The sequence below is a fragment of the Curtobacterium sp. MCPF17_047 genome, from assembly GCF_003234045.1.
Lineage (GTDB): Bacteria > Actinomycetota > Actinomycetes > Actinomycetales > Microbacteriaceae > Curtobacterium.
Genome location: NZ_QKSF01000008.1, coordinates 110447 through 165432, shown reverse-complemented (window position 1 = coordinate 165432; position 54986 = coordinate 110447). Strand labels below are relative to the sequence as shown.

The following is a 54986-nucleotide window of genomic DNA, read 5'->3' as shown; positions in this document are numbered from 1 at the left end:
ACGACCCGATCCAGCCCGTCGCCGTGGCCCAGCTGCCGATCGGCACCCCGGGGCACCTGTTCGGCACCGACTCGATCGGGCGGGACGTGCTCTCCCGCACGCTCTTCGGCCTGCAGACGTCGTGGCTGTCGGCGCTCGCCGTGGTGGCCGTCGGACTCGTCGTCGGCGGGGTCGTCGGCGCCACCGCGGGCGTGGCCGGCGGCTGGGTGGACAGCGTGCTCATGCGGGTCACCGACCTGTTCCTCGCTCTGCCCTCGACCCTCGTGGCGATCGCGATCGTCGCAGCCCTCGGACCGGGCCTGACGAACACCCTCGTCGGCATCTCGGTCGTCTGGTGGCCGTACTACGCCCGGATCATCCGGTCCGAGGTCCGCGCCACCGTCACCCGTCCGCACGTCGAGGCAGCCCGGCTCGCCGGTGTCGGTCGTGCCCGGCTCGTCCTCCGGCACGTGCTGCCCGGCGCGGTCCCGACCGCGATCGTGACGGCGAGCCTCGACATCGGCAACGTCGTGCTGCTGCTCGCCGGGCTGTCCTTCCTGGGCCTCGGGCAGCCCGCACCGGCCGCGGAGCTCGGTGCGGACACGGCCGCCAACACGCAGCTGCTGCTCAGCGCCTGGTGGGTCCCGGTCGTGCCGGGCGCCGCCGTGCTCCTCCTGAGCCTCGTGTCCAACCTCGCCGGCGACGGCGTCCGCACCCTGATCGCCCGGAGGTAGCGCCGTGGTCTCCTCCGTCCTCCGCCGCATCGGCTCGCTCGTCGTCGTGCTGCTCGTCCTCAGCGTCGTGGTGTTCCTGCTCCAGCAGGTCTCACCCGGTGACCCGGCCCGGGCCGCGCTCGGCGCCAACGCGTCCCGGTCCGCCGTCGAGGCCGAACGCCAGCGGCTCGGGCTCGACGACCCGCTGCCCGTGCAGTTCCTGCGCTTCGTCGGGGGCGCCCTGCACGGGGACTTCGGGACCTCGTTCCGGACGCACCGCCCGGTCGCCACCGACCTGGCGTCCGCCGTGCCCGCCACCGTGCAGCTCGTGCTCGCGGCGTTCGCGATCGCCCTCGTCCTCGCCGGGCTGTTCGCCGCGTCCGGTGCCCTGCGTTGGCCGTTCTCCGGCGTCTACCGCGGCGTGCTGCTCGTCGGGGCGACGGCGCCGCCGTTCCTGCTCGCGCTGGGCGGGATCATCCTGTTCTACGCACAGCTCGGGTGGCTGCCGGCCTCCGGGCAGGGTGACGGCGGAGTCGGATCCGAGCTGTCCCACCTCGTCCTGCCGGCCACCGTGCTCGCGATCGCCCCGGCGCTGGCCATCGGCCGGATCCTGCGCTCCGGGCTCGAGACCACGCTCGTGGCCGACCACGTCCGGACCGCCCGGTCGAAGGGCCTCGGCGAGGAGACGATCCTGGCGCGGCACGTCGTCCGGAACGCCGTCGGCCCGGCCCTGGCGATGTCCGGCCTGCAGCTCGGGTTCATGTTCGCCGGCGACGTCGTCGTCGAGCAGGTCTTCAGCTGGCCCGGCATGGGCAGCTACCTGGCGAACAGCATCCCGACGTCGGACTACCCGGCGATCGCCGCGGTGACGCTCGTGCTCGGAGCCGTCTACGTCGTGGTGAACACCGTCGCGGACCTCCTGCAGACCGCCGCTGACCCCCGTCTCACCTGACCCTCCACCACCCCGCACCCCTCATCCGCTCCACCTGTGCTCCACCGCCCTGAAGGAGATCCCCCGTGCAGCTCACCACCCTCCGGCGACGCACCCGCGCCGCCCTGGTCGCCGCGGCCGCCGTGCCGTTGCTCGTCCTCACCGCCTGCTCCGGAGCCGGTGCCGCGGCGCCGCACGCCGCCCCGACCGACGGCACCCTGACGGTCGGCCTGCTCGGCGACATCGGTCAGCCGCCGGACCCCGACATCTACTACGCGAACAACGGCCTGGCCATCGTGCTCAACGCGTACGAGGGGCTCGTGCAGTACGCGAACGACACGGACGAGGTGCAGATCGCGCCGCGGCTCGCGACCTCGTGGCAGGTCAGCGACGACAACACCGAGTACACGTTCCACCTGCGGAAGGGCGTCACGTTCCACGACGGCACCCCGTTCACCTCGGCGGCGGTGCAGACGGCGTTCGACCGCCGGATCGCCGTCAAGGGCGGCGCGGCCTACATGGTCGAGGGGGTCGAGAGCGTCGCGACCCCGGACGCGCAGACCGCGGTCGTCACCCTGAAGAGCCCGAACTCCGCCTTCCTGGACTACCTGGCGTCACCGTTCGGACCGAAGATGGAGTCGCCGACCGCGCTCCGTGAACACGCCGGCTCCGACGACGCGCAGACCTACCTGCAGACCCACGACGTCGGCACCGGCCCCTACGAGATCAGCGCCGCCGACCCGGGCAGCTCGTGGACCATGAAGCGCTACGCCGGCTACTGGGGCACCAAGTCGCCGTTCACCACGGTGAAGCTGCCGATCTACTCGGACGTGTCCGCGCTGCAGCTCGCGTTCGACCGCGGTGACGTGTCGACCATCGTCGCGGCGCTGCCGTCGTCGAGCCTGTCGAAGTACGAGGACAGCAAGCAGTTCTCGAGCGCGATGCTGCCGACGCTCCAGTCCGCGCTCGTCACGGTGAACCCGACGAAGTCGTTCTTTGCCACGAAGGAGGCCCGGATCGCCTTCCTGCAGAGCATCGACCAGGAGAAGATGGTCGATCAGGTCCTCGGCAGTCGCTCCGAGCCGGCGACCACCCTGTACGCCAAGGGCATGCTCTCCGACGGCTCGGACAAGCAGGAGACCACGTACGAGCCCGAGGCGATGAAGACCTACGCCAAGGGGCTGCCCGCCGGCACCACGATGACGATCGGCTACGCCAGCGGGAACACCAACGCGCAGCAGATGGCGAACATCCAGGCGGCGGCACTGCAGGGTCTCGGGATCAAGGCCACCGCGAAGTCGTACCCGACCTCGCAGGTCTTCGGGTGGATCAACGACCCGACCAGCGGACCGGACGCCTTCTTCGACGGCAACAACGGCCCGGACGGCGGCTCCCCGTACATGTGGGGCCACGTGTTCTGGGACAAGTCCGGCGGCATCAACTACTTCGGATGCGACGTCCCCGCGGTCGACAAGACGCTGGACAAGGCGCTGCAGACCGGTGACGAGGCGCTCTACGGCCAGGCCGCGCAGCAGTACGCCGAGACAGGGTGCTACTACAACCTGTCGTACAACAAGGACTGGGTCGTCTCGCAGAAGTGGCTGACGGGTGTGGCCGCGGCGCACAACATCGGTGCCAACGAGCTCGACTTCAGCAAGCTCGGACTGAAGAAGTGACGAGCGGGGCACCGGGGACGACCCCGGTGCCCCGTCCGGTCCCCGGAAAGCCCGGTGGACCGCCGCCCGAGTCTGCGAAGGTTGACCCGATGACCACCACCGAGCCCGCACTGTCGCTCCCGCGGCAGATCCACGCGCGCCTCCGCGAAGCGATCATCCGCGGCGAGTACCCCCAGGGGCACAAGCTCGCGGAGACCCGGATCGCCGAGGAGCTCGCGGTCTCCCGCGTCCCCCTGCGGGAAGCCGTCCCGATGCTCGAGGTCGAGGGCTTCGTGACGAGCACACCACGACGCGGAGCCGTGGTGTCGACCTGGACCTCCCGGCTCATCCACGAGCTCTTCGACCTGCGCGAGGTGCTCGAGGTCGGCGCCGCCGGGCACGCCGCCCGGGCGGTCGTCCGTGGTGTCGCGACGGACGAGCTGGAGGCGGCACTCGCCTGGTCGCAGCGCGTCGTCGAGGACGGCGACCCGTACCGCATCGCCGAGGCGAGTACCCGGTTCCACGAGGCGATCGTCGCGATGACCGGCAACAGCCTGCTGCAGGCCTCGATGCGCTCCGTCTCCGGCCGGGTGCAGTGGCTGTTCTACCTGACCAGCGCGCTCGATGTCCACGACGCCTTCCACGACCACGTCGAGCTCGCCGCCGCGATCGCCCGAGGTGACGAGCGGATGGCCGAGGCGCTGGCCTACTCGCACATCGAGCGTGACCGCACTCCGTCGTTCGCGGTGCTGCACCCGCCGGCCTGAGGCCCCGTCGCCGCCCTGCCGACGCCGAGCCGACAGCCCGCGTTCACCCCGCCGACGTCTAGCGGTGCGAGCATCGTCGGCATGTCCATCCTGCATCCCACCGCGTCCCGCAGTCTTGTCGGTGACATCGAGAGCGAGTACGACGAGTTCGACCGCGACCCGGACCTCGAGGTCTCGAAGAACCGCGACGGGTGGCTCGAACCCTCCTGGTGACACCGGGCCCGTCATCGTTCGCGGGCATTCCTTCGGGGTACGTCAGCTGGATCTCCGGATCCGGCGCGACGTACCCCTTTTTCGCTGTCCGGAAGGCGTTGCACCCCGGGGTACACGTGTCCCCCTCGGTCCTGCGCCGGAGTCACACCGTTGTCATTCCGCCCCGATCGGCAGCACAGCGCGGATCGGCCGCGACGGGAGTCCGAGTGAGGTGTACCCCGCCCCGGTGTCCCCCGATGACGAAGCACGGAGAAGCCTGAGAATCGATCGGCATGGTTTGTGGGGTACACCTCCGGCCCGCCAAACTCGGTCTCAACCCGCAAGGGACCAACACCGCAAGAGGCAGGGAGAGTCACCATGGCGATCGCAACGGCCGCACCCAGCACCACCTCGCGCCGCACCAAGAAGGCAGCGACCAAGACCACCTCCGCCGAGGCCACCACGCTCGACGCCGTTGCCGATGTCGAAGCCGACGAGCAGCTGGCCGGCGTCCGCGGTGCCTCCGTCGACCAGGTCGGCGACTACCTCCGTCACATCGGCCGACTCGCCCTCCTCACCGCCGAGGAAGAGGCGGACATCGCCCGCCGCATCGAGGTCGGCCTGTTCGCCGAGGAGAAGCTCCACACCGAGTCCGGCCTCGAGAAGTCGCTCGAGCGCGAACTCCGCTGGCTCGTCCGCGACGGTGAGCGCGCCAAGGAGCGCATGATCACCTCGAACCTCCGCCTGGTCGTCAGCATCGCCAAGCGCTACTCGCAGCGCGGCCTGCCGTTCATGGACGTCATCCAGGAGGGCAACCTCGGCCTGGTCCGTGCGGTCGAGAAGTTCGACTTCACGCAGGGCTACAAGTTCTCGACCTACGCCACCTGGTGGATCCGCCAGGCGATCTCGCGTGGTCTCGCCGACAAGGCGCGCACCATCCGCATCCCGGTGCACACCGTCGAACTGATCAACAAGATCTCGCGCACCGAGCGTGACCTGACCGTCGACCTCGGCCGCGCGCCGATGCCGGAGGAAGTGGCCGCCGAGCTGAGCATGAGCGTCGAGGAACTCGTCGACCTCAAGGGCCGCTCGCACGAGCCGGTCTCGATCCACACGGTCGTCGGTGACTCGGACGACAGCGAACTCGGTGACTTCATCGAGGACGAGGACGCCGCGAGCCCGAACGAGCTCACCGAGACGACGCTGCTGCACCGCGACATCCGCTCCATCGTCGCCGAGCTGCCGAGCGACGAAGCCAACGTGATCCGCATGCGCTACGGCCTGGACGACGACAAGCCGATGACGCTCGACGAGATCTCGAAGATCGTGCACACCACCCGACAGGCGGTCAGCCGTGTCGAGTCGCGTGCGAAGCTGCGCCTGTTCGCGAAGGCCGTCTCGCAGGACATGCAGCTGTACCTGACCGAGTAGGTCAGCAGACTTCGGCTGGACCCGTCAGGGTCCGGTGCGGGGATCCGGGCCGTCCGTGGGACGACGGCCTGTGGGGTGATGGGAGCGAAGGCCCGTCCGGTGCGAACCGGGCGGGCCTTCCGTCGTCCCCGCGGGCCTGCCCTGTGGTCGTCGGTCGGGAGGCGCGGATCGCGTCAGTCCTCGGTCTCCCGGTGCAGCTTCTGCCGCAGGTCGTGCGGGATCAGCTCGATGAGCTGGTCCGGTCGGAGCGGCAGGTCCAGCAGGCCGAGCTTGAGGCGCCCGGTCCGACCGTGCCGCTCGGCGTCCAGCCGGACCACGCTGCCGGCGTCCTTGCGGAGCCGGACCTCCAGCTGTGCGCCGGTGGCGACCTCGCCGACGACGAGCCCGTCGACCTCGAGGGCCGCGCTGCGGGTGCCATCGGCGATGTCGAAGCGGTAGCGCTCCCGGGCGGCGAGCACCACGGAGCGGTCGATCCCCGCCATCGGTGCCACCGGGGTCACCACGGAGCCGGAGAGTGCCGGGGAGAGCACCGGGCCACCGGCGGCGTAGTTGTAGGCGGTCGATCCGGCCGGCGTCGACGCGACGATGGCGTCCGCGCGGTAGTAGCCGTAGCCGAGTCCGCCGACGCTGAGGTCGGCGGAGACCTGCCCGGCGCCGGGGCGTCGGACGATGGTGATGTCGTTGAACGCGAGGTAGTCGGTGCGGGAACCGCCCCACGACAGTCGCGCTTCGAGGGCGTGGTGGGGTTCGAGCTGGTAGTCGCCGGCGGAGAGCCGTTCCAGCGCGGACTCGAGCTCGGGTGGTTCGATCTCGACCAGGAACCCGACGTTGCCGTAGTTCACCCCGAGCACCGGGACCGGGCGCCGTGCGACGAGGCGCATCGCACCGAGCATCGTGCCGTCACCGCCGAGTGCCACGACCAGGTCGACCGTGTCCGTGAACTCGTCGTCGTCCACCGCGTCGATCGCGCTGCCCAGGCGAGCGGCGTCGATCCGCCGGGCGACCAGACGCCCGGCTCCGGACGCGTTCCAGCGGTCCAGGACGTCGACGGACTCCTGCACGTTCTTCGAGGGGTGGACGACGAGGCCGACGACGGGCTGCTCCATGTCCCGGATCGTACCGGCGAGCCCTCGGAGCCGGGCGCGAGTGCCGCCGGACGGGAGGCGTCCCGGGGACCCGGGACGGGCCTCCAGGCCGCTGCGCGCAGCACACGCACGGGGTTCACGCCCACGGCGAACAGGGGCAGCCCTGACGGGGAGCGCTGGTTAGTCTCGATGTACGTGACCGGACTCACACGAGTCCGGCTGTCGGCCCCGGTTCGTTCGGGGCCAAGGGAGAGCACATGTTCGAGAGATTCACCGACCGGGCCCGTCGTGTTGTCGTCCTCGCTCAAGAAGAAGCGAAGATGCTCAACCACAACTACATCGGTACGGAGCACATCCTCCTCGGCCTCATCCACGAGGGCGAGGGCGTCGCCGCCAAGGCGCTGGAGTCGCTCGGTATCTCCCTCGATGCCGTCCGCGAGCAGGTGCAGGACATCATCGGGCAGGGCCAGCAGCAGCCGACCGGGCACATCCCGTTCACGCCGCGTGCCAAGAAGGTCCTCGAGCTGTCACTGCGCGAAGCGCTGCAGCTCGGCCACAACTACATCGGGACCGAGCACATCCTGCTCGGTCTGATCCGCGAGGGCGAGGGTGTCGCAGCCCAGGTCCTGGTGAAGCTCGGCGCCGACCTCAACCGGGTCCGCCAGCAGGTCATCCAGCTCCTGTCCGGCTACCAGGGCAAGGAAGCGGTCGCCGTCGGCGGCGAGCAGCAGCAGAACGGCCAGCAGCAGGGTTCGCAGGTCCTCGACCAGTTCGGTCGGAACCTCACCCAGGCCGCGCGCGACGGCAAGCTCGACCCCGTCATCGGGCGCGAGAAGGAGATGGAGCGGGTCATGCAGATCCTCTCCCGCCGCTCCAAGAACAACCCCGTCCTGATCGGCGAGCCCGGCGTCGGCAAGACCGCCGTCGTCGAGGGCCTCGCCCAGGCGATCGTCAAGGGCGACGTGCCCGAGACGCTGAAGGACAAGCAGCTCTACTCGCTCGACCTCGGGTCGCTCATCGCCGGGTCCCGCTACCGCGGTGACTTCGAGGAGCGCCTGAAGAAGGTCACGAAGGAGATCCGCACCCGCGGCGACATCATCGTCTTCATCGACGAGATCCACACGCTCGTCGGTGCCGGTGCTGCCGAGGGTGCGATCGACGCGGCCTCGATCCTCAAGCCGCTCCTGGCCCGCGGTGAGCTCCAGACCATCGGCGCCACCACGCTCGACGAGTACCGCAAGCACTTCGAGAAGGACGCCGCTCTCGAGCGCCGCTTCCAGTCGGTGCAGGTCAACGAGCCGTCGCTGCCGCACACCATCAACATCCTCAAGGGTCTCCGCGACAAGTACGAGGCGTTCCACAAGGTGTCCATCACCGACGGGGCGATCGTCTCCGCGGCGAACCTGGCGGACCGCTACGTGCAGGACCGCTTCCTGCCGGACAAGGCCATCGACCTGATCGACGAGGCCGGCGCTCGCCTGCGTCTGTCGATCCTGTCGGCGCCGCCGGAGCTCCGCGAGTTCGACGAGAAGATCTCGACGGTCCGCGGGCAGAAGGAAGCCGCCATCGAGGAGCAGGACTTCGAGAAGGCCGCGAGCCTGCGCGACGAGGAGAAGAAGCTCCTCGGCGAGCGTCTCCGCCTCGAGAAGCAGTGGCGCGCGGGTGACGTCGCCGCATCCGGCACCGTCGACGAGGGCATCATCGCCGAGGTCCTGGCGCAGGCCACGGGCATCCCGGTGTTCAAGCTCACCGAAGAGGAGACCTCGCGTCTCGTCTTCATGGAGAAGGCACTGCACCAGCGCGTCATCGGTCAGGAGGAGGCCATCTCGGCACTCTCCAAGACCATCCGTCGCACCCGTGCCGGTCTCAAGGACCCGAACCGCCCCTCGGGCTCGTTCATCTTCGCTGGGCCGACGGGCGTCGGCAAGACCGAGCTCGCCAAGGCGCTCGCGGAGTTCCTGTTCGACGACGAGGGCGCACTGATCTCCCTCGACATGTCGGAGTTCGGCGAGAAGCACACCGTCTCGCGCCTGTTCGGTGCCCCTCCCGGGTTCGTCGGGTTCGAGGAGGGCGGCCAGCTCACCGAGAAGGTGCGCCGCAAGCCGTTCTCCGTGGTGCTGTTCGACGAGATCGAGAAGGCCCACCCGGACATCTTCAACTCGCTGCTGCAGGTCCTCGAAGAGGGTCGTCTGACCGATGGTCAGGGCCGCGTGGTCGACTTCAAGAACACCGTCATCATCATGACCACGAACCTCGGTTCGCAGGGCATCGCTGGTGGCCCGGTGGGCTTCCAGGTCGAGGGCAACTCGGCCGTCGGCTACGACCGGATGCGCGGCAAGGTGAACGAGGAGCTGAAGAAGCACTTCAAGCCCGAGTTCCTGAACCGTGTCGACGACACGATCGTGTTCCCGCAGCTGTCGCAGCCGGAGCTGCTGCAGATCGTGGACCTGTTCGTGAAGCGCCTGTCCGACCGTCTGCTCGACCGCGACATGACCGTCGAGTTGTCGCTGCCGGCCAAGGAGCAGCTCATCAAGGTCGGGTTCGACCCGTCCCTCGGTGCCCGACCGCTGCGCCGCGCGATGCAGCACGAGGTCGAGGACCAGCTCTCCGAGCACATCCTGCAGGGTGAGTTGACCCCTGGCGACCACGTGAAGGTCGACTTCGTGGACGGCGCGTTCACCTTCGAGACCGGGCGTCAGCCGGGCCGCGAAGAGGTCCTCGCCGGCGCTCCCTCGCTCGAGAAGGCGCCCGAGGCGCCCACGCCGGAGATCGAGGGCTAGTCAGCCCAGCGACACGACAGACGGGAGGCCCGGTACCAGCTGGTACCGGGCCTCCCGTCTGTCTGCGGTCAGGCGATCAGGCCTGGACGTCGCCGCGCCAGCCGTCGCTGGTCGGGGCGGCCTCGACGCGCTCCTTGTAGTTCTGCAGGTCCTTCTTCACGGCATGGCCGCCGACGCCGACCGCGGAGCCGAGCTTCTCGAGGATGCCGGACGGCTCCCAGTCGATCTGCACGGTAACGCGGGTCTCAGCGTCCGCCAGCTTGTGGAACGTGACCACACCGGCGTGCTCGGTCTCGCCGTCCTTGACGGTCCAGGCGACACGCTCGTCCGGGTGCTGCTCGGTGATGAGGGCGCGGAACGAACGCTCCTGGCCGGCGACCTTGACGGTCCAGTCGGTCGTGGTGTCGTCGACCTGGACGATCTTCTCGACCTCGTCGAGGAACGTGGGGAACTCCTCGAAGCGGGTCCACTGGTCGTAGGCGGCACGGACGGGGACGTTGACGTCGACGGTCTCGATGATCTGGGGCATGTGGTGCTCCTCCTGCTCGTCGTACTGGTGTGTCTCGGACGGTAGGCCGGTGCGCCTGTGCAGGGCCCTGACGCATGTCCCCCGATGACGGCGTGTGACGTGGTGGGTCGGACGGGGCCGCCCGGGCCGGGATGCGGTGCGGCGCGGCGCGGGACGGGGTGCTGCGCGGCCGGGGCCGGCGGCGGAGACGTAGGCTGGGCCGGATGACTGAGCACGGACGGCATGCGTTCTCCGAACGGGACGACCACGGGATCCTGGTGCGCCCGGCGCTCGCGTCCGACGTCCCGCACATCCAGCGGCTCATCGCGCCGTACGTCGACCGGCGGATCCTGCTCGGCAAGGAGAACGTCGTTCTCTACGGCTCGATCCAGCAGTTCCGGATCGCCGAAGGGCCCGACGGTGTGCCGATCGGCTGCGGTGCCCTGGCCGTGTTCTGGGACGACATCGCCGAGGTGCGCACCCTGGCGCTGGACCAGGACTGGTTCCACAAGCGCGTCGGCCACCGCATGCTCGAGGCGCTCGAACACGACGCCCGCGAGCTCGGTGTCGCCCGGATCTTCTGCCTGACGTTCGAGGTCGAGTTCTTCGCGAAGCACGGCTACCTCGAGATCGGCGAGACCGTCGTCCCACCCGAGGTGTACGCCGAACTCGTCCGGTCGTCCGACGAAGGCGTCGCAGAGTTCCTGGACCTCGCCCGAGTGAAGCCGAACACGCTCGGCAACACCCGCATGCTGAAGATCCTCTGACGGGTTGACCGGCCGCCCGGCGAGGGACCTCCTCCGGGCTCGCACGGGTGTCTACCCTGTGCGCATGTCGTCGTTCCGCCATCCCGTCGGCCCCGAGCGTCCCAGCACCTACTGGCGCCGCCGAGCCCTGGTGCTCGGGGTGGTCCTGCTCGTCGTGGTCGTCGTCGTGCTCATCGTCGTCGGTCGTGGCAACGGAGCCCCCGCGGCCGGTCCGACGCCGGGTGCCGGGGCCTCCTCGGCAGCAGCCGGGTCTTCCACCGGCTCGGGCGGTTCTCGCGGTTCGGGCGCGTCGGATGCCGCCTCGGGTGCGCCGAAGCCCTCACCGACCCCGTCAGCAGCCGCCCTGAAGGACGGCGCGGCCTGTGACACCGACCAGATCGAACTCACCCCGGTGCTCGACAAGCGTGTCTACGCGGCCGGCGAGGACCCCCAGGTCGCGATGTCGATCAAGAACACCGGGACGAACTCGTGCCACATGGACCTCGGGTCCGCACAGCAGGTGCTCACCATCACCTCGGGGACGGAGCAGTACTGGTCGTCGAAGGACTGCCAGACCGGAGGCACGGACCAGGACGTCACCCTGAAGGCCGGCCAAGAGCTCACCACGCCCGCCATCGCCTGGGACCGCACCCGGTCCTCGGCGACCACCTGCGACGCCGCACGTGCCTCGGTGACGGGTGGGGGAGCGAGCTACCACCTGCAGGTCGCGGTGGGGGAGATCACGTCAGCCGAGTCGGTGCAGTTCGTCCTGAACTGAGGACATCGCCGTGGGAACGACGAAGCGCCGGGCCGGAGGATCACTCCTCAGGCCCGGCGCTCACGAAGACCGGTACTAGCCGATGACGGTGATGTTCTCCGCCTGCGGGCCCTTGCGGCCCTCGGTGATCTCGAATTCGACCTTCTGGTTCTCCTCGAGCGACTTGTAGCCGTTGCCACCGATCGCAGAGAAGTGGGCGAAGACGTCAGCGCTGCCGTCGTCCGGCGCAATGAAGCCGAAGCCCTTTTCGTTGTTGAACCACTTGACAGTTCCAGTTGCCATTTCGGCGTTCCTTACTTTCTTACGTGCGCGGCGAGAGAATTCCACCACCGCGGGTTTCGACGACGTTGCCATCGAGTTGTGTGCGGCACCCGGCATCGTGCGGGGTGACGGAGATCAGAGGTTCAGTGCAATCTGTAGGCACTGACCATCGGGCAGGTGAACGGGTCGCGCGCTGCGAGACCGACCCGGTTGAGGTACCGGACGACGATCCCGTAGGAGCGGAAGAGTGAAGTCTCCGTGTACGGGACCTCGTGCTGTTCGCAGTGCTCACGCACGAGGGCCTTCGCACGACGCAGGTTGGGCCGCGCCATGCTCGGGAACAGGTGGTGTTCTGCCTGGTGGTTGAGGCCACCCAGCAGGTGGTCCACCCACACGCCACCAGTGATGTTACGGGAAGTTCGGACCTGACGCGAGAAGAAATCTATCTTCGCCCCCTCGGCGATGACCGGCATGCCCTTGTGGTTGGGCGCGAACGACCCACCCATCATGACACCGAAGACCGCCATCTGGACCGCGAGGAACGCGAAACCGATGCCCAGCGGCATCACCGCGAAGACGAACCAGGCGAGCAGACCGAAGCGTGCGACGAGGAGCACGGCCTCCAGGCGGCGCTCCTGCGCCGTGCCCTTCGCGGCCTTGCCGGTGATGACGGCACGGACCGACAGCCAGTGCAGGTTGGCGCCCTCGAGCGTCAGGAGCGGGAAGAACGCCCACCCCTGGACCATCGCGAGCTTCCGGAGGAACCCGCGCCGCTGCTGGGCATCCTCCTCGATGAAGACCACGCCGTCCGGGGCGATGTCGGGGTCCTTGCCGATCGTGTTCGGGTTGCCGTGGTGGCGGTTGTGCTTGTTCATCCACCACGAGTACGACAGGCCGACGACGAAGACGCCGATCCAGCGACCGGCGTGGTCGTTCCACTTGCGCGAGGCGAAGATCTGGCGGTGTGCCGCCTCGTGCGAGAGGAACGCGAACTGCGTGAAGAGGACACCCAGGACCCCGGCGGGGATCAACTGGAACCATGACGCGCCGAGCAGGGCGGACACGCCGAGGGTCGCGGCGGTGGCGACGACGAGGGACGCGAAGACCGCCCAGTAGAAGCCGGTCCGGCGTTCGAGGAGACCTTCGGTCCGGACCCGCTCGAGCAGGTCCTTGTACGTCGAGGTCGGTGTCGGCGCTCCGGGGGTCCGGGGAGCGGTCGAGCGGTAGAGGGTGGGCGATGGTGCCGGCATGAGAGCTGCTTCCCCATCAGGAACAGCCCTTCGGCCGTGCAACGAGAGTTCCCGCGACTGCGATTGAGGCGAAAGTAGTGACGTTGTCTGAGTTATCACCGCGAAGCGCGCCTGCTGAGTGCGTCTACAGGACGACGGGCGACTTCGTCACGGCGGCCGCGGCGTAGCGTCACGGACATCGACGGAAGGCTGGGCAATGAAGTACCTCATCTACGGGGTCGCCTCGGTCATGACGAGCGACGAGGCGGCCTACGCCGTGCTCGACTACGCCACAGCCCTGGCCCAGTCCGGACTCGCCGATCGTGTCGATGTCCCGTCGGTGGACGACTATGGCATGGCGGCCACGTCGAGCTTCATCCTCGCCCCGGCGATCGGCGTCCTGGTGCAGTCCGCGCCCGACGACGAACTCGGGCCGGAGACCGCCCAGTTCGCCGCCGACCTGCGCATCCGGACGCACGCGGTGCAGGCCGGTCGGGTGCACTGAAACGGTCCCGTCCTCCGCTGTCTGACGGTCTGACCGGACCCGTGCGCAATCGCATGCTGCTTGACTAGGGGCGATGGCAGAGAAGGAACAGCGCTTCCGGAGTGAACAGCTCGAGGAAGCCCTCGCGAAGCAGGACGTCGCTGCGGTGGCGTACGCGCTGCGCAACGACATCGTGATCGTCCCGCGGCTCGTCACCGGGAAGAAGGACATGCAGGTCCGGGTGTTCGGTCGTGAGGACTCGGACAAGCGCATCCTGCTGCTGTTCTCGTCGGCGGACGCGTACACGGCGATGGTGCCGGGCGAGAAGCTCCGGCAGGTGATGGTCTACGACGCCGCTCGGCTCGAGGAGTTCCTGGCGGCACACCTCGACTCGCTCGAGGGTGTGTTCTTCGACATCGCCGGGCCGCACACCATGCAGTCGGAACCGGCGGACCTGTTGGCCGCGCTGCGCGCCTGACCGGTCTGGAGGCTGTGTCTGGAAATCCAGACGGGCTGCCGATCTCAGAACGCGGCGTCGAGCTCGCGCTCTCGCGGAGACCGCGTCATCGAGAACGCGACCCGCAGGGCTTCGCGCAGGTGCTCGGCGTCAGCCCCGAGGACGGTCGTGAAGCCCAGACGTCCGGCCTCGTTCGCCCGCTGCTTCGCGCCGGTCGCCGCGCGGATCTCGCCGGCCAGGCTGATCTCGCCGATCGCGGCGAGGGTGTGCGGGTACGGGCGGTCCCGAGCAGCACTCGCCAGGGCGAGCACGATCGCCAGGTCGGCGCCCGGCTCGGTGAGCTTCATGCCACCGACCGTCGACACGTAGACGTCGGCGTCCGACAGCTTGATGCCGGCGCGGCGCTCCAACACCGCGAGGAGCATCGCCACCCGGGACGCGTCGACACCGTTCACGACCCGACGTGGCTGCGGCGCGGAACTCGGGACGACGAGCGCCTGGATCTCGACCGGGAGGGCACGTCGGCCTTCCATCGCCACGGTGATGCACGTGCCGGACACCGGGGCGCCGTTGCGGGACATGAACAGGCCGCTGGGGTCGGGGACCTCGTGGATGCCGTCGCCGGCCATGTCGAAGCACCCCACTTCGTCGGTGGGACCGAACCGGTTCTTCAGCGCTCGGACGAAGCGCAGCGCGGTCTGTCGATCGCCCTCGAAGTGGCAGACCACGTCGACCAGGTGTTCGAGCAGTCGGGGGCCGGCGATCGTGCCGTCCTTCGTGACGTGTCCGACGATGAGGACCGGGAGGGCTGCCTGCTTCGCGACCCGGATGAGCGTCGATGCGACCTCGCGCACCTGGGACGTGCCGCCCGCGATGCCGTCGACCGAGGCGGACGAGATGGTCTGCACGGAGTCGGCGATGAGGAGGTCCGGTTGCACCTGCTCGATCTGCCCGAGGATGACGCCGAGGTCGACCTCGCTCGCCAGGAACAGGTCGTCGTGCATGGCACCGGTGCGCTCGGCGCGGAGCCGGACCTGGTCGACCGACTCTTCAGCGCTGACGTAGAGGACGCGCTTGCCCATCGCGGCCGCGCGTGAGGCGACCTCGAGCAAGAGGGTGGACTTGCCGACGCCGGGCTCACCGCTCAGCAGGACGGCCGCGCCCGGCACGATGCCGCCGCCGAGGACCCGGTCGAACTCACCGATGCCGGTCTGCCAGCGTTGGAAGGAGCCGCTGCGGGCTTCGGTGATCGGTCGGGCGATGCGGTTGCCGGTGACGGCGATCGACGCGGTGCCGCGGGTGCTCGCCGTCGCGGCGGAGGCGTCCTCCACCGTTCCCCACGACTGGCACTCGCCGCAGCGGCCGACCCACTTGATGCTGGTCCAGCCGCACTCGGTGCAGCGGTAGGACGACTGGGGGCGGGCCATGGGACGAGGTTAGGCCGCTCCGCCGACATCGGTCGGCTCGTCGTCATCGGTCCGGCCGGGCAGCGGGAGCGACCCGGTGACGCGCTGTCGCAGGCGGTCGAGTGAGCTCGGACGGTTCGCCGTGTCGAGTGCTTCCGCGCCGTCGGTGTCCTGCTCGGCGCGGGCGTGGGCGACCTCACCGGCCTGGCGACCGAGGTCCTCGGCTTCCCGCGCGGACAGGTACCGCCGGATGGCCGCGACGGTGTCGACCCGGGCGTCGACGGCGGGCTCGAACGCGCTCGCCCAGATCTCGTACCCACGGTCGTTCGGGTGGAAGAGATCGCCGTAGGAGTTGAAGAACGTCCGACGGATCCCGACCCGCTTGGTGATCGCGTGCAGCGGCGCCACGGTCAGACCGAGTTCGTCGGCCACCCGGTGCACGATCTCGTTCGCGACGGCCACCTTGCGCTCGCGGTCGGGCACGAACATGCACGGCAGCTCGGCGACGACGGCGTGCGACGGGACCGCGCCGTAGATCTCGCGGATGTTCCGCTCGAACTTGTCCGGGTGGAAGTCGGCGATGTCGTTCGCGCCGATCGAGACCGTGCAGACGTCGGGGGTGAACTGCCGGAGCTTCGGGAGCTGGTCCTTCTTCGCACCCCACGTCGTGGCTCCCGACACACTGAGGTTCACGACGCGCACGGTCATCCGTGACCGATGCCGGATCCGACGGCTGAGGAGCCCCACGTACCCACGGCCGGGAGTCGTCGCACCGACGCCCTGTGCCGCCGAGTCCCCGATCGCCAGGTACGTCAACTGGCCCTCGTGGTGGAGCCGTTCGCGCCACCAGTCGGCGTGCACCGGGAGCATGTCGACCACACGCTGCGACGCAGCCCGCTGTCCCCGGATCCCCGCTCGTGCGCCGAAGCCAGCTGCTCCGCTGACGACTGCGGCGCCGGCGAGGGAGGACAGCAGGGCGACGAGGGTGCGCGTTCTCATGCCGGAGACGGTACGCGCGGACCCTCGGGTCGAGGTCACCGTCGTGACGGTCTGGGGACGAGGCGCCGGAGGTGCGCGCCTGTGGAGGGGAGGCGTGCTGGGGTGTCGCCGGGGGCCTCCCGGATCGTGTAAACTCTTTCCCGGTACCGTGTCCGAGCGGCCGAAGGATCATGTCTCGAAAACATGTGTGGGGGCAACTCCACCGTGGGTTCAAATCCCACCGGTACCGCCATAGAAAACCCCCGTTCACGCGGGGGTTTTCTTCTTTCCGAGAGCGGCTCTGGTGCACGTTTGGTGCACATCTCGAGCGCATGACTCGTTGCCGTCGTCGCCTCCTCCTCCTCGGCAGCGTGGTCAGCCCTAGTTCGTCCGACCCGGTGCCCTAGGCACCCTCGCCTGTCCCTCGAGTGCGGCAGCGAAGCAGAAATCGCGTGTCGGCATGTCCAAGCGGGCGCTTCGCGGAGGTGGAGCAGCCACGTGGTTCCACAGCGGCGAGCTGGACAGGCATCCTCGAGGGATGTCGATAGACGACCCCCGCCTTCGGTTCCCGCTGTGCGGCTACCAGGTTGCGACTGCGCCACCGGGTGTCGATCCGCCGGGGAGCGGTCGAATGCGGCGACGTCCGAAAGCCCGAGCCCTCAGCTCGCTCTTCCGAGGATCCCCAGTCAGAAGCCGGGGACCACGCGGACTCCATCACTGCGGCGCGGGGCAGCGCGGGCACCGCCCATGCTCCCTCCGACTTCCGCGCACACACGCTCTCCGAACGAATTGGGCGGTTCTATGACGCCGCCGGTCTGCGCGACTGGTTTCAGATCAGCAGCGAAGCAGTCGGCGCGCAGGTTCGAAGCGGAGAGCTGCTCGCCGTTGTGACTGCGGACGGCTTCCGCCTCCTTCCCGCGTTCCAGATCGACGAGGGCGGCCAGCTCCTGCCTCGACTGCGCGAGGTACTCTCGGAACTCGATCCGGCACGGGTTGACCCGTGGGGCAATGCCGTTTGCCTGAACGCGCCAAGCGATGACCTCGACGGCCTCACCCCCGCAGCGGCGCTCCGAACTGAGCGAGTTGATGACATGATTCGTCTCGCTCGTCAATCGGGAGCGTTCCGACTTGGATGAGGCACGCTGGCCTCCGGTGCACTGTTGCAGTCCGCTTAGACCGTTGAGATACAGCTGCGGCGCGATGCGCTCCTCGTCGACGACGACCACTTGGACGGGGCGTGCGCCTGGCTTCGGGATCAAAACGCAGGCCGGTGAGAATCCCGGGGTCATTCGGTGGCGCTCGTGCCGTATCGAGGCAGCAACTCGGGGTAGTCCTGCGGGTCGATCCGCCATGCAGTGTCGGCCTGGGGCCAATTGGTGGCGCGCGGTTGAGACGGAGCCCCGAACCGTGGGGTCAATTGGTAGCGCGCGGTTGAGACGGAGCCCCGAACCGTGGGGTCATTTGGTGGCGCGCGGTCGAGATTGACCCCCGAACCGTGGGGTCATTTGGTGGCGGTCACGTTCCGGGGTCATCCTCAACCGGCGTGCTCGAGCGGTTGCCAGTGGCTGCGCGTGTGCGCGTTTCAGGCTTCGCCGTCGCGGAGCCGCTGTTCGACGCGGCTATGGACCACGTCCGAGTAGCCACTCCGCTCGATTTCACGGCGGATGAGGACCCGTATCGACATACCCGCGTCGTGCTGACGCTCCCACCAATCGAGAGTACGGACGTGTCGACCTTCGGGATCGAGATTCGCTTGCGTTCGGACGTGCCGACCGTGCTCTCCGTGCTGGCCATCGTGTCCTCTTCTGATCAGGGGCCTCACCACAGTGTCCCGTCCGCGTCGGGTGCCGTTATAACGACAAGCCGAGCCACCCGCGTTCGCGCCCCGAGATGGGGGTTCGTGCAGGGGTATCGACTCTGACTGGATGGACACATGGATACGCACGAGGGGAGCTCGGCCGGAGCATCAGCACAGCGTGGCTGTCGTTCGTCGCGGCGCCGACGTCGCCTATCAGGCCCGCGTCCATGGGACGATCCAGGCGCTGCCGGGCGGAGCCGACCGGAGCAACACGATCATGGCCCGCGCGGGGCTCACCCACGAGCGGTTCCTCGAGCTGCTCCGGTCGACGCGGCGCGTCACCCGCGATGAGTTCCAGAGCTTCGCCAAGGCGCTGCGTGTCTCACCTCGATGGCTGGCCATCGGAGCTGGCGAGCCCGCCGACGGCGTGGCGGGTTGGGTCGCACCCCCTGAGGGCTGGCACACCTTCGGCTCCCCCGTCGATCAGCCCGACGTCGAGCTCGAGTTCTCCGAGGCCCTCGACCCGGACGACCTGATGCCGCGATGGAAACGCCCCCGCACGACGGTGGCCGCATGACGGCGCGGATCCTGATGACCGGGAGCCGCGAGTGGACCAACGTCCAGTTCGCCGGTGAGGGTGCAGCATGCCCCTTGTTCTCATTCACCACCCCAACGGGCGCTTTCATATCCTGAAAGAGTCCAGGCCCTCCAAGGCTACGTCGGAAGCAAGTTCGATTGTCCCGAGGTCCTGTCCTGCAAACGGCAGTTTGATGGTCGCCACTTCTTCTTCATGAGTCGAGAAAACATCAGTCGCGGCTAGCCGCATTGCCCTCCCCTCCAGCTTGTAACACAAGACTTCCGAATTTCCTGCCCAGCCGAGTGGCACCCAATCAAGGTCGGCCGGATACTTGAGGGAAGCAACGATTTTATTTTTTTCAACGTCAAGGACGGTGACGGTGAAGTCAACCACTTGCCCGACATTGACATGCACGCCGAGCAGATGACTCCCCGACGCGTTCCATGACGCTGAACTGGTAATCTCAAAGCCGTATCGGCGTCGACCCCACGACCCATCGAAGTTGATTATATCGACTGCTGGGACTGGATTTCCCCACCATTGAAAGTTGATGGCCAACTGTGTACCTGATGGGGAGAACTGTACTGGCCTACCACTCCAGTTGGATCCCCGAAGAAACGTAGTGGGCAGACGATAGAGTCCATCCTCGGGCACTATCGGTACAGGATCCGGCGCGATCGATTCCTCGGGATTCGGGAGTGATATTCGATAGGTGCTTCTCGTGAACTGCGTTGCTACCACATCGGTCATCTCAACGAAACATGCACGATCGCCCGGGCCCAAAAACACCTCCTCGTGCAACGGAAGCGGCGTTTCCTCTGTTTCCTCGCCTGTCATCAAATTCAAGACCCAGCGCTGTGACAGCGTGCCGGGAAGGCCATTCGAGCGGTACCGCAGAGCCCGGCCGTCCCGCTGGAGCTCAAAGTGGAGCCCGTCGAGGAGGGCCGCGAAAGGACGGACAACTTTCACGAAGCCATGGCCCGTTTCCCACACCCAGGCGCCGGCAGGGCCAGTGACAAGGAAGGCTGCGGGACGCGCGAGCACGGTTGGTCGTTGCGCTTTGGGGGGAGTCACGGTTCCTCTTCTGTCATTGAACGTCTCGCAGATACTCGCACGTGCATGCTCTCGCCGTGGGTGACCCCTGTTTGGGGAGTACTGCCCGAACCTGAGTATCCGCTAAAAATTAGCCCAAGCGGTGCCAGGGGCGTCACCCGTAGTGCGTCGTCGACCGCCTACACGAACTCGTCGCTCGGCCTCATGACCGAGAACACCTCTGCAGGAGTCACTGCTTACACTCGAAGCAACAGCGGTGAGATTGTCGGCAGCCGAGCTCCGAATGCAGCAAATGTCTACTTCATTCTCGATTCCCTCGGATCCGTCGTTGGTTTGTTCGACAAGGCCGGATCGTTCTCTGGCGGGTATTCCTACGCACCGTACGGCGAAACCCGCTCTTCCTCAAATAGCTCGGTTACGAACAGCAATTTCTTGCGCTATATCGCGAGTTACTTCGATTCTTCCGTCAATCTGTATCGACTTGGCGCAAGGTACTACGACACAGCACAAGCGCGATTCACACAGTTCGACCCCTCGGGGCAGGAACGCAACCCGTACGCATACGCGAGCGGAGATCCCATCGGAGCGAGCGACGCATCAGGTCTCATCACAGATGCGCAAGCCGATCTGGTGGCCACAGGAAACCCCCGCTTCGGCGGGGGTTTTCTTCTTCCGCCCGTTCGCTGCGGCGCGTTCTTGGTGCTCCTTGTAGCGGTCCGTGCGCGCTCCAGTCTTGGTTCCGACCACCTGGACGCAGGCCCGCCCATCCGTCGGCCGCGCGGACGAGGTGCACACGGCCGTGTTCCCGGAACGACGGTGGAGGACAACGTCGGTGCATCCGGACGGCATCTCGTCCCGCCCATCGGGCTGACGAGGGGTGCTCTGGTGGAGCATCTCTCCGCGCACCGCCGCGGCCTACCGTCGGACACGGCCGCGCAGGTGGCGGCCGGCGAGGAAGGGAACGGCACCATGCCCATCAGTGACGCAGCACGGCAGGAGGTGGCGGCGCTCCTCCCCGGCAGCCCGTCCGACCTCGCCACGACGGACCCGGAGTTCATCGAGCTCCACCAGGACTTCGCCTTCGACGAGGTACTCCGCCACACCTCGCTGTCCCGCGTGGACCGGTTGACGATGCAGCTCGGCGCGATCATCGCCGTCGGCGGCCAGACCGAGTACCGCACGATGCTCGGCGCGGCGCTGAACGGCGGCGTGACCCCCGTCGTCGCGAAGGAGGTCGTCTACCAGACGACCGCGTACGTCGGCGCGGCGCGGTCCATCGACTTCCTCCGCATCACGAACGAGGTCCTCGCGGAGCGCGGCGTCCAGCTCCCGCTGGAGGGCCAGTCGACCACCACCCCCGCCGACCGCCTCGCCGTCGGACGGGCGACGCAGAGCGAGATCGTCGGAGCGGGCGTCGTCGACGGCATGTACGAGACCGCTCCTGCCGACGCTGTCCACGTCCAGGAGTTCCTGTCCGGCAACTGCTTCGGTGACTACTACACCCGCACAGGGTTGGACGTGCAGCGCCGCGAGCTCCTGACGTTCGCGATCCTCGTCGGCCTCGGCGGAGCCGATGCCCAGGTCGCCGGACACGTCGCGATGAACCGCAACGTCGGCAACACCCGGCAGGACCTGCTCGACGTGCTCACCGTCCTGGTGCCGTACGTCGGCTACCCCCGCACCCTCAACGGCCTCGCAGCCATCAACGACGGCGCTCCCGCCGGCAACGGAAAGGAACAGGCATGAACATCGAACCCCGCACCCCGACCCGGAAGAACCCGCCGGAGCAGTTCGCGGGTGACGTTTGGGTGGACATGATCGTCACGCCGCGCGAGGCGGGCCAGCACGCCACCGCGGCGCTCGTCCGGTTCGCGCCCGGCGCCCGCACCGCGTGGCACTCCCACGAGAAGGGCCAGTACCTGCACGTCACCGCCGGCATCGCTCGGTTCGGGACGCGCGACGGCGAGATCATCGAGGTCCACGCCGGGCAGACCCTGTACACGGCCCCGGGCGAGGAGCACTTCCACTCGGCCCCCGAGGACGGCTTCATGGAGCACATCGCGTTCCTGGAACTCGGAGAGGACCCGAGCGTCGCGACGACCTGGAAGGAACACGTCACCGACGACGAGCTCGCCGGTCGCTGATCGCGACGCGGGAGGGTCGCCGGACGGACGGACGGACGGACCGACGGACCGACGGGCGGGAGGCGCGGTGCCAGGTGGCACCGCGCCTCCCGTCCGTTCACGGGGAACGCGTCGTCGTCGCCGTGACGCCGTCGTCGGTCAGGACCAGTCGCCGTCGGCCGTGCCGAGGTGCTCGCGTCCCAGGTCGGTGATCGGGACCGCGGCGAGGCTGGTCAGCCCGATGTCGAGCAGCGTCGCGCGGGAGACGCCGGATCCGCCGAGGGTGGACATCCCCTCGATGACCGCGCAGAAGTACGCTCCCAACGAGCCGGAGTTGGCTGTGCCTTCGATCTCCCCGGCGTCCTGCGCCTCGGCGATGCAGGCGCCGTAGTGGTCCCGCATGGCGTCGAACGAGGCAGCGACGGTGGCGGCGACCTCGGCGTCCTGCGTCGCCAGCTCGACGGCGGCCTTCGTGAAGAGGGACGGGGGAGCCTGCGATGCCCCGTGTTCGACGGCGACCTTCACGAGCTGCGCCCGGATCCGCCCGATCGGGCTGTCCGAGCCGTGGCGGATCGACTCGACGGCGTCGACCGCCTCGGCGGCGTCGCTGAGGAACGCCCGCATGAACAGTTCCTTCTTGCCGCCGAAGGCGTTGTAGAGGCTCTGTCGGGCGAGACCGGTGGCCTCGAGGAGGGTGTCGAGGGACGTGCCGGCATAGCCCGTCTCGGCGAACGCCTTCCGGGCGCGGGCGACGACGTCGGCTTCGTCGAACGTCCGAGGTCTCGGCACGGTCGTCCTCCTGGTCTGCTGCGGGGCTGTCGTGACCATCATGACGCAGCGGGCACGGCCTCGGCTCGGGTGGTGCACCACCCGAGCCCGGTCCGGCGCCGGCCTCGCCGTCAGACGATCGAGGCTCCGCCGTCGACCAGGACCTCGCTGCCGGTCATGCCCGAGCTCTGGTCCGAGACCAGGAACAGGACGGTGGCGGCGATCTCCTCGGGCCGGAGCAGTCGACCGAGCGCGACCCCGGAGGCGATCTGCGCCAGGAGGGCGTCCGGGTCGCTCGGCGCGAGGCCCTTGAGGCCGGGCGTCTCGGTGGGGCCGGGGACGATGGTGTTGATGCGGATCCCACGAGGAGCCAGGTCTGCCGCCCACGTGCGGGTCATCGCCGCGACTGCCGCCTTGGAACCGCCGTAGAGCCCGAAGTGGCGCTCCGTGCCGGACGCCGCGGTCGAGCCGGTCACGACGATCGCGGCACCCTCGTTCAGCAGGGGCAGGGCGCCCTGGATCGTCAGCGTGGTGCCGCGCACGTTCGTTGCGAAGGCGTTGTCGATGTCCTCGGCCGTCACCTCGGCGAGCGGCTTGAACTCGCCCAGTCCGGCATTGGCGTGCACCGCGTCGAGTCCGGTGCCGCGCGCTGCGATCACCTCGAAGAGCGTGCGCACGTCGGCCGGGTCGGAGGCGTCCGCCCGGACGGCGGTGACGGCGTCACCGAACTCGGCCTGGACGGCGTCGAGCTGCGCCTGCCGACGGCCGGTGACGAAGACGTGGGCGCCCTCGTCGACGAAGCGGCGGACGACCGCCTCGCCGATCCCCGAGGTGCCGCCGGTCACCAGTGCGGTCTTGCCGGTGAGTGCTGCGTTCATGTTGAAGCTCCGTTCGTGTAGTGGACTGATCGGTCTCGAACGTACGCTTGCTGGACCGATCAGTCAAGAACTCGAACAGGATGACGCGCGCGGTGTGGAGCCGCTCACGCTGACGGCGGCCGGGCGACACACCGCTCACGCAGCAGGCAGCGGACCCGTCCCCGACGCCAACCCGACGACGAGCCCGTGCACGATCCGGGCAGCCCGGGCGGCTGCATCGTCGAGGTGCTGCCGGAACTCGTCACCGTCCGGCGCGCACAGGTCGCTGATGCCGCGGACCGACACGAACGGCATCGCGTGCACGTGGGCGAACTGGGCGATCGCCGCCGACTCCATGTCGACCGCGGCGACCGTCGGGAAGGCCTGGCGGAGGTCGCGGGCGCGCCCCTCGGTCACGAAGACCTCGCTCGACCCGATCGGTGCCAGACGGACGACGTCGGAGGTCTGGACGTCCTGCGCACGGCGGACGAGGTCGGGGTCCCCGGTGAACCCGGCGGGCATGCCCGGCACCTGGCCGAGCGCGTACCCGAAGGCCGTGGCGTCGGCGTTGAGGTTCACGTACCAGTCGCCGATGACGACGTCGCCGAGCTGGACGTCCCGCGCGAGACCGCCCGCTGTCCCGACGCTGATGACCGGGATGCCCGAGCCGAAGTCGTGGAAGGCGTGGGCGACGGCCGCGGTGGCGTTCGTGAAGCCGATCCCACTCCGGCGGACGGCGACCGCGGAACCGTCGACGTCGAGCAGGTGGTGCTCGTCGTGGCCGCCGGTCGGCCCGTGCAGGACCGGCTCGCCGCCGATCAGGTCCGTGAAGGCCGAGACCTCTTCGCTCATGGCGGCGATCACCACGGCCACGGGTCGTCGAGGGGCATCCACCGGACGATCCTCCCACAGGGGCGTGCGCGATCCGGCGCTGCGGGCCAGCGTCACGAACCGCAGCATTCCGTAAGCGGCGGTCATCTTCCCCCGCTCGTGCACACCGCGTGGCACCTTCTCGGCATGGCCTCCATCTGCTTGATCCTGTCCGCGGCCGCGCTGCTCCTCAACGGCCTCACCCTGCTCGGACGCGTCCCCGGACGCGACAGCGGGGTCTCCAACGTCCTCATCGGCGGGCTGCAGCTGCTGCTCTGCACCGCCGTCGCTGTCACGGCCGACGGGTCGCTCCCGGCCCTGCTCGCGATCACCGGGACGTTCCTGTTCGGCCTGACGTACCTGTACGTCGGGGTGGACGCGCTCGCGGGCCTCGGATCGGCGGGGCTCGGTTGGTTCTGCGGCCTGGTCGCCGTGGCCGCGGTGGTGTTCGCCGGGGTCCACGTCGTCGACGACCCGGTGCTCGCGGTGCTGTGGGCCGGGTGGGCGCTGCTCTGGTCGCTGTTCTTCGTGCTCCTGGCGCTCGGCCGGGCGTCGATCACGGCGTACACCGGCTGGGCGCTGGTGCTGGCCAGCCCACTGACCGCACTCGTGCCGGCGCTGCTCGCCCTCACCGACCGCTGGCCGACGGGATCGGCCGCCGCCGGCGTCGCGGTGCTCGGCGAGCTGGTCGTGTTCGGCGGGGCAGCCGCCCTGGCCCGCCGCAGCGCACGGAGCACGACCGTCCCGGCCACCCGGACCGCCGCGACCGACCCGGCCACCCGGACCACCGCGACCGACCCGGCCACCACGCCGGCCGGTGCGTCCCTGCCCAGTGCGACCGCAGCCTCCTGACCGCCCGCCACACGAGATCGGACGAACCATGACCACGACGACCATCACCCCGCGCACCGTGCCCGACACCGTTCCCGACTACGAGACCCTCGCCGCGCGCTTCCGACCGCTCTTCGACCGGATCGCCGCCGGGGCCTCCGAGCGCGAGCGCACGCACACCCTCCCGACCGCCGAGATCCGCGAACTCGCCGCCGCCGGCTTCGGTGCCCTGCGGGTCCCCGTCGAACACGGCGGCGCCGGTGCCACGCTGCCGCAGCTGTTCCGGCTGCTGACCGAGCTCGCCGCCGCCGACAGCAACATCCCGCAGGCCCTCCGCGGCCACTTCGCCCTGGTCGAGGACCGTCTGGTCGGCCGTTCGGGGGAGAGGGTCGGCTGGCTCGACCGCTTCGGCCGCGGCGAGATCGCCGGCAACTCGTGGACCGAGGTCGGCGCCGTGCAGATCGGCGACGTCATCACGAAGGTCACCCCGCAGCCCGGCGGCACGTTCCGGATCAGCGGGCAGAAGTACTACTCCACGGGCAGCGTCTTCGCGGACTGGATCGACACCTACGCCGAGCGCACCGACACGGGCGAGCGGGTGATCGCGATCGTCGACGCCCACCAGGACGGCGTCACCCACGGCGACGACTGGGACGGCTTCGGCCAGCAGACGACCGGCTCCGGCACGAGCACCTTCGTCGACGCGCGCGTCGAGCCGGACGCGGTCACCCTGTTCGACGACCGGTTCAAGTACCAGACCGCCTTCTACCAGGGGGTGCTGCTGGCGGTCCTTGCCGGGTCGGTCCTGGCCGCCGAACGGGAGGTCGCCCTCGCCGTCCGCACCCGCAACCGCGTCTTCTCACACGGCAACGCCGACACCTTCGCCGCCGACCCGCAGATCCTGCAGGTCGTCGGCGAGGTCTCGTCCGCCGGCTTCGCCGCCGCCGCGATCGTCGACCGGGCAGCGGAGGCGCTGCAGGCCGCGTACGAGGGAGCAGCCCTGGACGAGGCCGAGGACGAGCGCCGGAACGACCGTGCCGAACTCGCGACCGCGCAGGCGCAGGTCGCACTCACGTCGCTCGCGACGCAGGCGACCTCGCACCTGTTCGACGCGCTCGCCGCGTCCGGCGTCAGCACGACGAAGAACCTGGACCGGCACTGGCGGAACGCCCGGACCGCGGGCAGCCACAACCCGTGGGTGTTCAAGGCGCGGATCGTCGGGGACCACGCCGTGAACGGCGCGGAGCCGCCGCGGGTTTGGGCGATCGGCGCGACGCGCGCGCGGTAGCCGCGACCGACGGACGGGAGGCCCGGTACCAGCTGGTACCGGGCCTCCCGTCCGTCGCATACGCGAGCTCTTTGTCCGGAGAACGGGTGCGCAGCGTTGCGGGAGCACGCAATGTTCCCCCAGAACAGGTGCCCGCCCCGTTGAGAGGGACCGAGCAGGAGCTACCGTGAGCGAGCCCGAAGCATTGACACAGTCTCAATAAAGGATCGTCATCGTCATGTTCAGCAAGAAGGTGCTCGTCTCGATCTCGTTGGGGTGGGCCGTGGTCCTGGTCGTAAGCGGCTGCAGTACCGCTGCATCCAACGTCCCGGCGGGTTCCGTCGCCGACCAGTCGGCGTCGTCGGGCTCATCCAGCGGCCAGTCGTCGAGTGTGCCAGTGCCGACGAAGTCGGCTGTGAGCACGGTCGCTGCGCTCCCCTTCAACGCCAGCGGGTACCTCGCGGGGAACGTCACGCCGACGTTGGACGCTGGTGAGGCTGGTGCCGTCTCGGTTGTGTCCACTGCGGCACTGAAGCGCGACGACGCGGTGCTCGGCGGAGGCACGTTGCCCTTCGCGTTCCGCAACAACACTGGTGCGACGATCTCGCACATCGACTTCACCGGGACCGCCACCGTGGACGGCAAGGTGGTCGCGACCGGAGCCAGCCAAGGCACGGTGCCCGCGCACGTCAAGCCCGGGGAAATGGGGTTCAGCTACCTTTACTTGGAGGACGTCAAGTCGCTCCCGGACTCCGGTGCGCAGTACGACTTCCGGGCCTCGACGATGCCTGCCGACAACTCGTCGTTCAACACTGCGCCCCTCAAGGTCACCCAGGCTGACAACAACGGCTCCGCCATAATCGGTTCAGCGGTGAATTCCACAGGCAAGCCGCTGTCCGGGCCGTACGCGGTGGACGTCTACTGCTTCACCGACGGCGCACTCTCGTCCGCTGGCACGATGGACTTCGCAACAGAAACCGGTGATGTTGCACCCGACGGGACGGTCTCGTTCAGCCACGATCTCTACGACTCGCCCTGCGACAGCTTCGTCGTGGGCGTCTCCGGGTACTTCGCATGAAGCGCATGATCGGACCGGTCATGATCGCTGCAGTTCTCGTCCTGAGCGGGTGCAGCGCCGCTGGTTCAACGAATTCCGGTGCCGAGTCGAAGCAGTCCTCGACCGCGGCGGCGGACACTTCGACGACGACTCCCACTCCCACTCCCACCGCGCCTGATCTCGTCGGTACCTGGAAGCAGAACAACTCAGCGAGTGCGGACGGGTACACCAGCGCAACCATCACGGCAGACACCATCACGGTGGAGTTCGTGACGGACAACGGTGACACCAGGTCCCTCTTCTGGGTCGGGACGTATACGCCGCCGACCGACGGATCCGAAAAGTACACGTGGACGTCGAAGCGCGATGAGGCGGCGACGGCTTCGGCCCTCCTGGCCTCCACTGATCCCACGAAGGACTTCGTCTACGACGACGAGGAGATCAGCTTCCCCGTGACGATCGCGGGTACCACAGCCACCGTGCGGATGTCGAAGGACTGAGTCGCTTCAGGTCCTCGGCTGCGGGGAGGCACGATGTCAGACCGGACGACGTGAGCGGCACCGCGGCGGTGACCGAAGGCTCTTCTTGTAGGCGGATCTCGCCGTGCGACGGACGGGAGGCCCGGTACCAGCTGGTACCGGGCCTCCCGTTCCGTTTCTGCTCGCGCTGGGCGTCAGGCCGTGGCAGCCGTCTCGCTGCGCTTCGGGAGCACCCAGTTCGGGCGCACGAAGTGGCACGTGTACCCGTAGGGGTCCTTCTCGAGGTAGTCCTGGTGCTCCTCCTCGGCCTCCCAGAACGGGCCGACCGGAGCGACCTCGGTGACGACCTTGCCCGGCCAGATGCCCGACGCGTCGACGTCCGCGATGGTGTCGAGCGCGACGTCACGCTGCTCGTCCGAGGCGAAGAAGATCGCCGAACGGTAGCTGACACCCACGTCGTTGCCCTGCCGGTCCTTGGTGGACGGGTCGTGGATCTGGAAGAAGAACTCGAGGAGCTCGCGGTACGAGATCACCGAGGAGTCGAAGACGATCTCGACGGCCTCGGCGTGCGTGCCGTGGTTGCGGTAGGTGGCGTTGGGGACGTCGCCGCCGGAGTAGCCGACGCGTGTGCTGATGACGCCCGGGCGTCGGCGGAGCAGCTGCTGTGCTCCCCAGAAACATCCGCCGGCGAGGATCGCGGTCTCGGTGGTGGGCATCGGTACCTCCGTGGTTCGTGACGCTGGCTGCGACAGTACCGGGTGCAACACCGAGGGGCCCCTGCGTGTTCCACGACCGGTCGCCCGAGCCTGGGACCGGGTGCATCCGGGCTGCGTTCACTGGGACGGTGAAGGACATCCACTACGCCGGCCGGGCGATCCGGACCACGAACGGTGCTGCCGACGCCGTCATCAGGTACGCCGCCGTCCTCGGGGCGAACCGGAAGACCGACACCGTCGACGTCCCGACGGTCGACGAGCGCGGACGACCCAGCATCGAGACGCTGCTGCTCGGTCCCGCCAGCCAGATCACCGTGGGGCCCGCAGCGGACGACGCACGGGAGGGTTCCGTCGACGACGCGGGGGTCGACGACGCGGGTGTCGACGACGCGGACTTCATCGAGCAGGTGCGTCGGCTGGCGGTGCTGGCCGGGCCGGTCCGGCCGGTGCACGAGGACCCGGACCTGCGCGCTGAGGGGTTCGACGGCTTCGACTGAGACGCGGAGCACGCGGGCGCGCGGCGCACACTGTGGTGCGCTGCTGCGCGGCCCGCCGCCCCGTCAGCGCCGCAGGGTGTTCCGCGGGTACTCGCCGTAGGCGTTCCGGTACGCGGCGGAGAACCGGCCGAGGTGCGCGAACCCCCACGCTCGGGCGATCGCCTGCACCGACCCCGTCGTCGCGTCCGTCTCCAGCAGCTCCCGTCGCACCCGTTCGAGTCGCACGTGCTGCAGGTAGCGGAGCGGGGTCATCCCGACGTGGCGCTGGAAGGCCTCCTGGGTGGCGCGGACGCTGAGCCCCGCGGCCCGGGCGACGTCCGAGACGTTGAGGGGCTCGGCGACGTGCTCGTGCACGAACTCGACCGCGGCACGCAGGCGTGCGCGACGGGGCAGGAACACGGCGGGCGGCAGCGCGGTGACCGTCGGCGGGTACATCCGGAGGAACGCGGCGGCCGTCCCGCGGGTCAGCGTGTGCCACAGGAGGCTGTCCACACCGCCGACACGGAGTTCGCGGGACAGCAGGGCCAGGCTGTTCCGCCACTGGGTCACGGCGGCGGGGTCGAGGGTGCGCAGGTGGTCGATGCCGAGGTCGGGGACCTGTCCGGTGTGGAACAGCTCGTCGGCGACCTCGTGCACCAGTCGGCGGGACATGTGGACCACACGCTGGTCGTAGTCCTCGTACTCGAACACGAACTCGCGAGCGGTCGGGAAGAGCATCGGGACGTCGCCGGCCATCGGGACGCGGTCGTGGACGACGTCGGGGATCCCGTTGCCGGCGGTGAGCCACTGCACGATGTAGTCGTCGGACGCGCCGATCAGGCCGCGGATCGATCCGGAGATCTGGGAGCGACGGAGCGTGACGTCGGCATCGCCCACCGCCGTGTAGCGGTACGAGAAGGGTCGGTCCGTGGTCCGCGCCGACCAGTGCCGTCCCGCGTAGAAGCCGCTGAGGTCCACGACGGCGGTGTCGGGCGACCCGCCGATCGCCTCGATGCGGACGGTGCTGCGGTCGCCGGCTGTCGAGCGGTCGGGCGCGGTGTCGTCGATCGTGGTCATCCGCGTCCTTCCCGTCCGGGCGCGCAGACAGAGCGCACCATCGAAGACCGTACGGACGGCAGCGTCCTGTCCGCGAGGGGTTGACTCGCCATGTCCGGATGCGCTAACGACTGTGTCCTGCTGGGCATCCCGAGCGGGATGGGGCAAGGTCAGAGGATGCGCACCGAACCTGCCTCCGCCTTCCGCGCCGCCCGAGACGTCCTGCTGCACGCCCGCTCCGACAGTGCCGCGGCACGCCGGGACTTCCGCTGGCCCGACGTCGGCGAGACGTTCAACTGGGCGATCGACTGGTTCGACGTCATCGCGCAGGGCAACGATCGGGAAGCACTGGTGATCGTCGAGGAGGACGGCCGCGAGTCGCACACCACCTACGCCGAGATGTCCGCGCGCTCGGACCGACTGGCGGCACGGCTGCACGACCTCGGCGTCGGCAAGGGCGACCACGTCCTGCTCATGCTCGACAACCAGCTCGAGCTCTGGGAGTCGATGCTCGCGGTGATGAAGGTCGGCGCCGTGATCCTGCCGACCTCGACCATGCTCGGGGCCGCGGACCTGCAGGACCGGATCGACCGCGGACGGGTCGCCCACGTGGTCACGACGTTCCGCGAGACCCCGAAGTACGCCGACGTCACGGGTGACTTCACGCGCATCGTCGTCGGGGGGAGCGCAGACGGGTGGACGTCGTACCCGGCCGACCTCGGCGAACCCGCGCCCGCGGACGAGTGGCGCCCGGAGGTCGTGACCGCGGCCTCCGACCCGTGCCTGGTGTACTTCACCTCGGGCACGACCGACAAGCCGAAGATGGTCGTGCACACGCAGACCTCGTACCCGGTCGGACACCTCACGACCATGTACTGGATCGGGCTGCAGCCGGGCGACGTGCACCTGGCGATCAGTTCGCCCGGCTGGGGCAAGCACGCGTGGAGCTGCTTCTTCGCCCCGTGGATCGCCGAGGCCACGGTCTTCGTCCACAACCAGGAGCGCTTCGACCCGGCCGCCCTGCTGCACCAGCTCGAGCGGGCCGAGGTCACCTCGTTCTGCGCTCCGCCGACCGTGTGGCGCCTGCTCATCCAGGCCGACCTCGGCGCGCGCCCGCGGGCACTGCGCGAGGTGGTCTCCGCCGGTGAGCCCCTCAACCCCGAGGTGATCCGCATGGTCGAGGAGGCCTGGGGTCGGACGATCCGTGACGGCTACGGCCAGACCGAGACCACCGCGATCGTCGGCAACGCCCCCGGCGACACCGTCCGCCCCGGGGCGATGGGCCACGGCCTGCCCGGCGTCGCGATCGAGCTCCTGGACCCGGTGACCGGGGAACCGGGTGTCACCGAGGGCGAGGTCTGCCTGGACCTGACCACCCGGCCGCTCAACCTGATGGCCGGGTACCTCGATGCCCCCGAGCGGACCGACGACGCCCTGCGCGGTGGGTTCTTCCACACGGGTGACGTCGCCACCCGACACGAGGACGGTTCGCTGACGTTCGTCGGGCGCACCGACGACGTCTTCAAGTCCTCGGACTACAAGGTGTCGCCGTTCGAGGTCGAGAGCGCCCTGCTCCAGCACCCCGCGGTCGCCGAGTCCGCCGTCGTCCCGGCCCCGCACGAGTCGCGGCTCAACGTCGTGAAGGCGTACGTCACGCTCGCCGCCGGGTGGGAGCCGACCGCCGAGACCGCGCGGAGCATCCTGGCGCACGCCCGGACCGCGATGCCGGCCTGGCAGCGGGTGCGCCGGGTCGAGTTCGGTGCGCTGCCGAAGACCGTGTCCGGCAAGATCCGCCGTGTCGAACTCCGCGCCCGGGAGCAGGCGGCGGTGGGCGGCGCGCCCGTCGAGGGCGAGTGGCGCGACGACCAGTTCGAGGGCCTGCGCACCGGCCGTCGGGACGACTGACCCGCTGCGGGCGGGACGACTGACCTCCCGCGCACCACGACGCGCGTAGCGTCCGCGCCATGAGCGATGCAACGAACGGAACCGGCCCGGATGGCGTGACCGACCAGGAGGCCCAGCGCACCGAGGACCTGCCCGACGGCTCCGCCTCGGGGAACGCCACCCAGGACCCCCAGCAGGACAGTGACGTGGACTCCGGCGGCGAGCCGGCGGAGCCCGAGGAGGGCTGACCGGTGCCCTGGAACCCCACCGTCCACGACCGTTCGACGGGGGTCCGGCCGCCCGGTGAGGACGGGGGCTTCCGCCTCGCGCTCCTCGACCGTGGTGCCGACCTGCTGCAGCCGACGGACCCCCTGAAGGGGTTCGACGTGTACGTCGTCGGCTTCCACTGCGTGAAGGGCGAACCCGACGTGCAGATGGAGGCGCACCACTACTGCAAGGTGGTGAACGCCGAGATGCTGCAGTGCGTGCTGTTCGACGGCAACACCGCGGACGCCAACCTCATCGGCATCGAGTACATCGTGTCCGAGCGGCTGTTCGACTCGCTGCCCGAGGACGAGAAGCCGTCCTGGCACCCCCACAACCACGAGGTGTTCTCCGGCGAGCTCGTCGCCCCCGGCCTGCCGATCCCGGTCGAGACCGAGCTGATGGGCCACCTGGTCAACTCCTACGGCAAGACCTGGCACACCTGGCACAGCGCACCGATGGGCGGGCACGAGGCCGATCCGCTGCCGGTCGGCGACCCGATGCTGATGTGGTCGTTCAACCGCGAGGGCGAGGTCCAGACCGCCCTGCAGCAGGACCGGAACACCGCCATGCACACGGACCCTGAGCCGCGGAAGGCGTCCCGCGCGAAGCACCTCGACCGCGCACACCCGCAGCGCGGTGTCGGCACGATGCGTGATGACTTCTCCGGCACCACCCCGACCCCGGGCGTCGTGGACGCGGAGGACGGCCGACCCTGACGAGTCGCCCCGATGTCACCGCCCCCCAGCGGACAGCGCCGCCCAGCTCCCAGCCACGCCGGAGTTCGCTGGCATCCGGTTCCTCGCCCGTCCTCCGCGGGTGTGTCGGGCTGCTGAACCGGAAGCGGTGCCCTGATGCTGTCGCTGATCTACTCCAGTGTCGCGACCGACACCTTCGACGACGCCGAGCTGGCCGCCCTGCTCTCGCAGAGCCGGACCGCGAACGAGCGGAACGACGTCACCGGGATGCTGCTGTTCCGGAACGGCTACTTCCTGCAGGTGCTGGAGGGCCCGGACGCGGCGGTGCGGTCGAAGATGGCCACGATCAAGACCGATCCGCGACACACGAAGGTCACGATGCTGCTCGAGGACATCATCGAGGAGCGGCAGTTCCCGGCGTGGACGATGGCGTTCGCGCCGACGTCCGCCACGGACCTGGAGGACGTGCCGGGCTACCGCGCCACGTTCGACGACGTCGAGTCGATCTCCACGGAGACCCCGGCACCGGACGCGGTGCCCTCGAACGCCTCACCGGCGCTCCGCGAGCTGATCCGCTGGTTCCAGGCCCGACCCGACCGGTTCCGCACCGCCGGCTGACCTGACCGGAGACGGACGGGAGGCCCGTGGCGACCCCGCCACGTGCCTCCCGTCCGTCGTGCGCTGTGCTCGGCCCGGTGGTCCGCGCTCAGCGCCGCGATCGGATCAGAGGCCGCTGATCACTGATTCGAGGTCGAGCTCGCCATCGCGGGTCTGCATGCCAGCGGCGAGCAGGACGTGCGCGCGGTCGGCTGCGGCCGGGGTGAACAACGGGCCGAGGAGCGCGTTCTCCGCGGCCAGGCCCGTCCGGGTGATCGCACTCGGGGCGGCGTTCACCGCCTCCTTGACCGCAGACACGACCGCGGGCTGCAGGCCGGCGATCCGACGGGCCAACGCGTCGACGAAGGCGTGGATCTCGTCCGCGGGGAGCGCTCGGTTGACGAGGCCGTACCGCTCCGCGAGTTCGGCATCGACGAGTTGCGCACCGAGGAGGATCTCGAGTGCACGCGCCCGCCCCACGAGTGCGGTGAGGTACTGGGTGCCTCCACCGCCGGCCATGATGTCCATCAGCACCTCCGGCTGCGCCTGCCCGGCCGTGCCGATGGCGGCGAAGCGCATGTCGAGGGCCATCAGGAACTCGTTGCCACCACCTCGGGCGAGGCCGGTGAGCTTGCCGATCGTGACCTGCGGAAGCGAGCGGACCTCCTCGTGGACGACCTGCATGAGGTTGAGGTCGGCGGGGAACTCCGCGTCCGGGTTCGCCTCCATCGCCGCGGCGACCGCTGTGGCCATGACGTCGGGTTCGGTGATGAACCGGGTGTCGCCGTGAGCGATGAAGATGTCCGGGTCGGCGCTGTCGAAGACGATGACGCGCACGTCCTCGTCATCACGGACCTGGGCGACGAACCGGCGGAGCGACGGCAGCAGGGTGCCGTCGGAGAGGTTCAGCGGCGGGTTGTCGATGGAGACGTTCGCGACGCCGTCGGTGACGGTGACACGAAGAGCGGGCAGGTCGTAGGTCATGGGGCTTCTTCCTCAGGAGGTACAGCGGTGACGCCGAGCGTCGAGTCTGACACTGAGTATCACCATAAGCACTCCGTACCACGACTGCAAGTGAGTCCACCTGCTCGTAGGATCGACGCATGAACGCCATGAGCACGCGAGCGATCGGACGAGCGGCGGTGCGGGACGAGCTGGGCAGCATCGGACTCCGTTGCTTCCTGGAGTCAGGCTTCGATGCCGTCACGTTCGAGGACCTGGCCGGCCGCGCGGGGGTTTCGCGGAGCACCTTCTTGCGCTACTTCGGCAGCAAGGAGGACGTCGTCCTCCACGTCTTCGACCCCCTCGGCGAGCAGATGGCGCACGCCCTCCGGGAGCGTCCGGACTCGGAGGACACCTGGACTGCTCTTCGTCATGCGGTCCGGCCCGCCGTGACCCTGATCGAGGACGACCCAGCGACAGGCCTGGCGCGACTCGACCTGGTCTGGTCGACGCCCGCGTTGTGGGCTCGGCTCCACGAGAAGCAGGCAACCTGGCGAGCAGGACTCGCTGCCCTGCTCGTCGAACGTGCGGCCGGCAGCCAGTTGCGACGCATCGCGGTGCAGACACTCGTGATGGCTGCCCTCGGGTGCGTCATCGTCGCGTACGACGGATGGGTCGAGAGTGGCGGAGCTGAGCGCCTCGGCGACCTCGTCGAGGACGCCTTCGCTGCCCTCGCCCCGGGAACGCTCCGCTGACGGACCGCTTCCGTGCACGCCAGCGTGCGCTGACGGCGACCCCGTCCCGGTTGGGGATCGGATCAGCCCGTGACGTCGAAGACGACCACCCGCGCGCTCCGCGCCCCGATGTGGTCCGCCACCGGCTGGTGCGCCGGGTGCGGCAGGTAGGCGTCCCGGGCGGCGGCGTCGCGGAAGCGGACGACGAGCGCCCAGTCGAAGCCGCCCTCGAGCCCCTCGGGGCTGACGCTCGGCCCGGACGCCACGGACACGACCCCGTCGATGGTCGGCAGGTGTTCCGCGACCAGGGCGCTCGCGCGTTCCGGCGCGGTCCCGTCCTCGCCGTCCCAGTCCACGAGCACCACGTGCAGGATCTCGGTCATGGTCGTCCTCCCGTCACGTCCCGCACCGTCGGCGGGGGATCACCCCGAGCCTCCGCCGCCGTGCTGGATGTACCCCGAACCCGCCCGGGGCTGGGTCGTCGCGGGCACCCGGCGGCCTAGCGTCCAGGGCACACCACGACGAGAGGAAACACCATGGCAAGTGGAGTCGCAGCAGTCTGGGTCCCGGTCAGCGACATGGAGCGCGCCGTCGCGTTCTACCGCGACACGCTCGGTCTCACGGTGAAGGACCAGTCCGAGGACTGGAGCGAGATCGACGCCGGCGGTGTGATGATCGGTCTCAACGGACGCGAGTCCGCCAGCCAGTCGAGCGACGGCGGCGCGGTCGTCTCGTTCCAGCCGGACGGCAGCATCGAGGACGAGGTCGCCTCGCTCAAGGAGCGCGGTGCCGACATCCAGGGCGAGATCAGCGAGCACCCGTGGGGCAAGATCATCCCCTTCAAGGACAGCGAGGGCAACGACCTGCAGCTGTACTCGCCGCCGCAGGGCTGACGACGGAGTGGCCGTGCGACGTCGCACGGCCGGACCGCATGACGGGAGGCCCGTGACCATCTGGTCACGGGCCTCCCGTCATGCGTCAGCGCGGTGCGCGGACCGTCACCGTGTTCAGCGGGCGGTCCGGGCTCCGGCGCGCGGCAGGACGATGCCGAGGATGATCATCGCGACGGCGAGGACCAGGTGCAGCACGTTGTCGGCGCTGTTCAGCGGCACGAAGTTCGCGGCGCTGGCCATGCCGGCGGTGAACAGGCCGTAGATGAAGAGCACGGCGTAGATGATGCCGCCGACGAGCAGGTACTGGCGGGAGAAGCCGTGCGAGCGAGCGGCGATCAGGCCGACGATGCCGAACAGCAGGTGCACGATGTTGTGCAGGACGGAGACCTGGAACAGGCCCAGGAGCTGCGCGTTCGAGTCGTTGCCGGCGGCCATCATGCTGCCCATGTCCATGGTCAGGCCGGGGATGAAGCCGGCGATGCCGACGATGAGGAAGACGACGCCGAAGACCAGCGCGCCCTTCTGCGTGAGCGTGCGGCCGTAGCCGTGGTCGGTGCGGGTCGATGCGTTGGTGGTCATGAAGGAACCTTTCGTCAGGAGTCGACGCGGTCGGTTGCCATGCGCCTCGCAGGACATTCGGAGTGGACCAGCAGTCGGTTTGGTGGGAGAACCCAGCAGTACACGAGGCGGAGCCGTCACGACCGGACGAGGCGTTTGATGGCCAATGTCGCTTCCTGGATCTTCTGTTCGGCCTCGTCGCCGCCCTGGGCCACCGCGTCGGTGACACAGTGACGCAGGTGGTCCTCGAGCAGGCCCATCGACACCGCCTGCAACGCCTTCGTCATCGCGGACACCTGGGTGAGGATGTCGATGCAGTACTCCTCGTCCTCCACCATGCGCTGCAGCCCACGCGCCTGGCCCTCGATGCGGCGCAGCCGCTTGCGGTAGTCGTCCTTCGCGGAGATGTAGCCGTGGTGGTGCGCGCTCTGTGCTGTCTCGTCGCTCATCGGGAACACATCCTCGTCGTCGGCGTTACGGTAGGGGTACCCCCCATGGGTATGTGCACATCGTACCCGTCCGACGGGCGACACGAGGAGGACCGATGACCGAGCAGCAGACCGTGACCTACGGCATCGACGGCATGACGTGTGAGCACTGCGTCATGAGCATCGACGAGGCGTTCCGTGAGTTGCCGGGCGTGACCGACGTGCAGGTCGACCTGGTCGCCGGCGGCCGCTCCACCGCGACCGTGACGAGCGCGGCACCCCTGGACGGCACGGCCGTGGACGCCGCGGTCGAGGACGCCGGCTACACCCTGGCGGAGCGCTGACCCCGGTGGCGGCACCTGCTCCAGCGGTCGAGCTCGCGATCGAGGGCATGACGTGTGCCTCGTGCGCGAACCGCATCGAGCGCAAGCTCAACAGGATGCCCGGGGTGTCGGCGACCGTGAACTACGCCACCGAGACCGCGACGGTCTCGCTGCCTGACGGCACCGCGGTGGACGACGCCATCGCGACCGTCGAGCAGGCCGGCTACGGAGCGCACCGCCCCGAGCCCGAGCAGCCCGACGTGGACGCCCTCGCCCCGCTCCGACGACGCCTGGTCGTCTCCACCGTCCTGGCGGTCCCGGTCGTCGCGCTGTCGATGGTCCCCGCGTTCCAGTTCCCCTGGTGGCAGTGGGTCGCGCTGGTGCTCGCCGCCCCGGTGGCGACCTGGGGCGCCTGGCCCTTCCACCGGGCCGCAGCACTGAACGCCCGGCACGGCACCGCGACGATGGACACCCTCGTCAGCCTGGGCATCGTCGCCGCCGGACTCTGGTCGGTGTGGGCGCTCGTGTTCGGCGGCGCCGGTGGGCCCGACATGCACATGACGTTCGCGTTCACCGCGCCCCGTGGTGCCGCCCCCGAGCCGTACCTCGAGGTCGCCGCCGCCGTGACCGTGTTCCTGCTCGCCGGCCGGTACGCCGAGGGGCGGGCGAAGACCCGGTCCAGCGCCGCCCTGCGGGCGCTGCTCGCCCTCGGCGCCAGCACCGCCCGGGTGCTCCGCGACGGTCGGGAGGTCGAGGTCCCGGCCGCGTCCCTCCGTGTCGGCGACCGGTTCGTCGTCCGACCCGGTGAGCGGATCGCCACCGACGGCACCGTCGTCGACGGGACCAGCGCCGTCGACACGAGCGTCATGACGGGGGAGAGCGTCCCCGTCGAGGTCGGCCCCGGCACCGCGGTGACCGGTGCGACCGTCAACGTCGGCGGGCTGCTCACCGTCGAGGCCGTCCGGGTCGGTGCGGACACCGAGCTCGCCCGGATCGGCAAGCTCGTCACCGAGGCCCAGACCGGCAAGGCCGACGTCCAGCGCCTGGCCGACCGGGTCTCCGGGGTGTTCGTCCCCGTCGTGCTCGGGCTCGCCGCACTGACCCTGGTCGGGTGGCTCGTGCTCACCGGGGACGTCGAGGCCGCCCTGACCGCCGCAGTCGCGACGCTCGTCATCGCCTGTCCCTGCGCGCTCGGCCTCGCGACACCGACGGCGCTCCTCGTCGGCACCGGCCGCGGGTCCCAGCTCGGGATCCTCATCCGCGGCCCGCAGGTCCTCGAGGCCACCCGCCGGATCGACACCGTCCTGCTGGACAAGACCGGCACGGTCACCACCGGCACGATGCGCGTCACCGACGTCCTGCCCGCCGAGGGCGAGGACGCCGACGCCGTCCTGCGCGCCGCGGCCGCCGCCGAGTCCGGCTCCGAGCACCCGATCGCCCGGGCACTCGTCGCTGCCGTCCCGGATGCGGCACGACCGGAGTCGTTCGCGTCGAGCGCCGGCCTCGGCGTGCAGGCCGTCGTGGACGGTGTCCTCGTGCTCGTCGGTCGACCGGCCTGGCTCACCGACGAGTGGTCCGTCCCGATGCCCGGGTCGCTGGCCGTCGCCGTCACCGATGCCGAGCAGGCCGGGCGCACCACGGTCGCGGTGGCGTGGGACGGCCGGGTCCGCGGGCTCGTCGTCGTCGCCGACACCGTCGCCCCCGGCGCGGCCGAGGCCGTTCGCCGGCTGCAGGAGCTCGGCCTCGACACCATGCTCCTGACCGGTGACGCCGCCGGGGTCGCGCACCGTGTCGCGGCCGAGGTCGGCATCAGCCGGGTGACGGCCGGCGTCCGACCCGAGGACAAGTACCGCGTCGTCACCGAACTGCAGGCCGCCGGTCGCACCGTCGCCATGGTGGGCGACGGCGTGAACGACGCGGCCGCGCTCGCCGCAGCGGACCTGGGCATCGCGATGGGCACCGGGACGGACGCCGCGGTCGAGGCCGCGGACATCACCCTGGTCCGCGCCGACCTCCGGGCGGCCGTCGACGCCGTCCGGCTGTCGCGCCGCACGCTCCACACCATCCGGACGAACCTGTTCTGGGCCTTCGCCTACAACGTCGCGGCGATCCCGCTCGCGATGGCCGGGCTGATGAACCCCGTCATCGCGGGTGCCGCCATGGCACTGTCGTCGGTCTTCGTGCTGACGAACAGCCTGCGCCTCCGCCGCTTCCGGTCGGTCGACGGGAGCGCACGGTGAGCGGGCACGCGCACGACACGACCACGTGGTCGACGGCGGCCCAGGCGACGCTGCACTGCCTGACCGGCTGCGCGATCGGCGAGGTCCTCGGCATGGTCATCGGCACCGCCACGGGGCTGCACAACGCCGGCACCGTGGTGCTGTCGATCGTGCTGGCGTTCGTCTTCGGCTACGCCCTGACCATGCGTGGGGTGCTCCGCTCCGGCCTGTCGTTGCGCGCGGCTCTCCGGGTGGCGCTCGCCGCCGACACGTTGTCCATCGCGGTGATGGAGGTCATCGACAACACGGTCGTCGTCGCGATCCCGGGCGCCCTCGACGCGCAGCTCGACCAGTGGCTGTTCTGGGGCTCCCTGGCGCTGTCCCTCGCCCTGGCCTTCGTCGTCACGACCCCCGTCAACCGGGCACTGATGCGCCGCGGGCTCGGCCACGCGAAGGTGCACGGGCACCACTGAGCGCACCACGGCGCACACACATGACGGGAGGCCCGGTACCAGCTGGTACCGGGCCTCCCGTCATGTGGTCAGCGCGTGTTCGCCGTCCGGTCAGGCGTCAGCGTCGCCCGCAGCGGCGTCACCGTCGGTGGCGTCCTCTTCCGGGTTGAAGTGCGAGTCGTCTCCGACGAACCCGGCGGCCACGCCCTCGGGCTCGTTGGGGACGGTCCCGTCGTCGCCGAGGCCGTCCGGCTTCGGCGTGCCCTCGGGGTCGTGCGACGTGGTGTCGTTGCTCATCGTGTGCTCCTTCGCAGTGCTGGCCGGACTCGGACGTCGGTCAGAAGGCGGGCGTGCCGCCCGCGACCGTGATCGTCGAACCGGACTGGTAGCTCGATTCTGGACTGACCAGGTGGACGTACGCCGCGGCCAGCTCGGCGGGCTGTCCCGGACGCCCGTAGGGCGCCTGCTGCCCGAACGTCGACACCGTCTCGGCGTCGTCCGATCCCGGCTGCAGCGGTGTCCACACCGGACCCGGGGCGACCGAGTTGACGCGGATGCCCTTCGGCGCGAGCTGCTGGGCGACCGCCTCGGTGAAGAGCTTGATCGCACCCTTCGAGACGGCGTAGTCGATCTTGTCCGGCGACGGGGTGGACGCCTGGATCGAGCCCGTCGTGACGATCGTCGAGCCGGGCTCCAGGTGCGGGACCGCGGCCTTCGTCAGCCAGAACAGCGAGTAGATGTTCGTCTTGAAGGTCGAGTCGAACATCGACGTGTCGAGGGTCAGGATGTCGTCGTTGCTGTCCATCCGGCCGGCGACCATGACGAGCGTGTCCAGGCCGCCGAGCTCGTCGACGCCCTTCTGCACCAGGTCGCTGCAGTACTGCTCGTCGGAGATGTCCCCGGGGAAGAGCACGATCGTGCGGCCCTCGCCCTGCAGCAGGTCGCGGACCTCCTCCGCGTCCTGCTGTTCGTCGGGCAGGTACGAGAGCACCAGGTCGGCGCCCTCCCGCGCCAGGCCGATCGCGGCGGCGCGGCCGATACCGGAGTCGGCACCCGTGACGATGCCGCGGAAGCCCTCCAGCCGGCCCTTGCCGACGTAGCTCTCCTCGCCGTGGTCCGGCTTCGGGTCCATCTTCCACGCGGCCCCGGGCAGCGACTGCTCCTGCTTCGGGAACGGTGGCACCGGGTAGAGGGTGGTCGGGTCCTGCTTCTCGTACTGGCTCATGGACTCACTGTCCTCTCGGGCTACTGCAGGGCCGTGAAGGAGGCGTCGCGGACGAGCAGGGTCGTCGCGTCGTCGTCCACGGCCTGGTCGGGGTCGCTCGACAGGCCGAGGGACCACGAGCCGCCGCCCGGACGCTCCGGCAGGGTGAACTCGACGGTCGTCTCCGAGGCGTTGAGCAGCAACGCGATGCTGTCGTCGCCCTGTCCGAGCACCAGGATCACGGCCCGGTTGCCGCCGTCGGTCCAGTCGCCGTCCTCGAAGTCGTTCGCGTCGGCACGGAGCACCGACACCGTCGAGGGGGAGATGCCCGGCGCGGTGCGGTACCACTCCGGACGGAGCGCGACGTGCTGCTTGCGGAACGCGATGGCCGCGGTCGTGAAGGCGAGCAGGTCCTGGTCGGCGCGGGCCCAGTCGAACCAGGAGATCTCGTCGTCCTGGCAGTAGGCGTTGTTGTTGCCGCCCTGCGAGCGGGCGATCTCGTCGCCACCGAGGATCATCGGCACACCGGCCGAGAGCAGCAGCGTGCCGAGGAAGTTCCGCCGCTGACGGTTGCGGTAGTCGTTGACGCTCTCGTCGTCGCTCGGGCCCTCGATGCCGCCGTTGAACGAGGTGTTGTTGCTCTCGCCGTCGTTGTTGTCCTCGCCGTTCGCCTCGTTGTGCTTCTCGGCGTACATGGTGAGGTCGGCCAGCGTGAAGCCGTCGTGCGCGGTGACGAAGTCGACCGAGCAGAGCGGCGACCGGCGCGAGCCCTCGTAGACGTCGGGGGAGCCGAGGACGCGCTGCACGGCGTCGCCGAGCGTGCCCTCGTCGCCGCGCCAGAACGAGCGGAGGTCGTCGCGGTACTTGCCGTTCCACTCCGACCAGTCGGCCGGGAAGCCGCCGACCTGGTAGCCCGCGGTGTCCCACGGCTCGGCGATCATCTTGACGTCGCGGAGTACCGGGTCCTGGTGGATGATGTCGAGGAACGCGGAGTGCTTCTCGGCCTCGCCGTCCTGCCGGGTCAGCGTGGTGGCGAGGTCGAAGCGGAAGCCGTCCACGTGCATCTCCTCGACCCAGTAGCGGAGCGAGTCGGTGATGAGCCCGAGCGCGTTCGGGTGCGACACATTCAGGCTGTTGCCCGTGCCGGTGGTGTCGAAGTAGTTGGCCTCGTCGCCCTCGACCAGGCGGTAGTACGACTGGTTGTCGAGGCCCTTGAAGGAGAGCGTCGGGCCCATGTGGTTGCCCTCGGCGGTGTGGTTGTAGACGACGTCCAGGATGACCTCGAGCCCTGCGGCGTGCAGGGCCTTGACCATCTCCTTGAACTCCGTGACCTGCTGGCCGGCGGTGCCCGAGGCGGAGTACTCGTTGTGGGGGGCGAAGAAGCCGATGCTGTTGTAGCCCCAGTAGTTGCGGAGGCCCTTGTCCACGAGTGTGGAGTCCTGCACGAACTGGTGGATCGGCAGCAGCTCGACGGCGGTGATGCCGAGGTCGGTGAGGTGCTTGATCGCGGCCGGGTGTGCCAGGCCCGCGTAGGTGCCGCGGATCTCCTCGGGCACGTCGGGGTGCTGCTTGGTGAAGCCCTTCACGTGGACCTCGTACACGACGGTGTCGGCGAGCGGGGTCTCGAGTCGGGTGTCGCCCTGCCAGTCGAACGAGCGGTCGGCGACGACGGAGCGCGGCATGGCGTCGGCCGAGTCGGACTCGTCCATCTGCTCCGGCTCGTTCATGTCGTGGCCGAACAGCTCCTGGCCCCATCGGTAGTCACCGTCGATCGCGGTGGCGTACGGGTCGAGCAGGAGCTTCGCCGCGTTGTGGCGCAGGCCGTTCGCCGGGTCCCAGGCGCCGTGGACGCGGAAGCCGTAGCGGGTGCCGACGGTGACGTCCGGCACGACGTCGTGGAAGGTGTAGCCGGTGCGCTTCGTCAGCTCGGTCCGGTGCTCGGTGCCGTCGTCGTCGAACCGGCAGAACTCGATGCGCTCGGCAGTGCTGGAGAAGACGGCGACGTTGGCGCCGCCGTCGACGAGGGTGACGCCGAGCGGGTTCCGCGTGGAGGAGGTCATGACTCCTTCTACCGGTCGGCGACTGTGCTCGGCATCGATCGGCGTACCCCGAGGCGGCGCATGACGGCGTACCCCGACGGCGGACGACGGGCGGCGCGGTGCTCGCGTGCGGCGGACGGGCATGGGAACATCAGGTCGTGACCCATGTGCGCCCGAGCTCGGGGACCCCCGACGGCTTCCGCGCCGTCCGGTTGGCGGGGACGAGTGCGACCCGTCCTGCCGTCCTCGACGACAAGTACGGTACCGGCGGTGGCATCGGCGACGAGCGCTCCGCGTTCCGCTACACGGGCGCGGGCGACGCCGACCTGTCCCTGAGCGGTTCCGCCGTGGAGGGCCCCCGCACCGGGACGATGGAACCCCGACCGTCGCACATCGTGTTCTGGATCGGTGACGGCAGCGCCGTCATCACCGGGGAGGACGGTGTCCGCTCCGCGGTGCGTCCGGGCCAGCCGTTCCTGCTCGCCGCCTCGCTCCGGTACGAGTTCGAGGCCGCGACCAGCCGCGTGTCGATGCTGCACCTGTCCGATCGGCTGCTCCGCTCGGCGCTCGCCGCCGACGGCGTGCAGGTGGCCGGCCCGCTGCGGTTCCGCCGGGTCGAGTCGGACACCGACCTGGCGCCGCTCCGGTCGGCGCTGCAGACCCTCGGCACGGCGATCACCGCGCCGGAGGTCGAGGGTCGAGCGCGTGCCGAGCTGAACCTCCGCGTCGCCCGCGTCGTCGTCGCCACCTTCCCGGTGGACGTCCCCGCGACCACGAGCAGCGAACGGCTCCGCGATGCCCTGACGTACATCCAGGAGCACGCGCACGGCGTCGTCACCCTCGCGGACATCGCCGCTGCCGCCGGCATGAGCCCCCGCGGCCTCCAGCAGTCCTTCAACCGCTCGGTCGGGGTCTCCCCGCTCGCGCACCTGCGGAACGTCCGGCTCGACGCCGTGCACGAGGCGCTCCGGTCAGCGGACCCGTCGACCGCCGCGGTCGCCGAGGTCGCCCGGGACTGGGGCTTCGCCCACCTCGGCCGGTTCTCCGGCGCGTACCGGGAACGGTTCGGGGAGCTGCCGAGCGTGACGCTCCGCGGCGGCGTGCACGCCGAGGACTGACCGGCTCACCGCTCGGCAGGCCGCGGCACGCACGGCACGGCCGGGAGGCCCTGGGCGCGCCCGACCCATCGCCCGCGTCAGCCGCGGTGTCCGTCCACTGCGGCCCGTGCCGCCCGCACCACCTCGGCATCGGTCTCGAAGTGACCGGTCCCCGCGTCCCCTGCGCCCATCGGGACGCCCCCGTGCGCGGTGTCCGCCAGACGTTTGGCCGAGAGGTGCACGGCGGCGGCGCCGGTGGCGAGGAGCACGGGGACGTCCGCCGGGGTGACCCCGGCGCCGGTCATCACCTGGACGGGACCCGCGGCCACGACCATCCGGGCGATGGTGTCGGCACCGGCGAGGGCGGTCGGGGCGCCACCGGAGGTGAGGACCCGCGTGAACCCGAGGCCCGCGAGTCCGGCTACGGCGGCGACCGGGTCGGCGGCGTGGTCGATCGCCCGGTGCAGCGTGACCTCGGCGTCGGGGCGTTCGGTGCGTGCGGCGGCCACGAAGCGCGTCAGGGTGTCGGCGTCGAGCGTGCGGTCCGGGCGGAGCGCGCCGACCACGACGCCGGTGGCCCCGGAACGCAGGACGGCGACGAGCTCGCGCTCCATCAGGTCGACCTCGTCGGGGTCGTGCACGAAGCCGCCCGGACGGCAGCGGACCAGGACGTGCACCGGGATCCCGGTGGCGACGGCGGCCTCGACGAGCCCCTGCGACGGGGTGAGCCCGCCGAGTTCCAGGGCGCTGCAGAGTTCCACCCGGTCGGCACCCCCGGCCAGTGCGGTCGCGGCCCCGGTCGCCGAGGTGACGGCGATCTCGAGCGAGCGGGTGGCGGGGCGTCCGGTCATGCGTGGGCTCCGAGCGGTCGGTCGGACGCGGGGATGATCCGGGCGGTCAGGTCGGGCGGCTCGGGGAAGGTCCGGTCGAAGGGGAAGACCGGCCGTTCGATCCGGTGGTGGCCGAGGCGTTCGAGGTCCTGGTCGACACCGCCGGGGGTGAGCGCGAGCATCCAGTCGGCGGCCATGTCGTACAGCTCCGGCTCGAGGTACCCGATCTTCACGACGACCAGGTCGGCACTCCGCGGGTCGAGGTCCAGGTCGGTGAAGTCGTGCTCGTGGTGGTATGGCTTCCGCAGCTCGGTGAGGATCGCGAAGACGCTGCCGACCTGCAGCACGACCTCGGTCCGCGCGTCCCGGTCGCCGGTCTTGACCGCGTGCACCCGCCCGGTCATGGTGAGCGGTCCGGCGTGCAGGTCGTCGACCTCGGCACCGGCGGTGACGGTGACGATCGCCCCGACGCCGGCCTCGACGCAGGCGGCGACCGCGGCGGGGCCGGGGACGCTGGCGTAGAGGACGACGGGGCCGTCGGCACTCCGGAACTCGTCGCGGGCGAGCAGCTGCGTCAGGCCCCAGGTCATGTCGCCCGAGCCGCCGGCGGTCGGGTTGTCGCCCGAGTCGGAGACGAAGTACGGGCGGGCGGCCCCGGGGGCGAGCGCGGCGGCCAGGCACTCGTCGAACGACCCGGTCGGTGCGACGAAGGCGAAGTCCTCGCGGGCGTCCCAGAACGCCCGCGCCAGCCGTTCGGCCCCGGCGCTCACGGCGTCCTCGTCCCACCCGGTGACGACGGTGACGGCACGGTTCCGGGGCTGGTCGGCCCAGGCGTAGCCGACCCAGATCGCGGCGTCGAGCACGCCCTCGCCTCGTTCGACGTCGGAGACCTGTGCGTAGACGGACGCCGCGGGTTCGATGCGGGTCGAGGTCTTCTCGCCGGGCAGCAGGACCGGCACCGGGATCCAGGCCTTCAGCGGCCGTTGTGCGCCGACCGGCCGGGTGGTGAGCACGTCGACCAGGTTGCGGACCGCGCGCTCCTTCGTCTCGAGGGCGTCCTCGTGCGGGGCCATCCGGTAGCAGGTGATGAGGTCGCACTGGTGGGCGAGTCCGCGCGAGACGTTGCCGTGCAGGTCCATCGACGCCGACACGACGACGTCCGGGCCGACCACCGCGCGGATCCGTTCGAGCAGCGTGGTCTCGGCGTCGTCGAGCCCCTCGACCACCATCGCGCCGTGGATGTCGAACCACAGCCCGTCGATGGTGGTGTCGGCGGCGATCGCGGACAGTCGGTCGGTGATCTCGGCGCTGAGTTCCTCGAAGGACTCGCGGAGCACGACCCCGCCGGGCAGCGCGTGGCCGATCAGGGCGCCCCGGAACTCGGCACGCTCGGACAGCGGTGCGAGGAAGTCGTACCGGGCGACGACCTCGTCGCCACGGTCCGGGTGGAAGGCGGCGGCCGGGGTGCGGGTCGGCGTGAACGTCGACGTCTCGATGGCCAGGCCGGCGATCGCGATGACCGGACGTCGGGTGTCGGCGGTGGTTCCGGTGTCAGACACGGGTGCTCCTGTTCCTGGTGGTGCGCAGCGGGACGGGGGTGGACAGTTCCTCGAGCGATGCCGCCAGCCCGCGCTGCAGGGCGAACTGGCCGGCCCCGACGAGTCCGGCGTCGGCGCCCAGCGATGCGCGCTCGATGACGAGGTGCTGCGTCACGAGCGGGTGGCAGCTCTCGTAGAGCTGGCTCCGCACGGCGGCGACGAACGGATCGAGGGTGGAGAGGATGCCGCCGAGGGAGACGGCGTCCGGGTTGAAGAAGTTCACGTTCGCGGCGAGCACCTCGCCGAGGTACCGCCCGGCCAGGCGGACCGCGCGGGTCGTCTCCGGGTGCGCCTCCGACGCCAGCCGGACCACGTCCTGCGTGGAGCTGACGTCCACGCCGGCTTCACGGAGGATCCGGACGAGTGCGGCGCCGGACGCCACCGTCTCGAGGCAACCGGTGTTGCCGCACGAGCACGGGGTGTCGCCGGCGGCGTCGATGCGCACGTGCGTGATGTCGCCCGCGGCACCGGTCGAGCCGCGGTAGAGGTGGCCGTCGATGATGATCCCGGCGCCGATCGCCGACCCGGCCTTCACCGTGATCGCCTGGCGTCGGGTGGACGGCTGCACGGTCTGCTCGCCCGCGGCCATGCAGTTCGCGTCATTGTCGATCGCGGCCGGCACCCCGAAGTGCTCGGTGAGCCACGCGGCGACCGGGAAGCCGTTCCATCCGGGCATCCGGCTCGGCAGGTCGACGACGCCCGCCTCGACGTCGACCGGGCCCGGGAGGCTCAGCCCGACTCCGCGCAGTCCGTCCCGTCCGCGTTCGGTCACCAGGGCGTCGAGGAGCTCCGCGAGAGCCGCCAGGCCGGCGGTCGGACCGTCGGCGAGCGCGAACGGGACGGTCGAGACGGACTCGAGCGCGCCTCCCGGCAGGACGATGCCGATCCGGACGTGACCGCCACCGAGGTCGGCGGCGACCGCGTACTCGTCGGTGCCGCCGATCCGGAGGACCTTGCGGGGCCGGCCGCCGGTGGAGACGTCGGTGCCCTCCTCGGCGAGGATGCCGTGCGTGAGGAGCTGACCGACGACGTGGGACACGGTCGAGGGGGCGGCACCGAGCACCTGGGCGATCTCGGTGCGGCTCGACGCCTGTCCGCTGGCGATGAGTTCGAGCACGCGCGAGCTGAGGTCCGGCACGACTTTCTCCAATCGGCGTCAACCGGGCGCGGTGACCGCCCGACGTCACCGAGCCTACGGGGCAGAAGTGTCGGTCCGCGCTTTCCGCCGTTCCGCAGAAACAGACTATTTACACGAGAACGTTTGTTTTTCCAACGACTTCGGCCATTGACTGTGCACGTGCCACCGGGGCCTGGTCCTGGTCGCACTCCCGTCCCTCCACCACGCCGACGATGGCGTCCTCGCGCAAGGAGACACGCATGACCAAGCCCCGTCGCTGGGCCCTCCTCACCGGAGCCGCGCTCGCGGTGAGCGCACTGCTCGCCGGGTGCTCCGGGGGCGGTTCCGCCACCACCGGCACGAAGTCCGACGAGATCGACTACGCGCTGCCGGCGAACTTCACGCCGAACTGGATCCTGCCGATCGGCACCGCCGCGCACCTCAACACCAACAACGGCTCCATCGCGCAGTCGCTGTACGAGCGCCTCATCGCCTACGACGGCTCCACCGGCAAGATCGGCTGGGACAAGCCCGGGTCCGTCGCCACCGCCGCCGACTTCGCCTCGGACAGCAAGAGCGTCACGATCACGCTCGGCGACCGGCACTGGTCCGACGGCGAGCCGATCACGAGCCGCGACGCGGAGTTCTGGTTCAACCTGATCAAGGCGAACGCGAAGGACTGGGGCTCGTACTCCGAGGGCAAGGCGCCGGACAACTGGACGTCCTTCACGACCGTCGACGACACGCACTTCACGATCACGTTCGACAAGGCGTACAACAAGGACTGGATGCTCGCCAACCAGCTGAGCTACATCATCCCGCTGCCCCAGCACGCCTGGGACAAGACCAGTGCCTCCGGCGAGGTGACCGACGCCGACCGCACCGCGACCGGGGCGAAGCAGGTCTGGAAGTTCCTCAACACCGCCGCGGGCAAGATCGCCGACTACGACTCCGACGACCTGTGGAAGACGATCTCCGGCCCCTACGGCCTGTCGTCGTTCACCACCGCCGGCAAGGTCCAGCTCACCGCGAACCCGAAGTACGACGGGGGCGAGAAGGCATCGATCAAGACCGTCAACCTGCTGCCCTTCACCACCGCGGACGCCGAGACGAACGCGCTGCGCTCCGGTGCGGTCGACTACGGCTACATCAACGCCACCGACCTCGACCAGAAGGACTCCTTCACGTCGAAGGGCTACGAGGTCGACCCGTGGACCGGCTGGGCGATCACGTACATGCCGTACAACTTCAACAACCCGGACATGGGCGCCGTCTTCAAGCAGCTGTACGCCCGGCAGGCCGTGCAGATGTCGATCGACCAGAAGTCCCTGTCGAAGGTCGTCTTCAACGGCACCGCCACCTCGACCTACGGGCCGATCCCGCAGGCGCAGGAGTCCGACTACGTCTCGGACGTGCAGAAGGACAACCCGTACCCGTTCAGCACGAAGAAGGCCGCGGCACTGCTGACGAGTCACGGCTGGACGAAGCAGGGCGGCACCATGGTCTGCACCGACCCGGGCACCTCGTCCAGCCAGTGCGGCAAGGGCGTCGCCGAGGGCACGAAGTTCGCCATGAAGGTGCTCTCGCAGTCCGGCTCGACCGTCACCGACAACATGATGAGCGCCATCCAGTCGTCCCTCGAGAAGACCGGCATCGGCTTCTCGATCAAGACGGCCCCGGTGTCGAGCGTCCTGTCGCAGACCCCGACCTGCACCGCCGACGAGCCCAGCTGCGACTGGGACCTGTCCTTCTTCGGCACCGCCGGCAGCTGGTACTTCCCGGCCTACCCGACCGGTGAGTCGCTGTTCTCCACCGGCGGTTCGGCGAACTTCGGCAGCTACTCGAACAAGCAGGTCGACTCCCTCATCGACGCGACGACCACCTCCACCGACGCGAGCGCCGTGCAGGACTACAGCGCCGCGGTCGCGAAGGACCTGCCCGTGATCTGGCTGCCGAGCCCGGACTACCAGATCTCCGTCAAGAAGAGCGGTCTGACCGGGTTCGACCAGGACTCGCTCGCCAACTTCCACCCCGCGCAGTGGAAGTGGACCAAGTAGCCCACTGAGCCCCTTCCGGAGGCGCGGTGCGGGTCCGACCCGCACCGCGCCTCCCGGGAGTCCCGTCAGCATCCGACCAACGGAAGCAGCATGACCACTGCCCTCTACCTCACCCGCCGCGTCCTGCAGGCGCTCGCGGTGATCCTCATCGTCACCGTCGTGGTGTTCTGCCTGCTGCACGCGCTGCCCGGCGGACCCGCCCGCGGCGTGCTCGGCGTCTCCGCGACGCCCGCCCAGATCGCCGCGTTCAACCAGACGCAGGGCCTCGACCAGTCGCTGCCCGTGCAGTACCTCCGGTTCCTCGGACGGTTGCTCACCGGTGACCTCGGCACCTCGTACACGCTCAACGAACCGGTCTCGCAACTGATCCAGGAGCGCATCCCGAAGACCCTCGTCCTCACCGGACTCTCCGCCGTGCTCGGGATCGTCATCGCGATCCCGGTCGGCATGTGGCAGGCAGCCCGACGCAACGGAGCGATCGACTACGCCGCCACCGCATTGGCGTTCGTCTTCTACGCGACGCCCGCGTTCTTCCTCGGCCTCGTGCTCATCATCGTGTTCAGCCAGCAGCTGCCGTGGCTGCCGTCGCAGGCGCCGAGCGGCACCACCCTCGCCGAGGTGTTCCAGCAGCCGGCCGGCCTCGTCCTGCCGGTGCTCACCGGCGCCCTCGCGATGATCGCCGTCTTCAGCCGCTACATGCGGGCGGCGACGTTGGAGAACCTGCAGGAGGACTACGTCCGCACCGCCCGCGCCGGCGGTTCGTCGACGGCGACGATCCTGCGCCGACACGTCTTCCGGAACTCGCTGACGCCGGTCGTGGCGATGCTCGGCTACTACCTGCCGGTGCTCTTCGGCGGGGCGCTCGTCACGGAGCAGCTGTTCAACTACCCCGGCATGGGGCTGCTGTTCTGGAACGCGGCGCAGACGTCGGACTACCCGACGCTGCTCGGCTGCGTGCTCGTGATCTCCGTCGCGACCGTCATCGGCACGCTGCTCGCGGACGTCGCCCAGTCCCTCATCGACCCCCGTGTGAAGGCAGGCCGCGCATGACCACCGTCCAACTCGCCCCCGAGACGCCCGGCGCCCCCGTCACGGTCGCCGCGACCGGCTTCCGGCTCGCCGCCCGCCGGTTCCGGCACAACACCCTCGCCGTGATCGGCCTGGCCGTGCTCGTCCTCATCGTGCTGTTCTGCTTCGTCGGACCCTTCCTGTACCCGACCGACCAGACCCACACCCTCCTCGAGCAGGCGAACCAGCGCCCGAGCGGCGCCCACCTGCTCGGCACCGACGCCGTCGGCCACGACGTCCTCGGCCGCCTGATGTACGGCGGCAAGGTCTCGCTCATGGTCGGCATCGCCGCCGGGATCCTGGCCACCGTCGTCGGCACACTGTGGGGCTCCGTCGCCGGGTACGTCGGCGGCTGGGTCGACGCCGTGATGATGCGCGTCGTCGACGCCGGCATCGCGATCCCGGCGCTGTTCATCCTGCTCGTCATCTCGGCGATCACCACCCCGGGCGTCTGGGGCCTCATCGTGATCCTCGGCTTCGTGTCCTGGCTCGTGCCCTCCCGGCTCATCCGCGCCGAGACCCTGACACTGAAGAACCGCGACTTCGTGCTCACCCTCCGCGCCATCGGTGGCTCGCACGCCCGTGCCGTCGGCCGACACCTGCTGCCGAACTCGGTGTCGACCATCGTCGTGGCCGCGACGTTCCAGGTCGCCGACGCGATCCTCCTGGTCGCCTACGTCTCCTACCTGGGCCTCGGCGTGCAGCCGCCGGCCACGGACTGGGGCGGCATGCTCTCGGCGGGACTCACCGCCGCCTACTCCGGTCGCTGGTGGCTGATCGTGCCGCCGGGACTCGCCGTGATCCTCGTCGTCTGCGCGCTCAACGCCGTCGGCGACGGACTCCGGGACGCATTCGACGTGAAGGGCCGCGGATGACCGCCACCGAACCGATCCTCGCCGTCGACGACCTGGGGGTGCACTTCAGCACCGAGTCCGGCGACGTGCACGCCGTCCAGGGCGTCTCCCTGGCCGTGGCCCCCGGTGAGACCCTCGCCCTCGTCGGCGAGTCCGGCTCCGGCAAGTCGACCGTCGCGCTGGCCGCGATGGGGCTGCTCTCCGGCAACGCGACCGTCACCGGCAGCGCGGTCGTCGACGGCCACCAGGTCGTCGGTGCGCCGGAACCCGAACTCCGGCGGCTCCGCGGCCGCACGGTCTCGATGGTGTTCCAGGAGCCCGCCACCGCCCTCGACCCGCTCACCCGGGTCGGGGCGCAGATCGCCGAGGTCATCCGGAACCACCGGCAGGTGTCCGCCGCGTCCGCCGCGACCGAGGCCGTCGAACTCCTCCGCCGCGTCGGCATCCCGTCCCCGGAGGAGCGCGCGAAGGCCTTCCCGTTCCAGCTCTCCGGCGGTCAGCGGCAGCGTGTGGTCATCGCGATGGCGATCGCCAACGAGCCGGCGCTCCTCATCGCCGACGAACCGACCACGGCGCTCGACGTCACCGTGCAGGCCGAGATCCTCGAGCTGCTCCGGGCGCTCGCCGTCGACACCGGCACCGGGGTACTGCTCGTCACCCACAACATGGGCGTCGTCGCGGACTTCGCCGACCGGGTCGCCGTGATGCTGCAGGGTTCCATCGTGGAGACCGGCGGCGTCGAGGACGTCCTGCTCCGGCCCCAGCACGAGTACACCGAGCGGCTGCTGGCCGCGGTGCCGCGCCTCCAGACCGCCGCGTCGGTCGCCGACGGCTCGGCCGACGCACGCCCGGCCATCGCGGACCGGCCGGCGTCCGCCGACGATGCGGACGGGAGGCCCGCCGCGCCCCCGGTGGTCGACCTGCGCGACGTCTCGGTCACCTTCGGCCGCGGCGCCCGCGCGGTGCACGCCCTGCGCGGCATCGACGTCACCGTGCACGCCGGGGAGACCGTCGGCCTGGTCGGCGAGTCCGGCTCGGGGAAGTCCACCGCCGCCCGGGTCGCCCTCGGCCTGGTCCGCCCCACCGCCGGCAGCGTCCGGCTCTTCGGCTCGGACCTCCGCCGTACCCGTGGACGGGACCGCCTGGCGCTCCGTTCCGGCATCGGCGTGGTGCTGCAGGACCCGGTGGCGTCCCTCGACCCACGGATGTCCGTCGGCGAGTGCATCGCCGAACCGCTCGCCATCCACCGGCGGCGGACCTCGGGCGCCGACCGTCGCCGCCGCGTGGACGAGGTCCTGGACGCCGTCCGCCTGCCCCGCACCCTGGCCACACGGGCTCCCCGGGAACTCTCCGGCGGGCAACGCCAGCGGGTCAGCCTGGCCCGGGCGCTCGTGCTCGACCCGCGGCTGCTCGTCGCCGACGAACCGACCAGCGCGCTCGACGTCAGCGTGCAGGAGGCCGTGCTCGAGGTCCTCACCGACCTGCAGGCCGACCTGGGCTTCGCGTGCCTGTTCGTCTCGCACGACCTCGCCGTCGTGCAGCAGTTCGCCGAACGGGTCGTCGTGATGCGCGCCGGCGCGGTCGAGGAGCAGGGCCCGACCGGCTCGACGCTCCTGCACCCCACCACGGACTACACCCGACGGCTGCTCGCCGCCGTGCCGGTCCCGGACCCGGTGGTGCAACGACAGCGTCGGACCGAGCGCCTGGCCTCCCTCGCCGCGGTGACCCCGTGACCGCGGAGGTCGTCGCCGGCATCGACGTCGGCGGGACGAACACCAAGGTCCTGCTCGCCACCACCGACCTCGAGGTCCTCGACCGCATCGACCTGCCGACGCCCGCGCACGACGGCGGCGACGCGATCCTCGACGCGGCCGAGGCGGCGGTGCGGTCCCTGCTCGACCGGCACCGGGCCTCCCTGGCGGGTGTCGGGGTGGGCGCTGCCGGTGTCGTCGACCCGACCACGGGCACGGTGCTCGTCACCGCGAACTCGTTCACCGGCTGGGCCGGGTACGGCGTCACCGACGCCGTCACCGCACGGCTCGGGGTGCCGGCCACGCTCGACAACGACGTCAACGCGTTCCTGCTCGGCGAGGTCGCCACCGGCGCCGTCGCGGGGGAGTCGGACGTGCTCGGCATGACGCTCGGGACCGGCGTGGGCGGTGCCCTCGTCCTGGGCGGCTCGCTGTTCGGCGGACCGCACGGTGCCGCGGGCGAGATCGGCCACGTGCCCGGCTTCGGCGACACCCCCTGCACCTGCGGGCAGCGCGGACACCTCGAGACCGTCGCGGGTGCCCGCGGGATGGCGGACCGCTACGCCGCCAGCACCGGCCGACGACTCGGCACACACCAGGTCGCCGAGGCCGCACGTGCCGGGGACCCGGACGCGCAGGCCGTCTTCACGACCGCGGGGTGGGGCGTCGCCCGCGCCGTCCTGCTCACGGCGGGGATCCTCGACGTGACGACGGTCGTCATCGGCGGCGGTGTCGCACGGTCGTGGGACCTGCTCGCGCCGGCCGTCGCCGCGGCCCTCGCGGCGGAACCCCCGGTCAGCGGCGCGACGATCCGGGTCGAGCAGTCGGCGCTCGGGCCGGACGCCGTGGCGCTGGGGGCGGCGGCGCAGGTGCGGCGGCTCGTCGTCAGAGGGGCGGCCGAGGCGGGGCTGAGCGCTCTCTGATCTGCCGGGGCCGGACTCTCGGCACGGCAGCAGTGCGCCGGCTGGAGGATGAGCGGATGACCGACGCGCCCACCCTGACGCCCGCCCGCCGGGAGCGCACGTCGACCGGCATCCTCGTGCGCACGCCGTACCCGCTCGCGACGCTCGC

General features: G+C 70.1%; 59 protein-coding genes, 1 tRNA gene and 1 pseudogene (2 of these 61 running past the window's edge). 37 read left to right on the top strand and 24 right to left on the bottom strand.

The features are described 5' to 3' along the window. The 6 genes from DEJ33_RS10265 to DEJ33_RS10245 form a co-directional block, all read left to right on the top strand. Nucleotides 1-713 carry the 3' portion of an ABC transporter permease gene (locus DEJ33_RS10265; RefSeq protein ID WP_111194879.1) on the top strand. The gene continues 142 nt to the left of window position 1, outside the view, so only the last 713 of its 855 coding nucleotides appear in the window; the start codon falls outside the window, past its left edge; its stop codon occupies nt 711-713. Between the two features lie 4 nt (nt 714-717). Further along, nucleotides 718-1644 carry an ABC transporter permease gene (locus tag DEJ33_RS10260; RefSeq protein ID WP_111194878.1) on the top strand — a complete coding sequence of 309 codons (927 nt, stop codon included), beginning with the start codon at nt 718-720 and terminating at the stop codon, nt 1642-1644. Between the two features lie 65 nt (nt 1645-1709). Then, nucleotides 1710-3299: an ABC transporter substrate-binding protein gene (locus tag DEJ33_RS10255; RefSeq protein ID WP_111076877.1), complete on the top strand. Its 1590-nt coding sequence runs from the start codon at nt 1710-1712 to the stop codon at nt 3297-3299. Between the two features lie 89 nt (nt 3300-3388). After that, nucleotides 3389-4045, top strand: a complete 657-nt coding sequence (locus DEJ33_RS10250; RefSeq protein ID WP_111076876.1) for a GntR family transcriptional regulator — start codon at nt 3389-3391, stop codon at nt 4043-4045. A gap of 81 nt (nt 4046-4126) precedes the next feature. Beyond that, nucleotides 4127-4258 (top strand): hypothetical protein, encoded by a 132-nt coding sequence (locus tag DEJ33_RS17590; RefSeq protein ID WP_258366217.1) that lies wholly within the window; start codon nt 4127-4129, stop codon nt 4256-4258. A gap of 357 nt (nt 4259-4615) precedes the next feature. Beyond that, a complete protein-coding gene (locus DEJ33_RS10245) occupies nt 4616-5668 on the top strand; it encodes a sigma-70 family RNA polymerase sigma factor (protein ID WP_111076875.1) in 1053 nt (350 codons plus the stop codon). A gap of 173 nt (nt 5669-5841) precedes the next feature. Here DEJ33_RS10245 and DEJ33_RS10240 read toward each other — a convergent pair whose 3' ends face one another. Beyond that, complete coding sequence (locus DEJ33_RS10240) at nt 5842-6774, bottom strand: NAD(+)/NADH kinase (RefSeq protein ID WP_111076874.1); 933 nt, start codon at nt 6772-6774, stop codon at nt 5842-5844. A 236-nt stretch (nt 6775-7010) separates the two neighbouring features. Here DEJ33_RS10240 and DEJ33_RS10235 point away from each other — a divergent pair, with 236 nt between their 5' ends. Further along, complete coding sequence (locus tag DEJ33_RS10235; RefSeq protein ID WP_111194877.1) at nt 7011-9533, top strand: ATP-dependent Clp protease ATP-binding subunit; 2523 nt, start codon at nt 7011-7013, stop codon at nt 9531-9533. A 76-nt stretch (nt 9534-9609) separates the two neighbouring features. Here DEJ33_RS10235 and DEJ33_RS10230 read toward each other — a convergent pair whose 3' ends face one another. Further along, a complete protein-coding gene (locus tag DEJ33_RS10230; RefSeq protein ID WP_111076872.1) occupies nt 9610-10062 on the bottom strand; it encodes an SRPBCC family protein in 453 nt (150 codons plus the stop codon). 203 nt (nt 10063-10265) lie between these two features. On the opposite strand from DEJ33_RS10230, the gene DEJ33_RS10225 reads away from it, so the two are divergent. Both DEJ33_RS10225 and DEJ33_RS10220 read left to right on the top strand, forming a co-directional pair. After that, nucleotides 10266-10808: an amino-acid N-acetyltransferase gene (locus DEJ33_RS10225; RefSeq protein WP_181432847.1), complete on the top strand. Its 543-nt coding sequence runs from the start codon at nt 10266-10268 to the stop codon at nt 10806-10808. Nucleotides 10809-10872: 64 nt separating this feature from the next. After that, nucleotides 10873-11565: a hypothetical protein gene (locus DEJ33_RS10220; RefSeq protein ID WP_111194900.1), complete on the top strand. Its 693-nt coding sequence runs from the start codon at nt 10873-10875 to the stop codon at nt 11563-11565. Between the two features lie 75 nt (nt 11566-11640). Here the strand turns inward: DEJ33_RS10220 and DEJ33_RS10215 are convergent, their stop codons facing one another. Then, a complete protein-coding gene (locus tag DEJ33_RS10215; RefSeq protein WP_065963953.1) occupies nt 11641-11847 on the bottom strand; it encodes a cold-shock protein in 207 nt (68 codons plus the stop codon). Between the two features lie 122 nt (nt 11848-11969). After that, nucleotides 11970-13076 carry an acyl-CoA desaturase gene (locus DEJ33_RS10210; protein ID WP_111194876.1) on the bottom strand — a complete coding sequence of 369 codons (1107 nt, stop codon included), beginning with the start codon at nt 13074-13076 and terminating at the stop codon, nt 11970-11972. 196 nt (nt 13077-13272) lie between these two features. Between DEJ33_RS10210 and DEJ33_RS10205 the strand changes: the two genes are divergently transcribed. Then, nucleotides 13273-13560 (top strand): hypothetical protein, encoded by a 288-nt coding sequence (locus DEJ33_RS10205; protein ID WP_111194875.1) that lies wholly within the window; start codon nt 13273-13275, stop codon nt 13558-13560. Between the two features lie 73 nt (nt 13561-13633). Further along, on the top strand, nt 13634-14017 hold the full coding sequence (locus tag DEJ33_RS10200; RefSeq protein ID WP_110904437.1) for an SseB family protein: 384 nt from the start codon (nt 13634-13636) through the stop codon (nt 14015-14017). 44 nt (nt 14018-14061) lie between these two features. Here DEJ33_RS10200 and radA read toward each other — a convergent pair whose 3' ends face one another. Both radA and DEJ33_RS10190 read right to left on the bottom strand, forming a co-directional pair. Further along, a complete protein-coding gene (gene radA / locus DEJ33_RS10195) occupies nt 14062-15423 on the bottom strand; it encodes a DNA repair protein RadA (RefSeq protein WP_111045023.1) in 1362 nt (453 codons plus the stop codon). A 9-nt stretch (nt 15424-15432) separates the two neighbouring features. Then, complete coding sequence (locus DEJ33_RS10190; protein WP_111194874.1) at nt 15433-16401, bottom strand: SGNH/GDSL hydrolase family protein; 969 nt, start codon at nt 16399-16401, stop codon at nt 15433-15435. Nucleotides 16402-16543: 142 nt separating this feature from the next. Here DEJ33_RS10190 and DEJ33_RS10185 point away from each other — a divergent pair. After that, nucleotides 16544-16633 (top strand) — tRNA-Ser (locus DEJ33_RS10185). A 433-nt stretch (nt 16634-17066) separates the two neighbouring features. Here DEJ33_RS10185 and DEJ33_RS10180 read toward each other — a convergent pair. Continuing rightward, complete coding sequence (locus DEJ33_RS10180; RefSeq protein WP_111076869.1) at nt 17067-17606, bottom strand: hypothetical protein; 540 nt, start codon at nt 17604-17606, stop codon at nt 17067-17069. Nucleotides 17607-18356: 750 nt separating this feature from the next. Here DEJ33_RS10180 and DEJ33_RS10170 point away from each other — a divergent pair. Then, on the top strand, nt 18357-18755 hold the full coding sequence (locus DEJ33_RS10170; protein ID WP_111076867.1) for a hypothetical protein: 399 nt from the start codon (nt 18357-18359) through the stop codon (nt 18753-18755). A gap of 105 nt (nt 18756-18860) precedes the next feature. On the opposite strand, the gene DEJ33_RS16915 is transcribed toward DEJ33_RS10170, so the two are convergent. Then, the gene (locus DEJ33_RS16915) at nt 18861-19799 is read right to left on the bottom strand and encodes a hypothetical protein (RefSeq protein WP_181436488.1); all 939 of its coding nucleotides are present in this window, start codon (nt 19797-19799) and stop codon (nt 18861-18863) included. Here DEJ33_RS16915 and DEJ33_RS17765 point away from each other — a divergent pair. From DEJ33_RS17765 to DEJ33_RS10160, 3 genes and pseudogenes are all read left to right on the top strand, one after another. Continuing rightward, a pseudogene (locus DEJ33_RS17765) lies at nt 19731-20402 on the top strand (RHS repeat-associated core domain-containing protein); the annotation flags it as partial. The gene DEJ33_RS16915 and the pseudogene DEJ33_RS17765 overlap by 69 nt on opposite strands. A 375-nt stretch (nt 20403-20777) precedes the next feature. Then, a complete protein-coding gene (locus DEJ33_RS17585; protein ID WP_258374555.1) occupies nt 20778-21554 on the top strand; it encodes a carboxymuconolactone decarboxylase family protein in 777 nt (258 codons plus the stop codon). Next, nucleotides 21551-21952, top strand: coding sequence for a cupin domain-containing protein (locus DEJ33_RS10160; RefSeq protein ID WP_111076865.1), 402 nt, complete (start codon nt 21551-21553; stop codon nt 21950-21952). Before DEJ33_RS17585 ends, DEJ33_RS10160 begins: the two co-directional genes overlap by 4 nt. 138 nt (nt 21953-22090) lie before the next feature. Here the strand turns inward: DEJ33_RS10160 and DEJ33_RS10155 are convergent, their stop codons facing one another. From DEJ33_RS10155 to mtnN, 3 genes are all read right to left on the bottom strand, one after another. Further along, nucleotides 22091-22720, bottom strand: coding sequence for a TetR/AcrR family transcriptional regulator (locus tag DEJ33_RS10155; RefSeq protein ID WP_111077081.1), 630 nt, complete (start codon nt 22718-22720; stop codon nt 22091-22093). A gap of 110 nt (nt 22721-22830) precedes the next feature. Further along, nucleotides 22831-23577 (bottom strand): SDR family NAD(P)-dependent oxidoreductase, encoded by a 747-nt coding sequence (locus DEJ33_RS10150; protein WP_111076864.1) that lies wholly within the window; start codon nt 23575-23577, stop codon nt 22831-22833. A gap of 135 nt (nt 23578-23712) precedes the next feature. Next, nucleotides 23713-24450, bottom strand: coding sequence for a 5'-methylthioadenosine/S-adenosylhomocysteine nucleosidase (mtnN, locus tag DEJ33_RS10145; protein WP_181432844.1), 738 nt, complete (start codon nt 24448-24450; stop codon nt 23713-23715). Nucleotides 24451-24573: 123 nt separating this feature from the next. On the opposite strand from mtnN, the gene DEJ33_RS10140 reads away from it, so the two are divergent. Together DEJ33_RS10140 and DEJ33_RS10135 are read left to right on the top strand one after the other, a co-directional pair. After that, nucleotides 24574-25278, top strand: coding sequence for an AmiS/UreI family transporter (locus DEJ33_RS10140; RefSeq protein WP_111076862.1), 705 nt, complete (start codon nt 24574-24576; stop codon nt 25276-25278). A 28-nt stretch (nt 25279-25306) separates the two neighbouring features. Next, complete coding sequence (locus DEJ33_RS10135) at nt 25307-26545, top strand: acyl-CoA dehydrogenase family protein (RefSeq protein ID WP_111076861.1); 1239 nt, start codon at nt 25307-25309, stop codon at nt 26543-26545. A gap of 195 nt (nt 26546-26740) precedes the next feature. On the opposite strand, the gene DEJ33_RS10130 is transcribed toward DEJ33_RS10135, so the two are convergent. After that, complete coding sequence (locus DEJ33_RS10130) at nt 26741-26947, bottom strand: hypothetical protein (RefSeq protein ID WP_146245916.1); 207 nt, start codon at nt 26945-26947, stop codon at nt 26741-26743. On the opposite strand from DEJ33_RS10130, the gene DEJ33_RS10125 reads away from it, so the two are divergent. After that, complete coding sequence (locus DEJ33_RS10125; protein WP_146245915.1) at nt 26940-27602, top strand: hypothetical protein; 663 nt, start codon at nt 26940-26942, stop codon at nt 27600-27602. The two genes, DEJ33_RS10130 and DEJ33_RS10125, sit on opposite strands and share 8 nt — an antisense overlap. A gap of 20 nt (nt 27603-27622) precedes the next feature. Then, entirely contained in the window at nt 27623-28081 is a 459-nt protein-coding gene (locus tag DEJ33_RS10120) for a hypothetical protein (protein ID WP_258374581.1), read from the top strand. A gap of 173 nt (nt 28082-28254) precedes the next feature. On the opposite strand, the gene msrA is transcribed toward DEJ33_RS10120, so the two are convergent. Beyond that, the gene (gene msrA / locus DEJ33_RS10115; RefSeq protein ID WP_111076857.1) at nt 28255-28776 is read right to left on the bottom strand and encodes a peptide-methionine (S)-S-oxide reductase MsrA; all 522 of its coding nucleotides are present in this window, start codon (nt 28774-28776) and stop codon (nt 28255-28257) included. Nucleotides 28777-28904: 128 nt separating this feature from the next. Between msrA and DEJ33_RS10110 the strand changes: the two genes are divergently transcribed. After that, nucleotides 28905-29273 (top strand): hypothetical protein, encoded by a 369-nt coding sequence (locus DEJ33_RS10110; protein ID WP_146242588.1) that lies wholly within the window; start codon nt 28905-28907, stop codon nt 29271-29273. Between the two features lie 63 nt (nt 29274-29336). On the opposite strand, the gene DEJ33_RS10105 is transcribed toward DEJ33_RS10110, so the two are convergent. Further along, the gene (locus DEJ33_RS10105; protein ID WP_111076855.1) at nt 29337-30329 is read right to left on the bottom strand and encodes a helix-turn-helix transcriptional regulator; all 993 of its coding nucleotides are present in this window, start codon (nt 30327-30329) and stop codon (nt 29337-29339) included. 156 nt (nt 30330-30485) lie between these two features. On the opposite strand from DEJ33_RS10105, the gene DEJ33_RS10100 reads away from it, so the two are divergent. From DEJ33_RS10100 to DEJ33_RS10090, 4 genes are all read left to right on the top strand, one after another. After that, nucleotides 30486-32213: an AMP-binding protein gene (locus DEJ33_RS10100; protein ID WP_111076854.1), complete on the top strand. Its 1728-nt coding sequence runs from the start codon at nt 30486-30488 to the stop codon at nt 32211-32213. Nucleotides 32214-32272: 59 nt separating this feature from the next. Further along, the gene (locus DEJ33_RS17250; RefSeq protein ID WP_181432843.1) at nt 32273-32440 is read left to right on the top strand and encodes a hypothetical protein; all 168 of its coding nucleotides are present in this window, start codon (nt 32273-32275) and stop codon (nt 32438-32440) included. A 3-nt stretch (nt 32441-32443) separates the two neighbouring features. Beyond that, nucleotides 32444-33175 (top strand): OBAP family protein, encoded by a 732-nt coding sequence (locus DEJ33_RS10095; RefSeq protein ID WP_111076853.1) that lies wholly within the window; start codon nt 32444-32446, stop codon nt 33173-33175. Nucleotides 33176-33310: 135 nt separating this feature from the next. After that, complete coding sequence (locus DEJ33_RS10090; protein WP_111076852.1) at nt 33311-33772, top strand: BLUF domain-containing protein; 462 nt, start codon at nt 33311-33313, stop codon at nt 33770-33772. A 105-nt stretch (nt 33773-33877) separates the two neighbouring features. Here DEJ33_RS10090 and DEJ33_RS10085 read toward each other — a convergent pair whose 3' ends face one another. Further along, nucleotides 33878-34735 carry an enoyl-CoA hydratase/isomerase family protein gene (locus tag DEJ33_RS10085; RefSeq protein ID WP_111076851.1) on the bottom strand — a complete coding sequence of 286 codons (858 nt, stop codon included), beginning with the start codon at nt 34733-34735 and terminating at the stop codon, nt 33878-33880. Nucleotides 34736-34854: 119 nt separating this feature from the next. Between DEJ33_RS10085 and DEJ33_RS10080 the strand changes: the two genes are divergently transcribed. Beyond that, the gene (locus DEJ33_RS10080) at nt 34855-35448 is read left to right on the top strand and encodes a TetR family transcriptional regulator (protein WP_111076850.1); all 594 of its coding nucleotides are present in this window, start codon (nt 34855-34857) and stop codon (nt 35446-35448) included. 62 nt (nt 35449-35510) lie between these two features. On the opposite strand, the gene DEJ33_RS10075 is transcribed toward DEJ33_RS10080, so the two are convergent. Continuing rightward, on the bottom strand, nt 35511-35810 hold the full coding sequence (locus DEJ33_RS10075) for a Dabb family protein (protein ID WP_111076849.1): 300 nt from the start codon (nt 35808-35810) through the stop codon (nt 35511-35513). 153 nt (nt 35811-35963) lie between these two features. Here DEJ33_RS10075 and DEJ33_RS10070 point away from each other — a divergent pair, with 153 nt between their 5' ends. Further along, entirely contained in the window at nt 35964-36320 is a 357-nt protein-coding gene (locus DEJ33_RS10070) for a VOC family protein (protein ID WP_111076848.1), read from the top strand. Nucleotides 36321-36434: 114 nt separating this feature from the next. On the opposite strand, the gene DEJ33_RS10065 is transcribed toward DEJ33_RS10070, so the two are convergent. Together DEJ33_RS10065 and DEJ33_RS10060 are read right to left on the bottom strand one after the other, a co-directional pair. Further along, nucleotides 36435-36899, bottom strand: coding sequence for a DUF4383 domain-containing protein (locus DEJ33_RS10065; protein WP_111076847.1), 465 nt, complete (start codon nt 36897-36899; stop codon nt 36435-36437). A 116-nt stretch (nt 36900-37015) separates the two neighbouring features. Then, nucleotides 37016-37327 (bottom strand): metal-sensitive transcriptional regulator, encoded by a 312-nt coding sequence (locus tag DEJ33_RS10060; RefSeq protein WP_111077080.1) that lies wholly within the window; start codon nt 37325-37327, stop codon nt 37016-37018. A 95-nt stretch (nt 37328-37422) separates the two neighbouring features. Between DEJ33_RS10060 and DEJ33_RS10055 the strand changes: the two genes are divergently transcribed. The 3 genes from DEJ33_RS10055 to DEJ33_RS10045 are packed head-to-tail and all read left to right on the top strand — an operon-like array spanning nt 37423 to nt 40321. Next, nucleotides 37423-37650 carry a heavy-metal-associated domain-containing protein gene (locus DEJ33_RS10055; RefSeq protein ID WP_111076846.1) on the top strand — a complete coding sequence of 76 codons (228 nt, stop codon included), beginning with the start codon at nt 37423-37425 and terminating at the stop codon, nt 37648-37650. Between the two features lie 5 nt (nt 37651-37655). Then, a complete protein-coding gene (locus DEJ33_RS10050; protein ID WP_258374579.1) occupies nt 37656-39869 on the top strand; it encodes a cation-translocating P-type ATPase in 2214 nt (737 codons plus the stop codon). After that, nucleotides 39866-40321, top strand: coding sequence for a DUF4396 domain-containing protein (locus tag DEJ33_RS10045; protein WP_111076845.1), 456 nt, complete (start codon nt 39866-39868; stop codon nt 40319-40321). The genes DEJ33_RS10050 and DEJ33_RS10045 overlap by 4 nt, the downstream gene beginning before the upstream one ends. A gap of 90 nt (nt 40322-40411) precedes the next feature. On the opposite strand, the gene DEJ33_RS10040 is transcribed toward DEJ33_RS10045, so the two are convergent. The 3 genes from DEJ33_RS10040 to glgX are packed head-to-tail and all read right to left on the bottom strand — an operon-like array spanning nt 40412 to nt 43564. Further along, complete coding sequence (locus DEJ33_RS10040) at nt 40412-40597, bottom strand: hypothetical protein (protein WP_111076844.1); 186 nt, start codon at nt 40595-40597, stop codon at nt 40412-40414. A 40-nt stretch (nt 40598-40637) separates the two neighbouring features. Continuing rightward, complete coding sequence (locus DEJ33_RS10035; RefSeq protein ID WP_111076843.1) at nt 40638-41525, bottom strand: SDR family oxidoreductase; 888 nt, start codon at nt 41523-41525, stop codon at nt 40638-40640. Nucleotides 41526-41545: 20 nt separating this feature from the next. Continuing rightward, complete coding sequence (gene glgX / locus DEJ33_RS10030; RefSeq protein ID WP_111076842.1) at nt 41546-43564, bottom strand: glycogen debranching protein GlgX; 2019 nt, start codon at nt 43562-43564, stop codon at nt 41546-41548. Between the two features lie 137 nt (nt 43565-43701). Here glgX and DEJ33_RS17485 point away from each other — a divergent pair, with 137 nt between their 5' ends. Continuing rightward, nucleotides 43702-44661 carry an AraC family transcriptional regulator gene (locus DEJ33_RS17485; protein ID WP_220034473.1) on the top strand — a complete coding sequence of 320 codons (960 nt, stop codon included), beginning with the start codon at nt 43702-43704 and terminating at the stop codon, nt 44659-44661. A gap of 77 nt (nt 44662-44738) precedes the next feature. Here the strand turns inward: DEJ33_RS17485 and DEJ33_RS10020 are convergent, their stop codons facing one another. Genes DEJ33_RS10020 through DEJ33_RS10010 form a run of 3 tightly spaced genes read right to left on the bottom strand, consistent with a single transcriptional unit; the run spans nt 44739 to nt 48206 of the window. Further along, on the bottom strand, nt 44739-45491 hold the full coding sequence (locus tag DEJ33_RS10020; protein WP_111076841.1) for a copper homeostasis protein CutC: 753 nt from the start codon (nt 45489-45491) through the stop codon (nt 44739-44741). After that, a complete protein-coding gene (locus DEJ33_RS10015; RefSeq protein ID WP_111076840.1) occupies nt 45488-47029 on the bottom strand; it encodes a M81 family metallopeptidase in 1542 nt (513 codons plus the stop codon). Before DEJ33_RS10015 ends, DEJ33_RS10020 begins: the two co-directional genes overlap by 4 nt. After that, nucleotides 47022-48206 (bottom strand): ROK family protein, encoded by a 1185-nt coding sequence (locus DEJ33_RS10010; protein WP_111044470.1) that lies wholly within the window; start codon nt 48204-48206, stop codon nt 47022-47024. The genes DEJ33_RS10015 and DEJ33_RS10010 overlap by 8 nt, the downstream gene beginning before the upstream one ends. 239 nt (nt 48207-48445) lie before the next feature. Between DEJ33_RS10010 and DEJ33_RS10005 the strand changes: the two genes are divergently transcribed. From DEJ33_RS10005 to DEJ33_RS09980, 6 genes are all read left to right on the top strand, one after another. Continuing rightward, on the top strand, nt 48446-50242 hold the full coding sequence (locus DEJ33_RS10005; protein WP_111076839.1) for a peptide ABC transporter substrate-binding protein: 1797 nt from the start codon (nt 48446-48448) through the stop codon (nt 50240-50242). Between the two features lie 90 nt (nt 50243-50332). After that, nucleotides 50333-51292: an ABC transporter permease gene (locus DEJ33_RS10000; RefSeq protein WP_111076838.1), complete on the top strand. Its 960-nt coding sequence runs from the start codon at nt 50333-50335 to the stop codon at nt 51290-51292. Then, complete coding sequence (locus DEJ33_RS09995; protein WP_110903875.1) at nt 51289-52185, top strand: ABC transporter permease; 897 nt, start codon at nt 51289-51291, stop codon at nt 52183-52185. The genes DEJ33_RS10000 and DEJ33_RS09995 overlap by 4 nt, the downstream gene beginning before the upstream one ends. Beyond that, the gene (locus DEJ33_RS09990; RefSeq protein ID WP_111076837.1) at nt 52182-53897 is read left to right on the top strand and encodes an ABC transporter ATP-binding protein; all 1716 of its coding nucleotides are present in this window, start codon (nt 52182-52184) and stop codon (nt 53895-53897) included. Before DEJ33_RS09995 ends, DEJ33_RS09990 begins: the two co-directional genes overlap by 4 nt. Continuing rightward, a complete protein-coding gene (locus DEJ33_RS09985; RefSeq protein WP_111076836.1) occupies nt 53894-54838 on the top strand; it encodes an ROK family protein in 945 nt (314 codons plus the stop codon). Before DEJ33_RS09990 ends, DEJ33_RS09985 begins: the two co-directional genes overlap by 4 nt. Nucleotides 54839-54894: 56 nt before the next feature. Next, nucleotides 54895-54986 carry the beginning of a phosphatase PAP2 family protein gene (locus DEJ33_RS09980; protein ID WP_111076835.1) on the top strand. The gene runs 625 nt beyond the window's last position, so the window shows 92 of its 717 coding nt (coding positions 1-92); it begins with the start codon at nt 54895-54897; the stop codon falls past the right edge of the window.

Bases quoted from the DNA above. Each gene is read 5' to 3' on its own strand.
- DEJ33_RS10250 (WP_111076876.1), top strand. From the start codon at position 3,389: ATGACCACCACCGAGCCCGCACTGTCGCTCCCGCGGCAGATCCACGCG.
- DEJ33_RS17590 (WP_258366217.1), top strand. From the start codon at position 4,127: ATGTCCATCCTGCATCCCACCGCGTCCCGCAGTCTTGTCGGTGACATC.
- DEJ33_RS10245 (WP_111076875.1), top strand. From the start codon at position 4,616: ATGGCGATCGCAACGGCCGCACCCAGCACCACCTCGCGCCGCACCAAG.
- DEJ33_RS10240 (WP_111076874.1), bottom strand. From the start codon at position 6,774: ATGGAGCAGCCCGTCGTCGGCCTCGTCGTCCACCCCTCGAAGAACGTG.
- DEJ33_RS10235 (WP_111194877.1), top strand. From the start codon at position 7,011: ATGTTCGAGAGATTCACCGACCGGGCCCGTCGTGTTGTCGTCCTCGCT.
- DEJ33_RS10230 (WP_111076872.1), bottom strand. From the start codon at position 10,062: ATGCCCCAGATCATCGAGACCGTCGACGTCAACGTCCCCGTCCGTGCC.
- DEJ33_RS10225 (WP_181432847.1), top strand. From the start codon at position 10,266: ATGACTGAGCACGGACGGCATGCGTTCTCCGAACGGGACGACCACGGG.
- DEJ33_RS10220 (WP_111194900.1), top strand. From the start codon at position 10,873: ATGTCGTCGTTCCGCCATCCCGTCGGCCCCGAGCGTCCCAGCACCTAC.
- DEJ33_RS10215 (WP_065963953.1), bottom strand. From the start codon at position 11,847: ATGGCAACTGGAACTGTCAAGTGGTTCAACAACGAAAAGGGCTTCGGC.
- DEJ33_RS10210 (WP_111194876.1), bottom strand. From the start codon at position 13,076: ATGCCGGCACCATCGCCCACCCTCTACCGCTCGACCGCTCCCCGGACC.
- DEJ33_RS10205 (WP_111194875.1), top strand. From the start codon at position 13,273: ATGAAGTACCTCATCTACGGGGTCGCCTCGGTCATGACGAGCGACGAG.
- DEJ33_RS10200 (WP_110904437.1), top strand. From the start codon at position 13,634: ATGGCAGAGAAGGAACAGCGCTTCCGGAGTGAACAGCTCGAGGAAGCC.
- radA (WP_111045023.1), bottom strand. From the start codon at position 15,423: ATGGCCCGCCCCCAGTCGTCCTACCGCTGCACCGAGTGCGGCTGGACC.
- DEJ33_RS10190 (WP_111194874.1), bottom strand. From the start codon at position 16,401: ATGAGAACGCGCACCCTCGTCGCCCTGCTGTCCTCCCTCGCCGGCGCC.
- DEJ33_RS17585 (WP_258374555.1), top strand. From the start codon at position 20,778: ATGCCCATCAGTGACGCAGCACGGCAGGAGGTGGCGGCGCTCCTCCCC.
- DEJ33_RS10160 (WP_111076865.1), top strand. From the start codon at position 21,551: ATGAACATCGAACCCCGCACCCCGACCCGGAAGAACCCGCCGGAGCAG.
- DEJ33_RS10150 (WP_111076864.1), bottom strand. From the start codon at position 23,577: ATGAACGCAGCACTCACCGGCAAGACCGCACTGGTGACCGGCGGCACC.
- DEJ33_RS10140 (WP_111076862.1), top strand. From the start codon at position 24,574: ATGGCCTCCATCTGCTTGATCCTGTCCGCGGCCGCGCTGCTCCTCAAC.
- DEJ33_RS10135 (WP_111076861.1), top strand. From the start codon at position 25,307: ATGACCACGACGACCATCACCCCGCGCACCGTGCCCGACACCGTTCCC.
- DEJ33_RS10120 (WP_258374581.1), top strand. From the start codon at position 27,623: ATGATCGCTGCAGTTCTCGTCCTGAGCGGGTGCAGCGCCGCTGGTTCA.
- msrA (WP_111076857.1), bottom strand. From the start codon at position 28,776: ATGCCCACCACCGAGACCGCGATCCTCGCCGGCGGATGTTTCTGGGGA.
- DEJ33_RS10105 (WP_111076855.1), bottom strand. From the start codon at position 30,329: ATGACCACGATCGACGACACCGCGCCCGACCGCTCGACAGCCGGCGAC.
- DEJ33_RS10100 (WP_111076854.1), top strand. From the start codon at position 30,486: ATGCGCACCGAACCTGCCTCCGCCTTCCGCGCCGCCCGAGACGTCCTG.
- DEJ33_RS17250 (WP_181432843.1), top strand. From the start codon at position 32,273: ATGAGCGATGCAACGAACGGAACCGGCCCGGATGGCGTGACCGACCAG.
- DEJ33_RS10090 (WP_111076852.1), top strand. From the start codon at position 33,311: ATGCTGTCGCTGATCTACTCCAGTGTCGCGACCGACACCTTCGACGAC.
- DEJ33_RS10085 (WP_111076851.1), bottom strand. From the start codon at position 34,735: ATGACCTACGACCTGCCCGCTCTTCGTGTCACCGTCACCGACGGCGTC.
- DEJ33_RS10080 (WP_111076850.1), top strand. From the start codon at position 34,855: ATGAACGCCATGAGCACGCGAGCGATCGGACGAGCGGCGGTGCGGGAC.
- DEJ33_RS10075 (WP_111076849.1), bottom strand. From the start codon at position 35,810: ATGACCGAGATCCTGCACGTGGTGCTCGTGGACTGGGACGGCGAGGAC.
- DEJ33_RS10070 (WP_111076848.1), top strand. From the start codon at position 35,964: ATGGCAAGTGGAGTCGCAGCAGTCTGGGTCCCGGTCAGCGACATGGAG.
- DEJ33_RS10065 (WP_111076847.1), bottom strand. From the start codon at position 36,899: ATGACCACCAACGCATCGACCCGCACCGACCACGGCTACGGCCGCACG.
- DEJ33_RS10060 (WP_111077080.1), bottom strand. From the start codon at position 37,327: ATGAGCGACGAGACAGCACAGAGCGCGCACCACCACGGCTACATCTCC.
- DEJ33_RS10055 (WP_111076846.1), top strand. From the start codon at position 37,423: ATGACCGAGCAGCAGACCGTGACCTACGGCATCGACGGCATGACGTGT.
- DEJ33_RS10040 (WP_111076844.1), bottom strand. From the start codon at position 40,597: ATGAGCAACGACACCACGTCGCACGACCCCGAGGGCACGCCGAAGCCG.
- DEJ33_RS10035 (WP_111076843.1), bottom strand. From the start codon at position 41,525: ATGAGCCAGTACGAGAAGCAGGACCCGACCACCCTCTACCCGGTGCCA.
- glgX (WP_111076842.1), bottom strand. From the start codon at position 43,564: ATGACCTCCTCCACGCGGAACCCGCTCGGCGTCACCCTCGTCGACGGC.
- DEJ33_RS10020 (WP_111076841.1), bottom strand. From the start codon at position 45,491: ATGACCGGACGCCCCGCCACCCGCTCGCTCGAGATCGCCGTCACCTCG.
- DEJ33_RS10005 (WP_111076839.1), top strand. From the start codon at position 48,446: ATGACCAAGCCCCGTCGCTGGGCCCTCCTCACCGGAGCCGCGCTCGCG.
- DEJ33_RS10000 (WP_111076838.1), top strand. From the start codon at position 50,333: ATGACCACTGCCCTCTACCTCACCCGCCGCGTCCTGCAGGCGCTCGCG.
- DEJ33_RS09995 (WP_110903875.1), top strand. From the start codon at position 51,289: ATGACCACCGTCCAACTCGCCCCCGAGACGCCCGGCGCCCCCGTCACG.
- DEJ33_RS09990 (WP_111076837.1), top strand. From the start codon at position 52,182: ATGACCGCCACCGAACCGATCCTCGCCGTCGACGACCTGGGGGTGCAC.